This is a genomic window from Nocardia sp. CA-135953 (genome assembly GCF_050955735.1).
GTDB lineage: Bacteria > Actinomycetota > Actinomycetes > Mycobacteriales > Mycobacteriaceae > Nocardia.
Genome location: NZ_CP192082.1, coordinates 4,867,123 through 4,924,214 on the forward strand (window position 1 = coordinate 4,867,123; position 57,092 = coordinate 4,924,214).

At 65.1% G+C, this 57,092-nt stretch carries 54 protein-coding genes, 1 tRNA gene and 1 pseudogene (2 of these 56 only partly in view); 21 read left to right on the forward strand and 35 right to left on the reverse strand.

Features of this window, described 5'->3' with window-relative positions; genetic code table 11:
* From ACQPXH_RS22360 to infC, 4 genes are all read right to left on the reverse strand, one after another.
* A protein-coding gene (locus tag ACQPXH_RS22360; RefSeq protein ID WP_433598486.1) for a TrmH family RNA methyltransferase crosses the window boundary here: on the reverse strand, window positions 1–683 show its 5' portion. It extends 115 nt beyond the left edge of the window; the window shows 683 of its 798 coding nt (coding positions 1–683); its start codon is at window positions 681–683; its stop codon lies off the left edge, out of view.
* A 34-nt stretch (window positions 684–717) separates the two neighbouring features.
* A complete protein-coding gene (gene rplT, locus ACQPXH_RS22365; RefSeq protein WP_040689024.1) occupies window positions 718–1,098 on the reverse strand; it encodes a 50S ribosomal protein L20 in 381 nt (126 codons plus the stop codon).
* A gap of 104 nt (window positions 1,099–1,202) precedes the next feature.
* Window positions 1,203–1,397: a 50S ribosomal protein L35 gene (gene rpmI / locus ACQPXH_RS22370; RefSeq protein WP_040689021.1), complete on the reverse strand. Its 195-nt coding sequence runs from the start codon at window positions 1,395–1,397 to the stop codon at window positions 1,203–1,205.
* A gap of 61 nt (window positions 1,398–1,458) precedes the next feature.
* Window positions 1,459–2,145: a translation initiation factor IF-3 gene (gene infC, locus ACQPXH_RS22375; protein ID WP_433603537.1), complete on the reverse strand. Its 687-nt coding sequence runs from the start codon at window positions 2,143–2,145 to the stop codon at window positions 1,459–1,461.
* A gap of 338 nt (window positions 2,146–2,483) precedes the next feature.
* Between infC and ACQPXH_RS22380 the strand changes: the two genes are divergently transcribed.
* Genes ACQPXH_RS22380 through ACQPXH_RS22390 form a run of 3 tightly spaced genes read left to right on the forward strand, consistent with a single transcriptional unit; the run spans window position 2,484 to window position 5,105 of the window.
* Window positions 2,484–2,837, forward strand: coding sequence for a DUF1844 domain-containing protein (locus ACQPXH_RS22380; protein WP_433598487.1), 354 nt, complete (start codon window positions 2,484–2,486; stop codon window positions 2,835–2,837).
* A gap of 59 nt (window positions 2,838–2,896) precedes the next feature.
* The gene (locus ACQPXH_RS22385) at window positions 2,897–3,517 is read left to right on the forward strand and encodes a TetR/AcrR family transcriptional regulator (protein WP_433598488.1); all 621 of its coding nucleotides are present in this window, start codon (window positions 2,897–2,899) and stop codon (window positions 3,515–3,517) included.
* A 46-nt stretch (window positions 3,518–3,563) separates the two neighbouring features.
* Entirely contained in the window at window positions 3,564–5,105 is a 1,542-nt protein-coding gene (locus ACQPXH_RS22390; RefSeq protein WP_433598489.1) for an FAD-dependent monooxygenase, read from the forward strand.
* Window positions 5,106–5,324: 219 nt separating this feature from the next.
* Here ACQPXH_RS22390 and uvrA read toward each other — a convergent pair whose 3' ends face one another.
* The 3 genes from uvrA to ACQPXH_RS22405 all read right to left on the reverse strand — a co-directional run bounded on the left by uvrA (window position 5,325) and on the right by ACQPXH_RS22405 (window position 10,793).
* Window positions 5,325–8,375, reverse strand: coding sequence for an excinuclease ABC subunit UvrA (gene uvrA, locus ACQPXH_RS22395; RefSeq protein WP_433598490.1), 3,051 nt, complete (start codon window positions 8,373–8,375; stop codon window positions 5,325–5,327).
* Window positions 8,376–8,490: 115 nt separating this feature from the next.
* Window positions 8,491–10,587, reverse strand: a complete 2,097-nt coding sequence (locus tag ACQPXH_RS22400) for an amylo-alpha-1,6-glucosidase (RefSeq protein ID WP_433598491.1) — start codon at window positions 10,585–10,587, stop codon at window positions 8,491–8,493.
* Entirely contained in the window at window positions 10,584–10,793 is a 210-nt protein-coding gene (locus ACQPXH_RS22405; RefSeq protein WP_433598492.1) for a hypothetical protein, read from the reverse strand. Before ACQPXH_RS22405 ends, ACQPXH_RS22400 begins: the two co-directional genes overlap by 4 nt.
* Before the next feature lie 584 nt (window positions 10,794–11,377).
* On the opposite strand from ACQPXH_RS22405, the gene ACQPXH_RS22410 reads away from it, so the two are divergent.
* On the forward strand, window positions 11,378–12,010 hold the full coding sequence (locus ACQPXH_RS22410) for a response regulator (protein ID WP_387295502.1): 633 nt from the start codon (window positions 11,378–11,380) through the stop codon (window positions 12,008–12,010).
* Here the strand turns inward: ACQPXH_RS22410 and ACQPXH_RS22415 are convergent.
* Window positions 12,007–12,795 carry a sigma 54 modulation/S30EA ribosomal C-terminal domain-containing protein gene (locus ACQPXH_RS22415; RefSeq protein ID WP_433598493.1) on the reverse strand — a complete coding sequence of 263 codons (789 nt, stop codon included), beginning with the start codon at window positions 12,793–12,795 and terminating at the stop codon, window positions 12,007–12,009. The genes ACQPXH_RS22410 and ACQPXH_RS22415 overlap by 4 nt on opposite strands.
* Before the next feature lie 138 nt (window positions 12,796–12,933).
* Here ACQPXH_RS22415 and ACQPXH_RS22420 point away from each other — a divergent pair, with 138 nt between their 5' ends.
* From ACQPXH_RS22420 to ACQPXH_RS22435, 4 genes are all read left to right on the forward strand, one after another.
* Complete coding sequence (locus tag ACQPXH_RS22420) at window positions 12,934–14,673, forward strand: sensor histidine kinase (protein ID WP_433598494.1); 1,740 nt, start codon at window positions 12,934–12,936, stop codon at window positions 14,671–14,673.
* A 439-nt stretch (window positions 14,674–15,112) separates the two neighbouring features.
* On the forward strand, window positions 15,113–16,450 hold the full coding sequence (locus ACQPXH_RS22425) for a diguanylate cyclase domain-containing protein (protein ID WP_433598495.1): 1,338 nt from the start codon (window positions 15,113–15,115) through the stop codon (window positions 16,448–16,450).
* Between the two features lie 7 nt (window positions 16,451–16,457).
* Entirely contained in the window at window positions 16,458–16,796 is a 339-nt protein-coding gene (locus ACQPXH_RS22430) for an antibiotic biosynthesis monooxygenase family protein (protein ID WP_433598496.1), read from the forward strand.
* Window positions 16,797–16,880: 84 nt separating this feature from the next.
* The gene (locus ACQPXH_RS22435) at window positions 16,881–19,241 is read left to right on the forward strand and encodes a HelD family protein (protein WP_433598497.1); all 2,361 of its coding nucleotides are present in this window, start codon (window positions 16,881–16,883) and stop codon (window positions 19,239–19,241) included.
* A gap of 54 nt (window positions 19,242–19,295) precedes the next feature.
* On the opposite strand, the gene ACQPXH_RS22440 is transcribed toward ACQPXH_RS22435, so the two are convergent.
* The 4 genes from ACQPXH_RS22440 to ACQPXH_RS22455 all read right to left on the reverse strand — a co-directional run bounded on the left by ACQPXH_RS22440 (window position 19,296) and on the right by ACQPXH_RS22455 (window position 21,726).
* Complete coding sequence (locus ACQPXH_RS22440) at window positions 19,296–19,748, reverse strand: universal stress protein (RefSeq protein ID WP_433598498.1); 453 nt, start codon at window positions 19,746–19,748, stop codon at window positions 19,296–19,298.
* A complete protein-coding gene (locus ACQPXH_RS22445) occupies window positions 19,745–19,876 on the reverse strand; it encodes a hypothetical protein (protein ID WP_433598499.1) in 132 nt (43 codons plus the stop codon). The genes ACQPXH_RS22440 and ACQPXH_RS22445 overlap by 4 nt, the downstream gene beginning before the upstream one ends.
* 472 nt (window positions 19,877–20,348) lie before the next feature.
* Complete coding sequence (locus ACQPXH_RS22450; RefSeq protein WP_433598500.1) at window positions 20,349–20,765, reverse strand: DoxX family protein; 417 nt, start codon at window positions 20,763–20,765, stop codon at window positions 20,349–20,351.
* A gap of 79 nt (window positions 20,766–20,844) precedes the next feature.
* Window positions 20,845–21,726, reverse strand: coding sequence for an AraC family transcriptional regulator (locus ACQPXH_RS22455; RefSeq protein ID WP_433598501.1), 882 nt, complete (start codon window positions 21,724–21,726; stop codon window positions 20,845–20,847).
* 53 nt (window positions 21,727–21,779) lie between these two features.
* Between ACQPXH_RS22455 and ACQPXH_RS22460 the strand changes: the two genes are divergently transcribed.
* On the forward strand, window positions 21,780–22,259 hold the full coding sequence (locus ACQPXH_RS22460; protein ID WP_433598502.1) for a VOC family protein: 480 nt from the start codon (window positions 21,780–21,782) through the stop codon (window positions 22,257–22,259).
* Window positions 22,260–22,342: 83 nt separating this feature from the next.
* Here the strand turns inward: ACQPXH_RS22460 and uvrB are convergent, their stop codons facing one another.
* On the reverse strand, window positions 22,343–24,526 hold the full coding sequence (uvrB, locus tag ACQPXH_RS22465) for an excinuclease ABC subunit UvrB (RefSeq protein WP_433598503.1): 2,184 nt from the start codon (window positions 24,524–24,526) through the stop codon (window positions 22,343–22,345).
* 274 nt (window positions 24,527–24,800) lie between these two features.
* Between uvrB and ACQPXH_RS22470 the strand changes: the two genes are divergently transcribed.
* Complete coding sequence (locus ACQPXH_RS22470; protein ID WP_433598504.1) at window positions 24,801–25,445, forward strand: DUF402 domain-containing protein; 645 nt, start codon at window positions 24,801–24,803, stop codon at window positions 25,443–25,445.
* A 75-nt stretch (window positions 25,446–25,520) separates the two neighbouring features.
* Complete coding sequence (locus ACQPXH_RS22475; RefSeq protein WP_433598505.1) at window positions 25,521–26,045, forward strand: DUF402 domain-containing protein; 525 nt, start codon at window positions 25,521–25,523, stop codon at window positions 26,043–26,045.
* Between the two features lie 9 nt (window positions 26,046–26,054).
* On the opposite strand, the gene coaE is transcribed toward ACQPXH_RS22475, so the two are convergent.
* On the reverse strand, window positions 26,055–27,266 hold the full coding sequence (gene coaE, locus ACQPXH_RS22480; protein ID WP_433598506.1) for a dephospho-CoA kinase: 1,212 nt from the start codon (window positions 27,264–27,266) through the stop codon (window positions 26,055–26,057).
* A gap of 293 nt (window positions 27,267–27,559) precedes the next feature.
* Here coaE and ACQPXH_RS22485 point away from each other — a divergent pair, with 293 nt between their 5' ends.
* The gene (locus ACQPXH_RS22485) at window positions 27,560–27,772 is read left to right on the forward strand and encodes a hypothetical protein (protein ID WP_040688985.1); all 213 of its coding nucleotides are present in this window, start codon (window positions 27,560–27,562) and stop codon (window positions 27,770–27,772) included.
* Between the two features lie 386 nt (window positions 27,773–28,158).
* Here the strand turns inward: ACQPXH_RS22485 and ACQPXH_RS22490 are convergent, their stop codons facing one another.
* Together ACQPXH_RS22490 and rpsA are read right to left on the reverse strand one after the other, a co-directional pair.
* Window positions 28,159–29,703: a phospholipase C gene (locus ACQPXH_RS22490; protein ID WP_433598507.1), complete on the reverse strand. Its 1,545-nt coding sequence runs from the start codon at window positions 29,701–29,703 to the stop codon at window positions 28,159–28,161.
* Window positions 29,704–29,895: 192 nt separating this feature from the next.
* Window positions 29,896–31,365 carry a 30S ribosomal protein S1 gene (gene rpsA, locus ACQPXH_RS22495; RefSeq protein WP_433598508.1) on the reverse strand — a complete coding sequence of 490 codons (1,470 nt, stop codon included), beginning with the start codon at window positions 31,363–31,365 and terminating at the stop codon, window positions 29,896–29,898.
* A 291-nt stretch (window positions 31,366–31,656) separates the two neighbouring features.
* Here rpsA and ACQPXH_RS22500 point away from each other — a divergent pair, with 291 nt between their 5' ends.
* Window positions 31,657–32,511 carry a class I SAM-dependent methyltransferase gene (locus tag ACQPXH_RS22500; RefSeq protein ID WP_433598509.1) on the forward strand — a complete coding sequence of 285 codons (855 nt, stop codon included), beginning with the start codon at window positions 31,657–31,659 and terminating at the stop codon, window positions 32,509–32,511.
* 103 nt (window positions 32,512–32,614) lie between these two features.
* Here the strand turns inward: ACQPXH_RS22500 and ACQPXH_RS22505 are convergent, their stop codons facing one another.
* The 3 genes from ACQPXH_RS22505 to ACQPXH_RS22515 form a co-directional block, all read right to left on the reverse strand.
* Entirely contained in the window at window positions 32,615–32,785 is a 171-nt protein-coding gene (locus tag ACQPXH_RS22505; protein ID WP_387295551.1) for a toxin-antitoxin system HicB family antitoxin, read from the reverse strand.
* An 8-nt stretch (window positions 32,786–32,793) separates the two neighbouring features.
* Window positions 32,794–33,678 (reverse strand): SPFH domain-containing protein, encoded by an 885-nt coding sequence (locus ACQPXH_RS22510; protein ID WP_433598510.1) that lies wholly within the window; start codon window positions 33,676–33,678, stop codon window positions 32,794–32,796.
* A 75-nt stretch (window positions 33,679–33,753) separates the two neighbouring features.
* Window positions 33,754–35,118 (reverse strand): FAD-binding oxidoreductase, encoded by a 1,365-nt coding sequence (locus ACQPXH_RS22515; RefSeq protein WP_433598511.1) that lies wholly within the window; start codon window positions 35,116–35,118, stop codon window positions 33,754–33,756.
* Window positions 35,119–35,189: 71 nt separating this feature from the next.
* Here ACQPXH_RS22515 and ACQPXH_RS22520 point away from each other — a divergent pair, with 71 nt between their 5' ends.
* Complete coding sequence (locus ACQPXH_RS22520; RefSeq protein ID WP_433598512.1) at window positions 35,190–36,083, forward strand: LysR family transcriptional regulator; 894 nt, start codon at window positions 35,190–35,192, stop codon at window positions 36,081–36,083.
* A gap of 2 nt (window positions 36,084–36,085) precedes the next feature.
* On the opposite strand, the gene ACQPXH_RS22525 is transcribed toward ACQPXH_RS22520, so the two are convergent.
* From ACQPXH_RS22525 to ACQPXH_RS22540, 4 genes are all read right to left on the reverse strand, one after another.
* On the reverse strand, window positions 36,086–36,838 hold the full coding sequence (locus ACQPXH_RS22525; RefSeq protein ID WP_157124551.1) for an amino acid ABC transporter ATP-binding protein: 753 nt from the start codon (window positions 36,836–36,838) through the stop codon (window positions 36,086–36,088).
* A 112-nt stretch (window positions 36,839–36,950) separates the two neighbouring features.
* Window positions 36,951–37,913: an amino acid ABC transporter permease gene (locus ACQPXH_RS22530; protein ID WP_433598513.1), complete on the reverse strand. Its 963-nt coding sequence runs from the start codon at window positions 37,911–37,913 to the stop codon at window positions 36,951–36,953.
* 3 nt (window positions 37,914–37,916) lie between these two features.
* Window positions 37,917–38,837 carry an ABC transporter substrate-binding protein gene (locus ACQPXH_RS22535; RefSeq protein ID WP_433598514.1) on the reverse strand — a complete coding sequence of 307 codons (921 nt, stop codon included), beginning with the start codon at window positions 38,835–38,837 and terminating at the stop codon, window positions 37,917–37,919.
* A gap of 203 nt (window positions 38,838–39,040) precedes the next feature.
* Window positions 39,041–40,099, reverse strand: coding sequence for an isocitrate/isopropylmalate dehydrogenase family protein (locus tag ACQPXH_RS22540; protein WP_433603538.1), 1,059 nt, complete (start codon window positions 40,097–40,099; stop codon window positions 39,041–39,043).
* Window positions 40,100–40,215: 116 nt separating this feature from the next.
* Between ACQPXH_RS22540 and ACQPXH_RS22545 the strand changes: the two genes are divergently transcribed.
* Together ACQPXH_RS22545 and trxA are read left to right on the forward strand one after the other, a co-directional pair.
* On the forward strand, window positions 40,216–40,737 hold the full coding sequence (locus tag ACQPXH_RS22545) for a 2'-5' RNA ligase family protein (protein WP_433598515.1): 522 nt from the start codon (window positions 40,216–40,218) through the stop codon (window positions 40,735–40,737).
* 68 nt (window positions 40,738–40,805) lie between these two features.
* Window positions 40,806–41,174, forward strand: a complete 369-nt coding sequence (trxA, locus tag ACQPXH_RS22550) for a thioredoxin (protein WP_433598516.1) — start codon at window positions 40,806–40,808, stop codon at window positions 41,172–41,174.
* A 62-nt stretch (window positions 41,175–41,236) separates the two neighbouring features.
* On the opposite strand, the gene ACQPXH_RS22555 is transcribed toward trxA, so the two are convergent.
* Window positions 41,237–41,671, reverse strand: coding sequence for a 2-keto-3-deoxygluconate kinase (locus ACQPXH_RS22555; RefSeq protein ID WP_433598517.1), 435 nt, complete (start codon window positions 41,669–41,671; stop codon window positions 41,237–41,239).
* 371 nt (window positions 41,672–42,042) lie between these two features.
* Here ACQPXH_RS22555 and ACQPXH_RS22560 point away from each other — a divergent pair, with 371 nt between their 5' ends.
* Complete coding sequence (locus ACQPXH_RS22560; protein WP_433598518.1) at window positions 42,043–42,390, forward strand: DUF6191 domain-containing protein; 348 nt, start codon at window positions 42,043–42,045, stop codon at window positions 42,388–42,390.
* A 46-nt stretch (window positions 42,391–42,436) separates the two neighbouring features.
* On the opposite strand, the gene polA is transcribed toward ACQPXH_RS22560, so the two are convergent.
* The 9 genes and pseudogenes from polA to ACQPXH_RS22605 all read right to left on the reverse strand — a co-directional run bounded on the left by polA (window position 42,437) and on the right by ACQPXH_RS22605 (window position 53,317).
* Entirely contained in the window at window positions 42,437–45,181 is a 2,745-nt protein-coding gene (polA, locus tag ACQPXH_RS22565) for a DNA polymerase I (protein WP_433598519.1), read from the reverse strand.
* Between the two features lie 231 nt (window positions 45,182–45,412).
* Complete coding sequence (locus ACQPXH_RS22570; protein WP_433598520.1) at window positions 45,413–46,420, reverse strand: neutral zinc metallopeptidase; 1,008 nt, start codon at window positions 46,418–46,420, stop codon at window positions 45,413–45,415.
* Between the two features lie 83 nt (window positions 46,421–46,503).
* A complete protein-coding gene (locus ACQPXH_RS22575; protein WP_433603539.1) occupies window positions 46,504–46,905 on the reverse strand; it encodes a DUF885 family protein in 402 nt (133 codons plus the stop codon).
* Window positions 46,902–47,597, reverse strand: coding sequence for an ABC transporter ATP-binding protein (locus ACQPXH_RS22580; RefSeq protein WP_245567112.1), 696 nt, complete (start codon window positions 47,595–47,597; stop codon window positions 46,902–46,904). Before ACQPXH_RS22580 ends, ACQPXH_RS22575 begins: the two co-directional genes overlap by 4 nt.
* Before the next feature lie 147 nt (window positions 47,598–47,744).
* Window positions 47,745–48,695: pseudogene (locus ACQPXH_RS22585) on the reverse strand (ABC transporter ATP-binding protein); the annotation flags it as partial.
* Window positions 48,692–50,128, reverse strand: a complete 1,437-nt coding sequence (locus ACQPXH_RS22590; RefSeq protein WP_433598521.1) for a branched-chain amino acid ABC transporter permease — start codon at window positions 50,126–50,128, stop codon at window positions 48,692–48,694. The gene ACQPXH_RS22590 and the pseudogene ACQPXH_RS22585, both read right to left, overlap by 4 nt.
* Window positions 50,125–51,159, reverse strand: coding sequence for a branched-chain amino acid ABC transporter permease (locus ACQPXH_RS22595; RefSeq protein ID WP_433598522.1), 1,035 nt, complete (start codon window positions 51,157–51,159; stop codon window positions 50,125–50,127). The genes ACQPXH_RS22590 and ACQPXH_RS22595 overlap by 4 nt, the downstream gene beginning before the upstream one ends.
* A 96-nt stretch (window positions 51,160–51,255) precedes the next feature.
* The gene (locus ACQPXH_RS22600; RefSeq protein ID WP_433603540.1) at window positions 51,256–52,467 is read right to left on the reverse strand and encodes a branched-chain amino acid ABC transporter substrate-binding protein; all 1,212 of its coding nucleotides are present in this window, start codon (window positions 52,465–52,467) and stop codon (window positions 51,256–51,258) included.
* 232 nt (window positions 52,468–52,699) lie between these two features.
* Window positions 52,700–53,317, reverse strand: coding sequence for an ANTAR domain-containing response regulator (locus ACQPXH_RS22605; protein ID WP_040688928.1), 618 nt, complete (start codon window positions 53,315–53,317; stop codon window positions 52,700–52,702).
* Between the two features lie 222 nt (window positions 53,318–53,539).
* Between ACQPXH_RS22605 and ACQPXH_RS22610 the strand changes: the two genes are divergently transcribed.
* From ACQPXH_RS22610 to ACQPXH_RS22625, 4 genes are all read left to right on the forward strand, one after another.
* Window positions 53,540–53,626, forward strand: a tRNA-Leu gene (locus ACQPXH_RS22610).
* Between the two features lie 141 nt (window positions 53,627–53,767).
* A complete protein-coding gene (locus tag ACQPXH_RS22615; RefSeq protein ID WP_433598523.1) occupies window positions 53,768–54,280 on the forward strand; it encodes a monooxygenase family protein in 513 nt (170 codons plus the stop codon).
* Between the two features lie 244 nt (window positions 54,281–54,524).
* Window positions 54,525–55,145, forward strand: coding sequence for a low molecular weight phosphatase family protein (locus ACQPXH_RS22620; RefSeq protein ID WP_433598524.1), 621 nt, complete (start codon window positions 54,525–54,527; stop codon window positions 55,143–55,145).
* 98 nt (window positions 55,146–55,243) lie between these two features.
* Window positions 55,244–55,654, forward strand: a complete 411-nt coding sequence (locus ACQPXH_RS22625) for a hypothetical protein (protein ID WP_387295598.1) — start codon at window positions 55,244–55,246, stop codon at window positions 55,652–55,654.
* Window positions 55,655–55,675: 21 nt separating this feature from the next.
* On the opposite strand, the gene ACQPXH_RS22630 is transcribed toward ACQPXH_RS22625, so the two are convergent.
* On the reverse strand, window positions 55,676–56,584 hold the full coding sequence (locus ACQPXH_RS22630; RefSeq protein WP_433598525.1) for an acyl-CoA thioesterase: 909 nt from the start codon (window positions 56,582–56,584) through the stop codon (window positions 55,676–55,678).
* A gap of 82 nt (window positions 56,585–56,666) precedes the next feature.
* A protein-coding gene (gene pyk / locus ACQPXH_RS22635; RefSeq protein ID WP_433598526.1) for a pyruvate kinase crosses the window boundary here: on the reverse strand, window positions 56,667–57,092 show its end. The gene runs 993 nt beyond the window's last position; the window shows 426 of its 1,419 coding nt (coding positions 994–1,419); its start codon lies beyond the right edge, outside the window — the gene reads right to left on this strand; it ends in the stop codon at window positions 56,667–56,669.

The following is a 57,092-nucleotide window of genomic DNA, read 5'->3' on the forward strand; positions in this document are numbered from 1 at the left end:
GCGGCGACTGCGGGGTCCAGACCATGCGCCTCATTACCGAACAGCCAAGCCACCGGACCGGCCAGCAGTTCGTCGGCGTCGTCCAGGTCGACCTCGCCCTTGGCGGCGGTTGCCAGCACCGTAATGCCCGCTGCCGCAACGGCATCGAGCACCTCGCCGATATCGCGATGGCGCGCGATCGGCACATGGAACAAACTGCCCGCACTCGCACGGACGCATTTGCCATTGTGCGGATCGACCGCATCCCCCGCCAGCACAACACCATTCGCGCCCACCGCATCGGCGACTCGAATGAGAGTGCCCGCATTGCCGGGCTCGGCGATCTCGACTGGGACGGCGAGTAGCTTCGGCCGCTCGGCCAGCACGTCCGCCAGCGGCACGTCGATGTGGTCACACACCGCGACAAGCCCCGGCGCGGTGACGGTTTCGCCGAGATGTTCGGCGGCGCGCTCACTCACCAACGTGGTGCGCACGCCCGCGGCGACGGCACCGGCGATCAGCTGATTCTCCCGAACCGCGGCGTGCATCGAGTAGAACAGCTCGCGCGCCCGACCGGCTTCCAGCGCCGCCGCAACGGAATTCGCGCCCTCGGCCAGGAACTGCCCGGTCTTGCGACGCTGCGCGGCGCGCTGCAGCTTGACAGCGGAAACGACCCGCGGATTGTGCTCGGAGAGCGCATCCACGGGTCGTTCCGAATGTGTCGTCACGCAGGCCGGATCAGGCTGCGGGGGCGTTGACGTCCTGCGGGAGGGCGGCCTTGGCGACGGCGACCAGACCGGCGAACGCCTCGGCGTCGGAGACGGCGAGCTCGGCGAGGATCTTGCGGTCCACCTCGACACCGGCGGCCTTGAGGCCCTGGATGAAGCGGTTGTAGGTGATGTCGTTCAGGCGCGCCGCGGCGTTGATACGGGCGATCCAGAGCTTGCGGAAGTCACCCTTGCGCGCCCGGCGGTCCCGGTAGGCGTAGGTGAGCGAGTGCAGCTGCTGTTCCTTGGCCTTGCGGTACAGCCGCGAGCGCTGGCCGCGGTAGCCCTTGGATGCCTCGAGAACGGAACGGCGCTTCTTCTGCGCGTTGACGGCCCTTTTGACGCGTGCCATGGGTCAGTCCTTTGTCGATCTAGGGGGCGCTGTGCGTGACGCCCTGGAATTGGTCGGTGGTCGGCGTCCGGAATCCCGGTCGCGCGGGTGCTGGCCTAGGTGTCTCAGAGACCCAGGAGGCGCTTGACGCGAGGGACGTCAACGGACGCGACGGCTTCCGTGCCGTCCAGACGACGAGTCCGGCGAGTGGACTTGTGCTCGAGCAGGTGGCGACGGTTCGCCTGCTGACGCAGCAGCTTGCCACGGCCCGAAACCTTGAATCGCTTCGAGGCGCCGCTGTGGCTCTTCATCTTCGGCATGGATTCCTCTATCTGTCTCGTACCGGTGGTCCTCGTCGGACCACCGGTTTTCTGATCGGTATTACTGCGGGTCGGCCGGCGCGACCTGTTCGGCGACCGGTGCGCCCGCGGCAGGTGCGGGAGCGGCAGGCGCTTCGGTGGCGGCGGGACGCGGTGCCCGCGAATCCTCCTGCGCCTTCACCCGCGTCTTCGCACCCTTGTGCGGTGCGAGGACCATGGTCATATTGCGACCGTCCTGCTTGGCGGAGGTCTCGACGAAACCCAATTCGGCGACGTCGGAGGCCAGACGCTGCAGCAGCCGGAAGCCCAATTCGGGACGCGACTGCTCACGACCGCGGAACATGATCGTGACCTTGACCTTCGAGCCGGCCTCGAGGAAGCGAACAACGTTGCGCTTCTTGGTCTCATAGTCGTGGTCGTCGATCTTGGGACGGAGCTTCTGCTCCTTGATCACGGTCTGCACCTGGTTCTTGCGAGACTCGCGCGCCTTCTGCGCCGTCTCGTACTTGAACTTGCCGTAGTCCATGATCTTGCAGACCGGTGGACGGGCATCCGGCGCGACCTCGACCAAGTCGAGATCCGCCTCGAGGGCGACGCGTAGTGCATCTTCAACACGCACGATCCCAACCTGTTCACCACCCGGTCCGATAAGCCGGACCTCGGGAACGCGGATGCGATCGTTGATGCGGGTCTCAGTGCTGATGGGGCCTCCTAGGTCAAGCGGTGTCGTCAGACGACCGCACGCAATAACGGCAACCCCTTTTCAACACAAAGGCCCCGTTGCGGTATTCCGCCACGGGGCCCGAGTCGACCGGCCTTCGAACACGAGCATGCACGTGTTCGACCTTGTCCGTGATCGTCCTCGCCGAGGACCCTCCGCACAAGAAACCCGCCCAGGCAGGGCGGGGGACCGGACCGTTCGACCGTACGATCGCTCGTCGGCAACGGTGGGAGTCGGGCTCCACTTATCAGCCCCGGGCAAGCCGGGGCGGTCGTCAGCGAAAAGTCTAACATTCCCACTCGCTATCGCCGAATCGCCCCGCCCCGGCGACCGCGCCCGACCACCACGATGCCATCCTCGTGCTCATGAGTGACGAGGCAGTATCCGATGCGACCGACGTCCGCGAGTTGGCCGAAATCCCCGCGGTCGAGATCATCAGCCGCGCCGCGATGATGCTGATGAGCGCGGCAGCGGAAAAGCTCGGACTCGCCGACGAGGACCCGGACAACAGTCCGCGCCGCGATCTGGACGAGGCGCGCCGCCTGATCACCGCGCTCGCCGGGCTGGTCACCTCGTCTATCGAATACTTCGGTCCGCATGCCGGTCCGTATCGCGACGGCCTGAAGTCGTTGCAGCTCGCCTTCCGCGAGTCATCGGCGCATCCGGACGAGCCGGGCAAGGGTCCGGGCGAGAAGTACACCGGCCCGGTCTACGCCTAGCTAAATTTGCCCACCGGGAAACATTGCCCGCCGGGCAAGTTTCGTCGTACTCTGGTGTCATGCCAGATGAGCAAGTCCTCGGCCTTCGCGAGCGCAAGAAACTCGACACCCGCAAGGCACTCAGCGACGCGACGCTCGACCTGGCGTTCGAACACGGACTGGCCAATATCACCAGAGAGGACATAGCCGACCGCGCGGGCGTGTCGGTCCGCACCTTCAACAACTACTTCACCGGTAAGCACGAGGCGCTGGCCTACCGGCAGACCGAGCGGATCCAGCGCAGTCTGATCGCACTGCGGAACCGGCCCGTGGACGAGCCGCTCTGGGCCGCGATCACCGCGGCAGTCCTCGAACCACTCGAGGCCGACGGCGCCGGAGACCACCTGCCGACCGCGCGGCAACTGGCGGTCGTTCGCGAATTGCTCGAGGCACCCGAGACCCGAACCGCGGTGTCCAAGGCGGTATCCGACGACTGGATCGAGGCGATCGCGGCACGCACCGGAACCGACGCGGCCCGCGATCTGTATCCCCGCCTCGTCGTCGGCGCGATCGGCGCGATCTACCAGGCCGCTACCGCGACCTATGTGTACGCGGAGCCGCCGGTATTGCTCACCACACTGCTACGACAAGCCATCGACGAGGTAGCCGCGGGACTTCCCGCGCCTTCCGTCAACGGCTGACTCACCGCACACTCACTTTTCAACGGCAACAAGAGGTGTATTTGTCATGCCCGAAAACTCTTTCGACGTAGTCATTTCCGGTGCCGGACCGAACGGGTTGATGCTCGCCTGCGAACTCGCACTGGCCGGCGTGCGTCCCATCGTGCTGGAGAAACTGAGCGAGCCAAGCACCGAGCCGAAAGCGAACGGCCTTGTCGGCCAGGTGATTCGGCTGCTGGATATGCGCGGCCTGTACCACGAATTCGGCGGCGCGCCGGGCGCTCCGCAGCCGGTGCCCGGCTATCTGTTCAGTGGGATGCCGGTGTCATTCGCCGAAGTCGCGAACAATCCGATGTACGCGCTGCCCATCCCCCAGCCGAAACTGGTTCGCCTGTTGGAGAAGAGGGCACGCGAACACGGTATCGAAATCCGTTGGGGCCATGAGCTGACCGATCTGGTCCAGCGGGACGGGAGCGTGACCGTCACAGTGACGGGTCCCGACCGCGCGTACGACCTGACCACCACGTACTTGGTCGCGGCTGACGGCGGCAAGAGCTTCGTCCGCAAACACACCGGAATCGAATTCCCCGGCAGCACAAACGCATCGAAGTTGGTCCGGATGGCACATGTGAGCGTGCCGGAGGAACTGCGAACTGGAGACGGCGGCATCCTGATTCCCGGCCTCGGGCGACTCCCCTTCGGACATAACCGACTCGAACGTGGCATGTTCATCTTCGCGGAGCTCGAAAGCGGCCGCCCATTGGTAGGGACCATGGAGTTCGACGGCGATCCGGTACCGGAGGACACGCCGATGACGCTCGACGAACTACGCGTAAGTCTGCGGCGGGTGCTCGGTGTCGACCTGCCGATCGCACCACCGCCCGGACCCGGCCCGCACGCCTTGCGCCGTACCGAAGGCCAGAACACTCGACTGGCCGAACGCTATCGCAACGGAAATGTGTTCCTGCTCGGCGATTCCGCCCACGTGCATTCGGCGATGGGTGGCCCGGGCCTCAACCTCGGTTTGCAGGACGCGGCCAATCTCGGTTGGAAGCTCGCCGCACAGGTGAACGGTTGGGCACCGGTGGGACTACTGGACACCTATCACTCCGAGCGATACCCGGTCGGCGAGCGCGTAATGATGCACTCACTGTCCCAGCTCGCACTGATGGCGCCCGGTCCGGAGGTCACCGCGCTGCGCGAGTTCATGGGCGAACTTCTCAAAGCACCGGAAAGCGCTGGACATATCGCACATCTGCTGGCCGGATCCGATATCCGCTACGACATCGGCGATCCGCACCCACTGTCCGGACGCATGGTCCCGGACCTCATCCTCGAAACCTCGGAAGGCCGAACGCGTATCGCCGATCTACTCCACTCGGCACAAGCTGTACTGGTCCAATTGACCGAGAACAGCGGGTTCGCCGATATCGCGGGCGACTGGAACGACTGCGTCGACACCGTCATCGCGACCTGTCCGGACGCGCCCGCTGACGCGCTACTCGTCCGACCGGACGGATATGTGGCATGGGCGGGCGAAGTCGGTGCCGAAGATGACCGACTCCGGAACGCATTGACGCGGTGGTTCGGTCCAGCTCGGAGCTCGTAGGCACGCCGATGCGGCCCGCCCGGAACCGCGGAGATGCCGCCCGGGTGGGCCGCGAGCAGCGCGGGGCGATCCGTGCCGCCGCTGCGCGTGCGCGCGGCCATCTCGGTGACCCAGACCCAGCGTTTGCGTCGAACGTAGTCGAATGGTGGTCGCCCACAGCGAATTCGACCGCCATATCACTACGCTCGGCGAGCCGCCGTTCACCGGTTGTCCAACATATCAGCGCAGCGCGGCGGCCTTTCGCGATGCGCGCTTCGCCGCGGCGGCATTCGGTGCCGGAATCTTGGCAGCCGTCGCCTTGGTAGCCGTCGCATTGGTAGCCGCGGAATTGTTCGTCGCCTTCGTGGCGGCCTTCTTGGCCGGGGCCTTCTTCGCCGCTGCCTTCTTGGCCGGAGCCTTGGGCTGGGTCGCGGCGGACCCTGCCAGGACCTCCTTCAGGAACTGGCCCGTGTAGCTGTCGCCAACTGCCGCAACATCTTCCGGGGCGCCTTCGGCGACGACCGTACCGCCGCCGGAGCCGCCCTCGGGACCCATATCCACCACCCAATCGGAGGTCTTGATGACGTCCAGATTGTGTTCGATGACGATGACCGTATTGCCCTTGTCCACCAGGCCGTTGATGACGAGCAGCAGCTTGCGAATGTCCTCGAAGTGCAGGCCGGTGGTCGGCTCGTCGAGGATGTAGACGGTGCGTCCGGTGGAGCGCTTCTGCAGTTCGGCCGCCAGTTTGACGCGCTGTGCCTCACCACCGGAGAGAGTCGGCGCGCTCTGGCCGAGTCGCACATAGCCCAGGCCGACGTCGACCAGGGTCTTGAGGTAGCGGTGGATCGAGGTGACCGGCTCGAAGAAACCGGCGGCCTCCTCGATCGACATATCGAGCACCTCGGCAATGGTCTTGCCCTTGTAGTGCACCTCGAGCGTCTCCCGGTTGTACCGGGCACCGTGGCAGACCTCGCACGGAACATACACATCCGGCAGGAAGTTCATCTCGATCTTCAAAGTGCCGTCACCCGAACATGCTTCGCAGCGGCCGCCCTTGACATTGAACGAGAACCGGCCGGGCTGATAGCCGCGGACCTTCGCCTCGGTGGTTGCCGCGAACAGGGTCCGGATCTTGTCGAATACGCCGGTATAGGTGGCCGGATTCGAGCGTGGCGTCCGGCCGATCGGCGACTGGTCCACCTGCACGAGCTTGTCCAGATGATCGAGGCCGTTGATTCGGGTGTGCCGGCCCGGCACCTGCCGCGCACCGTTCAGCTTATTCGCGAGCACGGTCGCGAGAATGTCGTTGACCAGCGTGGACTTACCGGAACCGGAAACACCGGTGACCGCGGTGAGCACGCCGAGCGGGAAGCTGACATCGATATCGCGCAGGTTGTGCTCGTTCGCGCCGACCACGGTGAGCTGGCGCTTCTTGCTCACCGGCCGCCGCACCATCGGCACCTCGATGCGTTCGCGGCCCGAAAGGTATGCGCCGGTCAGCGATTTCGGGTCGGTGAGCAGTTCCTGATACGGACCGCTGTGCACGACTTCACCACCGTGCTCACCGGCCAGCGGACCGATATCGACCACCCAGTCCGAGGCCCGAATGGTGTCCTCGTCGTGTTCGACCACGATCAGCGTATTGCCGAGATTCCGCAGCCGCGTGAGCGTTTCGATGAGCCGCCGGTTGTCGCGCTGGTGCAGACCGATCGACGGTTCGTCGAGCACATACAGCACACCGACCAGCCCGGATCCGATCTGGGTCGCCAACCGGATGCGCTGCGCCTCACCGCCGGACAGCGTCGCCGCGGCCCGCGACAGGCTCAGATACTCCAATCCGACATCGAGCAGGAAGCCCAGGCGCGCCTGCACTTCCTTGAGCACCTGCCCGGCAATGGCGGTCTCCCGCTCCCCCAGCGTCAAGGCATTCAGGAATGCCGAGCAATCACCGATCGACAATTCGCTCACATCGGCGATGGACTTCTTCGCACCGCCCGAGGCGATGGTGACGGCCAGAATTTCCGGACGTAGCCGAGCACCGTTGCACACCGGGCACGGCACATCGCGCATATACCCGTCGTAATGCTCCTTCATCTGCTCGGATTCGGTGCTCTCCATACGCCGCTGCAGAAACGGCATCACGCCCTCGAAATCGGCGTAATACGAACGCTTTCGGCCGTACCGGTTGGTGTAGGAGACGTGCACCTGATCCGAACTGCCCTCCAGCACCGCCTTGCGTGCCTTCGGCGGCAGGTCCTGCCACGGCGTATCCATGGAGAATCCGATGGATTCGGCCAGACCCGACAGCAGCCGGGTGAAGTATTCGGCGGTCTGTCCGCGCGACCACGGTGCGATCGCGCCCTCGGCCAGGCTCAATTCGGGATCGGGCACCACCAGTTCCGGATCGACCTCCTTGCGGATGCCGAGTCCGGTGCAGTCCGGGCATGCGCCGTAGGGCGAGTTGAACGAGAACGAGCGCGGTTCGAGATCCTCGATATCCAGGGGGTGACCATTGGGGCAGGCCAGGCGTTCGGAGAACCGGCGCTCGCGATCGTGGGCGTGCTCGTCGCGGTCGACGAAGTCCAGTACCACGATGCCGTCGGCCAACCGCAGCGCGGTCTCGATCGAATCGGTAAGGCGCTGTTTGGAACTCGACTTCACCTGGAGCCGGTCCACCACGACCTCGACGTCGTGCTTCTCCTGCTTCTTCAGCTTCGGCGGATCAGCGAGCGGATACACCACGCCATCGACCCGGACGCGCGAATAGCCCTGGCTGTTCAACTGGTCGAACAGATCGACGAATTCGCCCTTGCGGGTGCGCACCACCGGCGCGAGCACCTGGAATTTGATGCCCTCCTCCATGGCGAGCACCTGATCCACGATCTGCTGCGGACTCTGCTTGGCGATCAGCTCACCGCAGACCGGGCAGTGCGGAGTACCGGCGCGCGCGTACAGCAGACGCAGGTAGTCGTAGACCTCGGTGATGGTGCCGACCGTCGATCGGGGGTTGCGGTTGGTCGACTTCTGATCGATCGAAACGGCAGGCGAAAGGCCCTCGATGAAGTCGACGTCGGGCTTGTCCATCTGCCCGAGGAATTGGCGCGCGTAGGCCGACAGCGATTCGACATAGCGGCGCTGCCCCTCGGCGAAGATCGTGTCGAAGGCGAGGCTGGATTTGCCCGAACCGGATAGACCAGTGAACACGATGAGACTGTCGCGGGGCAGATCGAGGTCGATGCTCTTGAGATTGTGCTCCCGAGCTCCGCGCACAGTGAGGCGTTCCGCCACCAGGTGTCCCTTCTCGATCGTGTCGGTCCAACAGACGTGATACCCCCAGCGCCATGCTAGGCCGACCCACCGACAAGTTTCGTCGCACGCCGGGTTCCCCGGTCATCGGTCCAGGTCAGGAGTCGGATCGACGCAGCTTTCCAGCCAATCCGCTGAGCTGCCAGCCCCCATTGTCCACGGTGACGGTGAGCACATCGGACCCCACCCGGACCCCGCTCACCCGTAACGGCAGATACCGGTCCGGCACGGCGGGCGCGACCGACGCCGAGCCGGTGCCCGGCTCCAACCGCAACATGCTCCGCATGAAAAGCAGCGGCGCCGCCGACGCCCACGCCTGCGGCGAGCAGGAGGTCGGATACGGCACCGGCGCGTCGAACTCCGCGCGGTCGAAACCGCTGAAGAGCTCGGGCAGTCGATAGCCGAAGCGGGTCGACGCGTCGAGAACCCCGTCGATCACACGGTTGGCATGTTCGGTGAAGCCGTAGCGCATCAGTCCGGCGGCGCAGATCGCGTTGTCGTGCGGCCAGACCGAACCGTTGTGATAGCTCACTGGGTTGTAGGCCCCCATATCGGTCGCCAAGGTGCGGATACCCCACCCACTGAACATCTCCGGCGACAGCAGGTGATCCGCGACCGGCCGCGCCTTGTCCTCGTCGATGATCCCGGTCCACAGGCAGTGCCCGATATTCGAGGTCAGCGCGTCGATCGGTCGCTTGTCCCCGTCCAGACCGATGGCGAACCAACCGTGCTCGGGCAACCAGAACGTCTTGTTGAACGCTTCCTTCAATGCCGCCGCCTTGGCACGGAACCGATCCGCGGTCGGGTGATCGCCGACATCGGCCGCGAGCGCCGCCCGGGCCACATACGCGGCGTACACATATCCCTGCACCTCGGCGAGCGCGATCGGCGCCTCGGGCAGCCTGCCGTCGGCGAAGTTCACCCCGTCCCAGGAGTCCTTCCACCCCTGATTCGCCAAACCGTGCTCGGCCGCGCGCTGATACTCGACGAATCCGTCGCCGTCCGCGTCACCGAAGTTTTCGATCCACTCCAGCGCCCGATCCGCGTGCGGAAGCAGCTCGTTCCTGGTCTCGGCGTCCAGTCCCCACCGATGCAACTCACCGAGCAACATCACGAAAAGCGGTGTGGCATCGGCGGTTCCGTAGTACACGGTGTCACCGCCGAGCAGCGACGTCGCCGCCCGCCCGAACCGCACCTCGTGCGGTATCTTTCCCGGCTCCTCCTCGGTCGTGGCGCGCACCTCGCCGCCCTGCAGACCCGCCAGACTCTGCAGCGTGCCGACGGCGAGCCGCCGGTCCAGCGGCAACACCATCCATGAGGTGAGCAGCGAGTCCCGCCCGAACAGCGCCATGAACCACGGCGCGCCCGCGGCGACCACCGCCCGTTCCGGATGACCTGGATCGAAGATGCGCAGTGCGCCGAGATCGACGACAGCGCGGCGCAGTACCTCAGCGAGTGTCTGATCGTCGGTCTGCACCGACGGCGAATTCTCGTACCATTCGCGCATCCGCAGTGCGGGCGCGCTGTGCGAGATCGGATTCCCACACTGATGCCGCGGCGTCACCACCGAACCGAGCGTCGGCTGGTACTGGATGCACACCGACCACTCCCCCCGCCCTGGCAGCTCGACCTGCCAGCGCAATTCGCGATCGACCGCGGTCGCCCCCGCGGCGGTCACCGTCACCGCCAGCGGCAGATCGGTCCGGCTGATCTCGACCGTGCCCGCCGTCGCCTTGCTCTTGGTGACCACCACGCTGTCGCCGATCCGCCCTTCCTTCACCTCGAACAGATCGGCGAAATCGGCATCGAGTTCCAGCACCACCACACAGCTGATCGCCGCCCCGGAGAGATTGCGGACGGTCACGTCATCGCGCATACCGTCGCCGACATACCGCGCGACGGTCACCAGTGCCGTGCTGTCGGCGCGTCCGGGCCGCGGCGGCGTCCTGGCCAGCAGCGTCGCGCTGTAGGGCTCGGTGTGCTGGACAGTGAGCGGTTGCGGCGCCAACCCGTCGACGGTCAGCCGCCACCGCGACAGCACCCTGGTATCGCGCACGAACAATCCCTCGGCACGATTCGGGCTGATGACACCGCCGTCCTCGCTGATGCAGAAGGTCGAGCCCTCGACCAGGGTGACCCCGGCGACCGCCCGGGGTGCCCCGGGATCGCCGCCGTCACCCCATGGGCTCGTCAAGCGACCGGCGTGGGCAGCACGGCCCGGCTCGTCGCTACCCGAGGCGCCGGTGGCACCTCACGCGGTTCGGGGTCGTCGGCTCCCATCAGTGGACGCACCCGCCCAGTGTAGTAGCGCCACTGCTCCGGTTCGCGGATCTTGGTGATCATCACCAGTTTTCGGCGCGCCAGCCGATCCAGACCGCCGGATGCGCCCGTTTTCCGCATTCATCCGGCCGACGAAGGCGATGTAGCCACCAGCGCGGGCACGCACGGCGGCACGAACAGTCCGATCTTCATGGACACGTCCACGCGTCTTCGGGTCCCCGCTGGGAATCGATAGCTGGGGAATCGATAGCTGGGAACTCTCGAATGGCGCGGCCATGTGCGAACCGCCATTGCACGCCGCATTCTCCGCATCGGAACAGGGCGTCCCGGTGGTCGACGAAGGTGCCTATAGCATGCGAACCACAATCGGGACAGCTCCGCGGCGGACCGAAAACATTGCCGAAATCGAGCGTCGCTGAATATGTCATTGTTCGACATAACTATGCATGGGCCCTCCAAGGCCGCGCTACCAAAGACCGCTATGAATGACTCCGGCCTCAGCATACCCGGAACCCCGATGCGCACAATGCCATTCAAGCGGTCGGTTTCTTTCGGTGTTTCGATAGCGCTCGTCGGTAAATTCAAGTCGCCATTACTCGAAATTGTCGTTCCCGACATACCGGTGCGGCCCGCCGAGGGATACCTTGTCGGGTAGGACCAAACGCCGGGGCGCACGAGATCCCCTGCACCACACAGGAGGTCGCGTGATCACAGTGTTCCTCGTCGACGACCACGAGATCGTTCGGCGCGGCCTCGTCGACCTGCTGGAGAGCGATCCGGAACTCACCGTGATCGGCCAGGCCGGCGATGTCGCCGACGCCATGGCGGGCATTCACGCTCTGCGACCCGATGTGGCTGTACTGGACGTCCGACTTCCCGACGGCAACGGCATCGAACTGTGCCGCGACCTGCTCGCCGAAATCGACGATTTGCATTGCCTCATCCTGACGTCCTACACCGATGAACATGCCATGTTGGACGCGATATTGGCAGGCGCGAGCGGCTATGTCGTCAAGAACATCAAGGGCATGGAATTGGCCGCGGCGATCAAACAGGTCGGCGCCGGGCGTTCGCTATTGGATAACCGCGCGGCGGCCGCACTCAAGGCCCGGCTACGTTCCAGCACCGAAAAAGACGGGCCGCTGGCCGGTCTCACCGAGCAGGAACGCCGACTGCTCGCACTACTGGGCGAGGGATTGACCAATCGACAAATCGCGGCGCGAATGTTCCTGGCGGAGAAGACCGTCAAGAATTACGTCTCCCGGCTTTTGGCCAAACTCGGCATGGAACGGCGCACCCAAGCCGCGGTGCTGGCCTCCAAATTGCGCGAGAGCTAGCGAATTTCGACCGGAACGACGACGGTGAGATCCCCGTCGTAGCGGCGGTACAGCAGGCGGCCGCGGCCGCTGTCGGCATCGGTGAAGAACAGGAACGGCAATCCCTTGCGGCACAGCCGGGTCACCGCCGCCTCCTCGATCAGGACCGGCGCCGGATCCGAATCCATGATCAGGGGTAGGGAATTCACCGTGAGCGGCCGCGGCGCCGGAGCCTGCGGCGGCTGTGTGGTGCGCTGCCTGGTCAGCCGGATGCCGACCGGATCGGCCCAGCTCACCAGGGCGTCCTCACCGGTTTCGGCATCGATGAACAGGTACGAGTCATAATCCATCGCATCCATCACCGCCGACGCCTCGGCGGGCGTACCGGTCAGCAACGCGCAGTGCTTCCTCCGCACGATCGGGCGCGGCTCGGTGACCCTGGCCAGGGGCGGACGCGCCGGATCGGGCCACTCGCGTGACTGTTTGGTCGCCAGCCGGGCGATCTGACGGTCCAGCCGTTCCACCGCGAAGGTCACCGCGAAGCCGCGCGGACCGGTGACCTGCACGCGGGTCGGGGTGTCGTGTATGCGAATGTTGGCCTGTACCAACGTGGGTTCTTCCGAATCCACCGGCGCGGTCACCCGCACCCGCGCCGCTGCGTCGAGATGGTGCCGGCGCAGTACCCGGCCGATGCCCCGCACCGCCCTGGTCACATCCGCGGGCGGCACCGCCCCCCGGGTGGTCACGGCGAGTTCGGGGTCGGCGGCAGTGGCCCACAGCTCAGACGAACGCAACGGCGAATTCATAGGACAACCCTACTTTCTATTCCCGGTGTGCGACCATGCCATCACCGCTACGCCATCGCGAACAGGGCCGAAAGTCCTCGATCGACCAACTAGACTGGCGTAGGCGCTATTACGCGCCTGCTAGAACAGGATGCCGTTATGACCGAAGAGCTGGGCAGCGGCCTCTATTCGGTACGCGACACGCTGTCGCAACTTCGGCTGCGGGAGCTGCTGTCGGAGGTCAAGGAACGCGTCGAGCTGATCATCGATTCCCGCGACCGGATGGACGGCTTGGTCGAGGCGATGCTGACCGTCACCTCCGGCCTCGATCTCGATGAAACGCTGCGCGCCATCGTGCACACCGCCACCAGCCTGGTCGACGCCCGCTACGGCGCGCTCGCCGTACGCGGACACGAGCAGCAGGTCACCCAGTTCCTCGACGAAGGCATGGACGACACCATCCGAGAGCGCATCGGCCGGCTTCCCGCCGGACACGGCGTACTCGGCGAGGTGTTCACCCAACCCAAACCGCTTCGCCTCGACGAACTCTCGAAACACCCCGCGTCCGTGGGGTTTCCAGAACACCACCCGCCGATGCACACCTTCCTCGGCGTCCCGGTGCGCATTCGTGACGAGGTCTTCGGCAGTCTCTACCTCACCGAGAAAGCCAATGGTCAGCCGTTCACCGAGGACGACGATGTACTCGTGCAGGCGCTGGCGGCCGCGGCCGGCATCGCCGTCGACAACGCCAGGCTCTACGAATCGGCGCGCACCAGACAGGCCTGGATCGAGGCCACCCGCGATATCGCCACCGAATTCCTCGCGGGCACCGAACCCGATCTGGTGCTCGCCCACGTCGTCGACCATGCGCGCACCCTGACCGGCTCACATCAATCGTTCCTGGCCAGCACCGCGGTACCGCAACGCCAACTCGCCGCGGTCTCCGAACTCGTCATTACCCAATGGTCCGGTCCGGGTAGCGGATTCGACGGACTGATCGTGGACGCCGACGGCACCGCACTCGGCGAGGCCTTCACCCGCCGCACACCGCTGCGCTTCGACGATGCCGCCCTGATCGACCTCGGCGTCCCACTGCACGATGTCGGGCCCGCGCTGATCCTGCCGCTGTGCACACCCGACGCCACCCTCGGCGCGCTGGTCACCGTGCGTCCCATCGGCTCACCGCCCTACCCCGACGAACTCGTCGAGCTGACCAACGCGTTCACCGACCAGGCCGCGCTGGCGATGCAACTGGCCGAAACCCAGCGCAGAATGCGCGAACTCGATATCCTCGCCGACCGCGACCGCATCGCCCGCGACCTGCACGACCATGTGATCCAGCGGCTGTTCGCCATCGGGCTCACTCTGCAGAGCGCGGTACCGCGCGCCGACGTACCCGAAGTGCGCCAACATCTTTCGACGGTCATCAATGATCTGCAGGAGGTGGTCCAGGAGATCCGCACCTCCATCTTCGATCTGCACGGCGGCAATGGCGGCAGTATCGAATTGCAGCAGCGGATCGAGGATGCGGTGCGTCAGCAGACCACCGATTCGCCGCTGCGGGCCACCGTGCAGGTGACCGGACCGCTGTCGGTGCTGGAGGCCGAATTGGCCGATCACGCGGAGGCGGTGGTGCGTGAGGCGGTGAGCAATGCGGTGCGGCATTCCGGCGCGGCGACCGTCTCGGTGGAGATCAGCGTGGCCGATGATCTGACCATCGTGGTCACCGATGACGGCTGGGGCATCCCGAATCACGTGATCCGCAGCGGATTGCGGAATCTGGAGCAGCGGGCCGATAAGTCGGACGGGCAGTTCACCATCGGCCCCGCGGTGGCGGGTATGCACGAAACAGAGGGCATGCCGGGAACGAAATTGTCCTGGTCGGTGCCGCTTCCGTAAACGGCCGCAGTCGACGGGACCGAGCACGACCATCGAATTGTTGCCGCCCATGCCGAGCGAAGCCGAAGCCGTAGCCTGGTTGTAGCGAGGCCGCGGATTTCCCGCTCAGCAGTCCCTGCCAGAGCGTCTCCCGACCCCAGCCGTACCCGCTGACCGCCCCGATCCCGGCGATCGTCATATGATCTTGATGGTGCTTTTCACTGTTCGGGTTGGTACCCGGCATGGCATCGCTCGTTCACCGGCTCCCGGGGCCGAAGCGACATTCGGCTCGAGAAATGTTCACAAATCCGGGTTCTGTAGTGATCACCAGATAGCGGCGGATGAAGTGGCCGGACTGTGAGCGAAGCAATAGCGTCGACGATGTGATCTTGTACACGTCGAGACCAGAATAATCCCATGTTCCAATGGCCATGATCGGGTCGATGATCGGGGGTTCGGAGTGGATCAGGACAACGACGTCGGGGTCGACGCCGAGCAGCTGGCTCAGCGCTACCGGTCCCTGGTCGAACACACCCCGGACGGGATCGTCGTGCACGAGCGCGGCACCGTCGTCTACGCCAATCAGGCCACCGCGCGCATGCTGGCCGCCGACAGCGCCGACGAGGTGATCGGCCAACCGCTGACCAAGTTCGTCCATCCCGATTCGGTATCCGGCATGGTGGACCGCATCAGCCAGCTGACCACCGCGGGCGCCGCCTCCGATCCCACCGAGATGGAGCTGATCCGGGTCGACGGGGAGATCGTCCCGGTCGAGACGGTTTCGGTGCTCACCGCATGGCACGACCACCTCGCCTATCAGGTGGTCATCCACGATCTCACCGCCCAGCGCGCCGCCGAGGCCGCTCAGCGCCGCGCCGAACAGCACTTCACCACGGTGGTCTCGCAGTTGGAGGAGGGCGTGGTGGTGATCGACCGGAACGGCCGCATCGAATCGGCCAATCCCGCGGCCGTGCGGATCTTCGGCACCGACGAACGCACCGGTGAACTCATCGGAGCGACCATCGATGAACTGCCGCTGATCCTGCTCGACGCGAATGCCCAGCCGCTGCCGCCGAGCCGACATCCGCTCGCACGCACCTTGGCGACCGGCGAAACGATCACCGGATACATCTTCGGCGTCGACCGGCACGACGGTCAGCGTCGCTGGCTCTCCGGCAGCTCGCGGCTGCTCAATCCGGGCGATCCGGAATCATCCGCAGTGTCCTCCTTCGCCGACATCACCGAATTCCGGGCCAGTCGAAGGCAATTGGAGTTCCAGGCCACACACGACTCACTGACCGGTCTGGCCAACCGCTCACTGATCCTGTCCCAACTCGCCAATGCGCTGGCCGCCAGCGAGGATCTGCCGGTCTCGACGGTGCTGTTCATCGACCTGGACGGCTTCAAGGTGATCAACGACACCCTCGGCCACGCGATCGGCGATACCGTGCTGCAGATCGTGGCCCAGCGGTTGCAGCGCGCACTGCGCGGCACCGATCTGGTCGGCCGGCTCGGCGGCGACGAATTCCTGGTACTGCTGTCCGGCCGGACCCGACGCGTCGATCTCGACTCGCTGGTCGAGCGGCTGCGCTCGACCATGTCCGAGCCGATCATCGCGCGCGGGCACCGGATCGAGGTGAACGCCTCGATCGGCGTGACCGAACTCGCGGAGGGCGACAACCGCACGCCCGAGGCGGTGCTGCACGACGCCGATCTGGCAATGTACCGCGCCAAGCCGACCGGCCATCGGGAAGGCACCAGCCTGGGCCGCAGACCGAATAATACGCACGCTTCCTGAGGGTTCCATGATCATCGAACACGCGCTGTTGCCCGTCCGCCCCGCCGAGTCGGCGGCCTTCGAGGCAGCGTTCGCCGAGGCCAGGCCGATCATCGAGAGTATGCAGGGCTTCCGGTCGCTATCGCTGTCCCGGTGCGTCGAGGCGCCCGACACATATTTGCTGTTGGTGGGATGGGAACAGTTGAGCGACCATGTTGATGGCTTCCGCGGGTCCGCCGGATATCAGCGCTGGAAGCAACTGCTGCATCACTTCTACGAACCGTTCCCCGTCGTCCAACATTTCACGCCGGTCCTGGCCACGGACCCGCTACCTGCGGTTACAGCGAGCCCGCCGAACCAGCAGTAGACTCGATAACTCTGTTTTCAATGGCGTTCGCGTGCACCGTGACCTGCGTGTGCACCGGCTCATCGCGGTGACAAGGAGTTCAGTTTGCCCGACCGCCTCACTCAGGATCGTGCCGCGCACGACGGCACACCCGAGCGGAACCGCGAGATCGACCTGGAGCAGGCCTACCTGTCCGTGCTCTACGAACGACTCGACGATATGCGCGAATACGCCACGAAACGGCTGCGCACCGTGCTGCTGGAAACCGGCGGAACCCCGCAGGCCCGGACCGAACGCGAATCCTTCAGCCAGCTCTATTCCGAGGATCTGGCCAAATACGACGCCGCCGAACACGGCCTGTGTTTCGGCCGTATCGACCTCGACGGTGAGGTAGAAGGCGAATACCGCTACATCGGCAGGCTCGGCATCCTCGACGAGAAGGACGATTACGAGACGCTGCTGCTGGATTGGCGCGCGCCCCTGGCCCGTCCGTTCTATCTGGCGACGACCGCCGCCCCGGACGGGGTGGTCCGGCGACGACATATCCGGTCCCGCAATCGTCGGGTCACGGCCATCAATGACGAGTACTTGGACCTCGACGCCGCTCGGACCGCGGGTGTGACCGATGGTGAGGGCGGGGTCGGCAGCGAGAGCGCATTGCTCTCGGCGCTCAATGCCGCGCGCACCGGCCATATGAACGACATCGTCGAGACCATCCAGAGCGAGCAGGACGCGATCATTCGCTCCGAGCACAAGAGCGTGCTGGTGGTCCAAGGCGGTCCGGGCACCGGTAAGACCGCCGTCGCACTGCATCGCGCGGCGTATCTGCTCTACACCTACCGTCAGCAATTGGCCAAGAGCGGAGTGCTGATCATCGGTCCTAACGCCACCTTCCTCGACTACATCGGTCAGGTGCTGCCATCGCTCGGTGAGACCGGCGTGCTGCTGTCCACCATCGGCGATCTGTATCCGGGAGTGAAGGCCACCCGCGAGGATTCGCTGCGCGCCGGAGAGGTCAAGGGCTCGCTGGCCATGCTGGAGGTGCTCAAGCAGGCGGTGCGGGACCGTCAAGAGGTGCCCGCCGAACCGGTCCGCCTCACCTTCGACGGCTATCCGGTCACATTCGATCGCAAGATCGCCACCAAGGCGCGTGGTCGCGCCCGCTCCTCGCGGCGTCCGCACAATCTGGCCCGGCCGATCTTCGCCTCCTCGGTCATCGACGCGCTCACCGAACAACTGGCCCAGACCATGGGCGCGGATCTGTCCGGCGGCGACCGGGGGATGGCAGGAGGCGCAGCCGACGGGGCGGGTAAGGAAAGTCTGCTCAGCCGAACCGATCTCGCCGAGATCCGGGACGAAATGCGCGCCGATCCGGAGATCCAGGCGGCCATCGGCAAGCTCTGGCCGATCCTGTCGCCGCAGGAGGTGCTCGCGGATCTGCTGGCCGATCCGAAGCGACTCGACCGGGCCGCGAGCAGTCTGGATCCGGCCGACCGAGCCGAACTCGCGCGTTCGGACAACGGCGAATTCAGCGCGCCGGACGCACCACTGCTCGACGAACTGGCCGAACTACTCGGCATCGACGACACCGAGGAACGCGAACGCGCCCGCCGTCGCTGGCGGGCCCAATTGGCCGAGGCGCAGGACGCGCTCGACATCCTGACCGGTTCCGCGCCACAGGATCTCGAGGACGACCTCGATCCGGAGATCCTGATGGCCTACGACCTGATCGACGCCGGCCAGCTGGCCGAACGTCAGGATGTGCGCAATCGACAGACCACCGCGGAACGCGCGGCGGGTGACCGCAATTGGACCTACGGCCATGTGATCGTCGATGAGGCGCAGGAACTTTCGGAGATGGCCTGGCGGATGGTGATGCGCCGCATACCTAATCGCTGGGTCACTGTGGTCGGCGATGTGGCGCAGACCGGCGATCCGGCGGGCGCCTCGTCCTGGCAGCGGATGCTGGAACCCTATGTGGCACAACGATGGAAGCTCACCGAGCTGACCGTGAACTACCGGACCCCGGCGGAGATCATGGCGGTCGCGGCGGATGTGCTCGCCGAGATCGATCCGGCGACGTCGGTGCCGCGGTCAGTTCGGGAGACGGATGTCCGGCCCCGCGCCCATGCCGTCGATGCGAGCGAATTGCGCAGTGCGGTAGCGCAATTGGTAGCAGCGGAGACCGGCCCCGGTACCACGGCCGTCATCACACCGCACGAGATTGTCGCGGACTTCGCCGAGTTGGCGGGCGAATCCGTCCGTGTGCTCACGGTGCACGAGGTCAAGGGCCTGGAATTCGACGCGGTCTATCTGGTGGAACCCCAGGGGATTATCGACGAATCGCCGCGTGGGATGAACGACCTGTACGTGGCACTGACCCGGGCGACCCAGCGACTCGGCGTGGTGCACACCGGCGACCTGCCACCGGTGCTCAGCGCACTCGATCGACGCGCACTGGACTGACGACGACAGCCGCACGCTCCAGGGAATGTGCGGCTGTCGCTTCGGCTCTACTGCTTACCTGACGGTGTGCACGATCAGCACATCGGAGCGGGACTTGCGCGCCACATCCGAGGGCACCGAACCCAACAACCGGCCGGCCAGTGTGTTCAGGCCGCGGTTACCGACGACCAGCAGATCGCCCTCGACCTCCTTGATGAGCGCGAGCAGGGATTCGACGGGCTCACCAACGATCGCACGCTCGACGATCTGCTCGGCGCCCGCAGCGGTCGCGCGGTCGCGGGCGGTTCGCAGGATCTCACTGGTGGGCGCGGAGCCGCGCACCTGGTAGGCCTCGTCCTTGAGCACATCGGCGGCGGCGGCCACATCGCGATCGTCGGTCGGGTAATACGCGCAGGCCACGACCAGGGTGGCACCCGCGGCGGCGGCCAGCGAAGCGGCCTTGTCGACGGCGACGTACGACGAGTCCGAGCCATCGGTACCGACGACAATGGTCCGGTAGGCGGTCATGCCTCCACCTCGCCAGCGCTCGGCTCCGGCATGACCGCCTGTGGCGCTGCGCCCATGACCGCCTCCGGCGCTGCGCCCATGACCGCCTCCGGCGCTGCGCCCATGGTTCGCTCGCTTCGCTCCCTCACGGCTTTCTCCTCCAACTATGTGGTGTCGGGTGCCTGCGCCGGTGCCACGTGGAGTCGTGGCACCAGCGCGGCGACTGGGGTCGACCATAGCGGCAAATCGACCGGAAATAGCAGAAATCGCAACACGTCACACTTCGGGAGTTCTGGGTTTACCGACACAGGTTCACCCGGCGAATGCCGCAGGACCTTTGCGACCTGGGCGGATCTAATTTCGGGGGTCCGCGACTTGTGATCCATCACAACCGGCGCGAACGCCCTTGCCTCCCTGGGATATCCATCACATATACCCGACCGTGACCGCTATACGGCGGCAATGTCGGCCCGACCGGGACGGGTAAGAACGTACCCGGCCGGACGGACGCCATCTACCCGGTGCCGCAGTAACCGCGATGGAACTCTGTCGACCCGAAAATGCCGTAGGCGTCTTTACGGCTCACAATATCGGGCGCGATCAGCGCAAATCCGGTCGTATCTACAGACCGGTGAAAAGCGGTCCGGTGATGGTCAATCCGAGTTCGTCGACATGCGCGAAGAAGGCGAACAACATCAGCGAAGCGCCAGCGAGCGCGAGATCCTTGTTGAAATGGATCATCTCGCCCTGCTGGGCCTGCGGATCGGTCTCCTTCCAGAACTGGTGCATCAGGAATGCCGTCGGCACCAGCATGATCACCAGCAACAGTGCCCCGAGGTCGGCCCATACGCCGAGCAGCACGCTGAGGCCGCCCACCGCGAGAACGACCCCGCCCGCTCGCACCGCGACCCGCGGCTGCGGCAGCCCGCGACTCCGCGCATAATCGGTCATCGCATCGGTCTGCGTGAAATGCCCGAACGCGGAACTGAAGAACAACACCACGAAAAGTATTCGCCCTATCAACACCAAGACATCCATCACGAACTCCTCATTCGCCGATGTGGCGGGCCGATTCCGATTCGTGCTCGAATGGGTCGAACGCGAGCGGTCCTGCAAACTACATTCTGGTGGGGACGACCTTCGAAGTCACCTCGTTACGGGAGCGTAGCGAATTCTTGGCATATTCCAGTGGAGCCATTCCGACTTCCGCGGTGAACTCACGCGAGAAATGCGCTTGATCGAAATAACCCAGCTCGGTTGCCAGCGCGGCGAGATCTTCGATGCGTCCGCGCGCGAGTAGATCGGCGCCGTCCTGGAGCCGGTATCGGCGCAGCACCCATTTCGGTCCGGCGCCGACATAGCGCCGGAACATCCGCTGTAATGTGCGGATCGGGATATCGAACCGATCGGTGACCTGATCGACCCTGGTCAGTTCTCGGTCCTGTTCCATGGCGTCGACGATGCGCAGCACCAGTCGGTAGTTGGGATCCGTCGCGGCCTTCCGACCGATGAGGAAATCCTCGATTATGCTGCGGCGCTTGATATCCGAGGATTCGGCTGATACACGCTCGGCCAGCCCGGCGGCCTCGGGCAGCACGTCCGTGAGCGGCACGGCGGTGTCCCGGAACGCACCGACATCCAATCCGGTGAACGCACCGAATCCACCGGCGCGAAAACGTGCGCCGAAAGTCTCCCCCGCGCCGCTGAGTTCCCGGACGAACTTTGTGGTGCAGACGCCGTTGACGAATCCGCCGGTGCGGGTTTCGGTGCGTTCGAAGGTGACGTTCACGCACGGGAACGGCAGCACCTCGGCATAGTACGGCGGCCGACCGGTCAGATCCCAGCGCACCGACCAATACCACTCGACGAACCGCCCGACCGCGGGCCCGGCCGACAACCGCGCCAGCGAGCGATGTCTGGCCTGCTCATCGGGATGCAGAATGCCCTTCACATTGTCGAGCGCGGGCACCGGAACCGGCCCGTCGGCTGCGCCGGTCACGGCTGTCGCTTTCTTACAAGACCACTTCGCCGCGCTCGACGAAGCTTATCGGCATGAGCGAAACAGGCAACACCGTGAACCCCATCGCCGACGGCTACCACTCCATCACCTGCTTCCTGGCCGTCCCGGACGGCAATAAGGCAATCGAGTTCTACACCAACGTCTTCGAGGCCGAGGTGATCAGCCGCAACGATCTCCCCGACGGCCAGCCCGCACACGCCGAACTGAAGATCGGCGACTCGACTCTGCAACTGGGCATGCCCATTCCGGACAACAATGTGCTGGCTCCCAACGGCGAATGGGTGCACACCTCGATCGTGCACTACTGCCCCGATGTCGACGCGGTGATCAAGCGGGCCATCGAGAACGGCGCCCGCAGTGCGGAGGAGCCGCAGACCTTCGTCACCGGCGACCGCTTCGGCGTCGTCCTCGACCCTTTCGGCCACCGTTGGGCGGTGCTGACCAAGGTAGAGAATGTCTCGCGCGAAGAAGCCGAGCGCCGCGTCAACGAATGGATGGCCACCCAGAGCTGAACCACCCAGAGCTGAACCACCCAGAACTGAACCACCCAGAGCTGAACCACGCCGAGCCCGACGGCGTCGAAAGACGCCGCCGCTCAACTCAACCCCGCGGCATCCATCCCGCGCAGTTCCTTCTTCAGATCCGCGATTTCGTCCCGCAACCGACCGGCCAATTCGAATTGCAGCTCGCGGGCCGCATTCATCATCTGCGCGGTGAGTTCCTTGACCAGATCGGCCAATTCGGCCCGTGGCATCGACTTGACGTCGCGGCCCTCGTACACCCCCGCGCTGACCGCCCGCCCCGGCTCGCCCTGGGCGCGACGGCCGCGGCTGACATTGCGGCCGGAGCCACCGACGGCCACCTCGCTATCGTCGGCCTCCTGGTACACCTGATCCAGGATGTCGGCGATCTTCTTGCGCAGCGGCTGCGGGTCGAGGCCCATCGATTCGTTGTAGGCGACCTGCTTGGCCCGGCGGCGTTCGGTCTCCTCGATCGCGTGCTGCATCGAGTCGGTGATCTTGTCCGCGTACATGTGCACTTCACCGGAGACATTGCGCGCCGCGCGTCCGATGGTCTGGATGAGGCTGGTGCTGCTGCGCAGGAAGCCCTCCTTATCCGCGTCCAGGATCGCGACCAACGACACCTCGGGCAGGTCGAGGCCTTCGCGGAGCAGGTTGATGCCGACCAGCACGTCGTACTCGCCCAGTCGCAGCTGTCGCAGGAGCTCGACCCGACGCAACGTATCGATCTCCGAATGTAGATACCGCACCCGAACACCGAGCCCGAGCAGATAGTCGGTGAGGTCTTCGGCCATCTTCTTGGTCAGCGTGGTGACGAGCACCCGTTCGTCACGCTCGGTCCGCAGCCGGATCTCGTGCACCAGATCATCGATCTGGCCCTTGGTCGGCTTGACGACGACCTGCGGATCGACCAGACCCGTCGGCCGGATCACCTGCTCGACCACCTCACCGCCCGCCTGACCGAGTTCGTACGGCCCCGGCGTTGCCGACAGATAAACCGCCTGCCCGATCCGCTCGGCGAACTCCTCCCAGGTGAGCGGTCGGTTGTCGATCGCCGACGGCAACCGGAACCCGTACTCGACGAGATTGCGCTTGCGCGACATATCGCCCTCGTACATGCCACCGATCTGCGGAACGGTGACATGCGACTCGTCGATGACGAGCAGGAAATCCTCCGGGAAGTAGTCCAGCAACGTGGCAGGTGCGGACCCCGCCGGGCGTCCGTCGATATGGCGCGAGTAGTTCTCGATGCCCGAACAGAATCCGACCTGCCGGATCATCTCCAGGTCGTACTGGGTGCGCATCCGCAACCGCTGCGCCTCCAGCAGTTTGCCCTGGCGGTCGAGCTCGGCCAGCCGCTGTTCGAGTTCGGCTTCGATATCGCGAACCGCACGCTCCATCCGATCCGGACCCGCGACGTAGTGTGTGGCCGGGAAGATCCGGACGGTATCGACCTGGCGCACCACATCGCCGGTGAGCGGATGCAGGTAGTAGAGCGCCTCGATCTCGTCGCCGAAGAATTCGATGCGGACCGCGAGTTCCTCGTAGGACGGGATGATCTCGACGGTGTCACCGCGCACCCGGAACGAACCGCGGGTGAAGGACATGTCGTTGCGGGTGTATTGCACGTCGACCAGCAGCCGCAGGAATGCGTCGCGATCGATTTCGGTGCCGACATCCAGCTGCACCGACCGATCCAGATACGACTGCGGTGTACCGAGGCCGTAGATGCACGACACCGACGCGACCACCACGACATCGCGACGCGAGAGCAGACTCGAGGTGGCCGAATGCCGCAGCCGCTCGACATCGTCGTTGATCGAGCTGTCCTTTTCGATATAGGTATCGGTCTGCGCGATGTAGGCCTCGGGCTGGTAGTAGTCGTAGTACGAGACGAAGTACTCGACGGCGTTGTTGGGCAACATCTCTCGCAGCTCATTGGCCAGCTGCGCGGCGAGGGTTTTGTTCGGCGCCATCACCAGCGTCGGCCGCTGCAGCCGCTCGATCAGCCAGGCGGTGGTGGCCGATTTACCGGTGCCGGTCGCGCCGAGCAACACCACGTCACGCTCGCCCGCATTGATGCGACGCTCGAGTTCGGCGATGGCCGCGGGCTGATCACCGGCCGGCCGGTGTTCACTGACGACCTGGAACTGCCCGTCGGCCCGCTCGATCTCCCCGACCGGCCGGAACTCCGAATGCGCCAGCGGGGTGCCCCGGTCCTCGTAGCCTTCCGCCGGGATTTCGGTTGCGAATGCCATGGTCACCAGCCTAGGCGCAGGCACCGACAGATTCTGCGGCCCGGCGGATCCGCCGGCGCCGGACTCGTCACCGGATCACGATCGGCGTATTCTTTCGCGATCTGAAGCATCAGCGCGCCCCAGGGCCGATGCGCAATCTGTTACCTGTCCTATAGGACAGGTAAACAGACACTAATGTCCGTTGCCGCAACGAGATTCGGCATTTTGTCGGCATCGGCGAACCGGCCGCAGCAGGTGTAGCCTGATTTGGTTGTCGGACATGAGGATGAGGCCAATGAGCGCTCTGATTCCATTGCTTGCCGCCGCGCCCGCTGTGACCGGTATCGCCGGTTACGTTGCGCGTGACTTTCGGGGGCTCGCGCCCCTGATCCAGCCAACCACCACCGCCGTCGCACCGGGATCGCCGATGACTACCACCCAGCTAAGACCGAAGATCGAACATTTCAATATCGCCGAGCTGACCATGACCGACCCCAAGGGTTTCGTGCGCCCGATCGACCGCGTGCACGTCGAGCCGTGGGGCCTTTATGTGGCACGCACTGTCGGCGGTCCACGGATCCAATATATGGAGACCTGGCTGCTGCCCGAACTCTGGTTGCGCGTGACGATCGTGCACTACCAGCCCGGACATCACCGCGACCTGGACTATTGCCTGCATATCGGCGAGTACACCCGGATCGAGCCCAAGCGCTGGAAGTCGATGGACCAGTACCTCGAGATCGCGGTGCGTCACTCCCGTGCGGCCGAATTGCGCGGAGTGGACGATCTGCTGGCCGCCCATTCGGCCGGTCTGATCGACACGACGCATGCGCATCACGCGCTGGACCGGGCGACCAGGGCGATGGAGGGCCTGGCCGCGCACGGACACGAGGTCGAGCGCTGGCTTGCCACCAAAGAGATCACACTGACCTGGATGTAGCCGATCCGCCTGATGATCTGCCCAACCGCTGCCGTACCACTCGACGGCGCGGCAGCGGCGGTAGATTCTATTTGCATGACACAGGCACCATCAGTGGACGTGCACAGGCCCAAGGTCGAGTACTTCAATCTCGCGGACCTGACCAACACGGACCCGAAGGGCTTCGTCCGGCCGGTCGAGCGCTATTGGACCGAGCCGTGGGGCCTGTACATGGCGCGCACCTCGGATCATCCCCAGTTCCACTACATCGAATCGTGGCTGCTGCCCGGGCCTTCCATTCGGGTGACGATCTTCCACTATCACCCCGCGCATCAGCGCGATCAGGACTACTACCTCGACCTCGGCCAATTCGCCCAGGTCGGTCCGAAGAAGTGGAAGTCGGTGGACCACTACCTCGATATCGTGGTGCGCTCGGGACGCGAGCTCGAGCTGCTCGACGTGGACGAGTTACTCGCCGCGCACACCGCGGGATTCATCACCCTCCGCGAAGCCCAGGCCGCCATCGAACACGCGTCCATCGCGATCGATGGCATCGCCGCCAACGGCTACTCGCTCGACCGCTGGCTCGCCACCCTGGACATCACCCTGACCTGGCTGTAGTACCGCCGCTCAGCGTTCGACGCTGTCGCGCCAGGCCACGGCCCGCGGGTAGGCGGCATCGAGCCATGGTTCCTGCACATCCAGATACGCCAGTGTCGCCGCCTCGCCGGTCAGCCCGGCCGCCTTGTCCGCACCCTCGCGCTTGACCTCCAAGTACTCCTCGCGCACCGCCGCATCGGCGATCAGCCAGTCCCGGAACAGCAGCGCGAACTCCTGGCCCGGCGAGCCGGCCACCCGGATATGTACATTCGCCAACCGCCCCGGATCGGCACCCTGGTGAAAACGCTTGGCCCACAATGCGGTATCGCTGCCCGTGGGATCCGCCGTGGTCGGCTTCGGGTTGTCGCGGGTGACATCGGGTCGAACCGGAAAACCGGCCGCCCCCAACGCGTCTCGCAGCCCATCGGCGGCTGCCAGATCCGCGACGGTGATCTGCACATCGATCACATCCTCGGCGGGCAATCCCGGCACCGCGGTCGAGCCGATGTGGTCGATTCGCGATGCCGCCGGACCACACGCCACCCACAGCCGGGCGATGAGCCGCTGCGCCTGCGCCGCCCACTCCGGATTCGCGGGCACGACGCGCAACTCCTTGCGCCGCGCCGGTGTCGCGGTGCGCAGGTTCTCCTCGAACGGCACCAACCGTTGCGTCCACAATTGCCGGACCACCGGATCGATGGCCCCCGGTTCACCGCTATTGTCCAACAGCACATCCGCGACGGCGTGGCGTTGTTCATCGGTGGCCTGCGCCGAAATACGCGCCCGCGCATCCGTTTCGGAAACGTCACGGAATTCCACCAATCGCCGTATCCGAGTTTCCGCGGGCACGTCGACGATCAATACGAGATTCATCAGCGGTGCGAGACCGTTTTCCACCAGAAGTGGAATATCTTGAACGAGAATCGCATCCGACGGCGCAGCGGATATCAATTCCGTGGTTCGTTTACCGACCAATGGATGGACAATGGAATTCAACGTCGCGCGAGCGTCGTCGTTTCCGAATGCCTTGGCCGCCAGCGCCGGCCGGTCCAGGCTACCGTCGGCGGCGAGGATGTCGGGGCCGAACGCCGCCGCCAACGCCGTGAGGCCCTCGGTACCCGGCTCGACGACCTCCCTGGCGATCACATCGGAATCGATGATCACCGCGCCGAGCTCGGCGAGAATCCGCGCCACCGTCGACTTGCCCGCTCCCATGCCTCCGGTGAGGCCGATCCGCAACATTCGACCAGTCTCGCATCCGCGATGTCGCGCCGAACCAACCCCCTGCGCACATTCCACCCAATGGGCCGGAATACCCACTCGCGCCGCACATTCCACCGTCTGAAACACCATTTGCCCGATCCGTGACTAGGCCGAGACCATCTCGCAACATTTCCGGCCGATTCCCGCCCCCGGACCACAACTTTCCGACACGCCGAGGCAATTACTCGTGCAAAATACTGTGCCGAACACTTTCGTTCGACTAATCTTCGCCGTGGCGATCCAGGCCAGCACCGGCAAGCAAAGGAACATCATTGGGCACCAAAATCAACCAGGCGGGTCGCCACCGCTTGGGTAAGGCGGGGGGCATGCACTGCATCAAGCACCCTGCCGTCGCGGCCGCGCTCGCCGAGCACCGCCGCTCATGGTTCACCGCTCTGATCAGCCCCGCCCGGCACAGCTTCGCGGCCATGCGAAAACGCTCCGCTGCCGCGACCGCGTACTGGGCGCCTGCGACCGCCAGCTGATTTCAGCCGCCTATCCGGCCATGAACTTCCGGTGACCCAGCCCCATCGGGGGGTTGGGTCACTTCGTGCTGCCATCAGCACTCGGCGCAGCACACCCTCGACACACCGGAGTTCCGCACAGTGATCGATCGGGCGCTGGACACCACCCGTGGTGCCGCTGGTGTGGCAGGTGCGATCGGCACGTTGGAAAGCAATGCCCGCGGCCCAGACGACACACCGCCTTCAGTACTGTCGGCGGCGATGGCGAAACACCGGAGCCTTCGATTCGCTGATGTTCTCAGGGCCGCGCGACCCATCCCCACACACCGAGGGCGGCGCCGATCCCGATCGTCAGGTCGTCGGCCTAGCGGCCGATCCGTGCGGCGAACAGCAAGAATACTCGCGACCTAGCCCCGCACGATGCCACTCGGACGGCGTCGCGACCCGGGCTGCTGGGTCGGCATCTGGTTGGGCGGCACCGGATACGGAACACCCTTGGTCGCGGTGCCCAGTGCGATATTCGGGCCGCACTGGGCGATCGCGGCATCCGTCTTCGGCTTCGGATCACTCAGCACCGGCTTCGCCGCATCCGGGCTCGAGCCGAAATCGAAGGCCGAGGTCATATCGCCGGTGACACTGCGCCGCCACCGCGTCAGGTTCGGCACCTCGACGCCGAAGCGGGTTTCCAGCAGCCGCAGTTGGGACGTGTGATCGAAGGTCTCCGAGGCGACCAGCCCGCCGCGGCTATACGGCGAAAGCACCAGGCCGGGAACGCGATACCCCAAACCGATCGGACCCGCGACACCGTTGGATGCCTTCACCCGATCCAGCGGCACGGTGACGAATTCGCCTGCCGTGCCCGCCGGCGCGGTCGGCGGGGTGACGTGGTCGAAGAAGCCGCCGTTCTCGTCGTAGCTGATGATCAGCGCGGTCTTCTCCCACACCTTCGGATTGGAGGTGAGGATATCGAGCAATTGCACGATGCCGTATGCGCCGAACGCCGCGGGCAACGCGGGATGTTCGCAGTTGATCAACGACGGAATCACCCAGGAGACAGCGGGCAGCGTGTCGTTGGCGACATCGGCCTGAAAGTCGTTGGGATACACCGGCGCAAGACCGCGCCGAGCCAATTCGGAATTCGGATCCGAGGATTGGGTGAAACAGCCGAGCATGCCGTCCAGAATTACCGAGGACAGTGGGCCTACATCGCGATTGTTGTAGACCTTCCAGCTGACGCCCGCCTCGGAGAGGTTCTCCGGGAAGGTCCGCCAACTGTAGACGTGCTGCGGAATCAGCGTGGGGGTCTCCAACAGCGGCCCACCGGCCACGCCATCCGGGTCGATGGTCGCGCTGATCCAGTACAGCCGGTTCGGGTCCGTCGGGCCCAGGACCGAGCAGTGGTAGTTGTCGCAGATGGTGAACGCGTCCGCGAGTTCGTGGTGGATCGGAATGTCTTCACGCAGGTAGTAGCCCATGGCCGCAGGTGCGTTGGCCGGACCGACGCTGGCAATGGACATCGGCATCCACTGATCGTTGGCGCCGCTGTTCCAGGCCCGGTGCATACCGGCCCAGCCGTGGTCCGGATCGTTGATGCATTCACCGTCGAGGGTCGCGCCGCGGGTGGTATCGAGGCGGAACGGATTCACGAAGCCGTCCGGGGTCGGACCGACACCGGGCGTCCATCCGTACTGCTGCCACGCCTTTGAGGCCTCGCCGAAGCCGCGCACACCGGACATGGTGCCGAAATAGTGGTCGAAGGAACGGTTTTCCTGCATGAGCAGCACGAAATGCTCGATATCACCGAGACCACCGGTGCCGGCCGGATCGGCGGCATAGGCGCGTTCGATGATCGGGTCGGCCCAGGACGCCAATGCGCCCACCGCTCCCGCCGCGGCGGCCTTCGCCAGGAACCGCCTACGGTTGAGACCGCTGAACGGACTCGCTGCGCACATGCGTGGTGTTCCTTCTCATCCGGACTGACTGGTCGGGGTTGATCTTGCCAGCGGGCTGCCGACTCGCCCGCACCTATCGCAGAGTCGGGCACACATTCCGGATTGCTCCCCATGTCCGGGCACACTACCGCTTACCGCAACACAAAGGCCCCGGTCCGATCGGACCGGGGCCTTTGGCTACTGCTCTACGAATCAGGCGTTGCCGGAGAGCTTCTCACGCAGGGCCGCGAGCTGGGCGTCGCTGGCGAGCGAACCGCCGGCGGGTTCGGCCTGGCCGGAGGACGCCTGCGAACCACTCTCGGAGGAGTAGTTGCCCGCCGCGCCGCCGCCGTTCGCGGCCTCGGCCGCGGCGTCGGCCGCCATCTTCTCCATCTGCGCGGTGTGCATCTTGTGGCGACGCTCCGCCTCGGCGTAGCGGCCTTCCCACTCTTCGCGCTGCTTGTCGAAGCCCTCGAGCCACTCGTTGGTGTCGGGGTCGAAGCCCTCGGGGAAGATGTAGTTGCCCTGGTCGTCGTAGCTGTCGGCCATGCCGTACTTCGACGGGTCGAACTCGGCGTGGTAGTCCTCGTTCGCCTGCTTCAGCGACAGCGAGATCCGGCGACGCTCCAGGTCGATGTCGATGACCTTGACCATCGCGTCGTCGCCGACCGCGACAACCTGGTCCGGGACCTCCACGTGGCGCTCGGCCAGCTCGGAGATGTGCACCAGGCCCTCGATGCCCTCTTCGACGCGCACGAACGCACCGAACGGAACCAGCTTGGTGACCTTGCCCGGCACGATCTGGCCGATCGCGTGGGTGCGGGCGAACTGACGCCACGGGTCTTCCTGGGTCGCCTTGAGCGACAGCGAAACCCGCTCGCGGTCCAGGTCGACGTCGAGAACCTCGACAGTGACCTCGTTGCCGACCTCGACAACCTCGGACGGGTGGTCGATGTGCTTCCAGGACAACTCGGAGACGTGCACCAGACCGTCGACACCACCGAGATCGACGAACGCGCCGAAGTTGACGATCGAGGAGACCACACCCTTGCGGACCTGGCCCTTCTGCAGCTGGTGCAGGAACTCGCTGCGGACCTCGGACTGGGTCTGCTCGAGCCAGGCGCGGCGGGACAGGACCACATTGTTGCGGTTCTTGTCCAGCTCGATGATCTTGGCCTCGATCTCCTTGCCGACGTACGGCTGGAGGTCGCGGACCCGGCGCATCTCGACCAGGGAGGCCGGGAGGAAGCCGCGCAGGCCGATGTCCAGGATCAGACCGCCCTTGACGACCTCGATGACGGTGCCCTTGACGGCCTCGTCCTTCTCCTTGAGCTCCTCGATGGTGCCCCACGCCCGCTCGTACTGCGCCCGCTTCTTCGACAGGATCAGGCGGCCTTCTTTGTCCTCCTTGGTGAGAACAAGAGCCTCGACCTCATCGCCCACGGAAACGACCTCGTTGGGGTCGACATCGTGCTTGATGGAGAGTTCGCGAGAGGGGATGACGCCTTCGGTCTTGTAACCGATGTCGAGCAGGACCTCGTCGCGATCGACCTTGACGATGGTTCCTTCAACGATGTCGCCGTCGTTGAAGTACTTGATCGTGGCGTCGATGGCGGCGAGGAAGTCCTCGGCGGAGCCGATGTCGTTGACGGCTACCTGCGGCGAGGTGACAGTGGTGGGCATGTGTCGGTTTGCTCCGGACGGATTGTGGTCGGTTGCGGACATTGGAACTTTCGGTACGCTGCGATCTCACCGCGATGACGCGACGTGACGGACATATTGAACGTACCGCACGCAAACGCTTGTGAAACTCAGCACGGGTGTTGGCGTTACTTCTGTACAGTTGCCCCCGCAGATTGTTACTGCAATGACACCGGTACGGGCAGTACCCAAGACACTCGCGCGTTCAGCGTACGCGACCTTGGTCCGGCCGGGCAAACCGGTCCCGACGCCACGCCGGGATAGTCTGACGGCGTGTCGGAAGATCGCCATGCGCAGGCAAACGCACTGCTAGGGACCACCGCGACCGCGCGGACCAGAATCGGTTCGGCCGCCAGCCAGCAGGCCAGTCGGCGCTGGTGGGACGCCGATGCCGACCAGTATCACGAAACCCACGCCGATTTTCTCGGCGTCGACTCCCCCGAGGGCGAATTCATCTGGTGCCCGGAGGGCTTGCACGAGGGCGATATGCATTTCCTCGGCGAGGTCGCCGGCAAGCGGATCCTGGAGATCGGATGCGGATCGGCACCGTGTTCGCGCTGGCTGGCCGGGCAGGGTGCCCAGCCGGTCGGGCTCGACCTGTCCATGGGGATGCTCACGCGCGGACTCGCCGCGATGGCGCGCGGCGGACCGCGGGTGCCATTGGTGCAGGCGGGGGCCGAGGCATTGCCGTTCGCCGATGAATCCTTCGATCTGGCGTGTTCGTCCTTCGGCGCGATCCCGTTCGTCGCGGACTCCGAACTGGTGATGCGCGAGGTTGCGCGGGTGTTGCGGCCGGGCGGTCGCTGGGTGTTCTCGGTGAACCATCCGATGCGCTGGATATTTCCGGACGACCCAGGACCCGCCGGTCTGACGGCCTCGATCCCCTATTTCGACCGCACGCCCTATGTAGAGGTCGACAGTGAGGGCGTGCCGACCTACGTCGAACACCACCGAACCATCGGGGATCGGGTGCGCGAGATCGTCGCCGCCGGGCTGGTGCTCGATGACATCGTCGAACCGGACTGGCCGGAATGGCTCGAGCGCGAGTGGGGACAGTGGAGTCCGCTGCGGGGTGAGTTGTTCCCCGGCACCGCCATCTTCGTCACCCACAAACCGGCCGACGCCTGATTTCTCAGAACGCAGGCAGAGCCGCTGACAATCGTCGGACCGAATACCGACGATGCCGAATACCCATGGGCATTCGGCATCGTTGCGGCAGAGCTTGTTCCGGCTACTCCTCGGCCGGTTTCGCCTTCGGGCTTCGGCCCGCCTGTTTCAACGCGAGGCGCAGTGCGTACTCGATCTGGGCATTGATACTGCGCAGATCGTCGGCGGCCCATTGGGCAATGGCCTCGTGTATCGCCGGGTCCAGTCGAAGCAGGATCTTCTTGCGCTCGGCCATGAGGCGACTCAGGAGTAGAGCGAGCCGGTATTGACGACGGGTTGGGTGGCGCGGTCACCGCAGAGCACGACCAGCAGGTTCGAGACCATCGAGGCCTTGCGTTCCTCGTCGAGTTCGACGACGCCCTGTTCGGCGAGCCGGTCCAGCGCGAGGCCGACCATACCCACCGCACCCTCGACGATGCGGGTGCGCGCGGCGACCACCTGGGCCGCCTGCTGCCGAACGAGCATGGCCTGGGCGATCTCCGGCGCGTAGGCGAGGTGAGTGATCCTGGCCTCGATGACCTCGATGCCCGCCAGATCGGTGCGGTCGCGCAATTCGATGGTCAATTCCTCGGCCACCTCGGCACCGTCGCGCAGGCTGGTGGCGTTCTGGTCGTGCGCGTCGTAGGGGTGGGTCGTGGCCAGATGCCGCACCGCTGCCTCGGACTGGGTCTCCACGTACTCCTCGTAGTCGTCGACCGAGAAGGCGGCCTTGAAGCTGTCGACCACCCGGTAGACCACGACGGCGGCAATCTCCACCGGATTGCCGTCGGCATCGTTGACCTTGAGCTTCTGGGTCTCGAAGTTACGCACCTTCAGCGAGATGCCGCGCCGGTCGGTGAGCGGCACCACCGAGTAGAAGCCGGGTTCACTCAGCGAGCCGATGTAGCGGCCGAAGAACTGAACGACCTTGGCCTCGTTGGGATTCACCACTGTGAGCCCGGTGGCCAGCAGTAGGAGCACGACCACGACCACGGTCGCGATGATCGCGCCGACGAGGGCGAGCACATTGTCGTTGTGCGCGGCCACCGCGTATCCGGCAATCGCGCCGCCACCGATCAGGAGCGTGAGGACAAACCACGACACCAGCACGAGAAAGCCGTTGACGTGGAACGCCGACCGAAGCTTCATGACATCCTCCGAGTATCAAAGTGATATCACGAAGATAGCATCAGACCGCCCCTCGCGATAGGGCGGTCGCGGCGATCAGTTCGCAGGTGTGATGTTGCGGTTGAAGCGGAACATGTTGCGGGAGTCGTACTTCGCCTTCAGTCCGGCCAGCCGCGCGTAGGTGTCCGGCGCGTAGCCACCTCGGGTCTGCGTCTCGTCGGCAGCGGCACCCGCACCGTAGAGGAAGTTCAGGCTGTGGCCGACGGTCCACGGCGCGAGTGCCGCGCGGACCAACGCATGGTCCTCGGGCGCGGCATCACCCGCATCCGGCGCGGGCATGGTGATGACGCGAACGATGTACTCGGCATGCCGGTTGTCCACGGCAATCCCCGCAGGACCACGCCTGCCCAGCGCACCGCCGAGGTGCCGGATATCCACCACCGCCTGAATCGTCGATTCGGGTCCGGTGGCGGTGAGCAAGGCCGACAACGTTTCTCCGGTGAGCTCACCGAGCAGGGCGTTGGTGGCGGCATAGGCATGCGGGTGGTCGGGATCACTGTGGATGGTGTGCGATTCGGTGTACGGCATAGGCCGCAGATCGTCCTTCAGACGATCCCCGACCGCGCGCAACGGCGCGACCAGCAGCTCGCCGTCCGCTGCGGATCCGTTGTAGGCGATCCGTATCGACGCGACATAGCGCCCACGCAGCGGTTCCGGAATCTGCGGAATGGGCGGGAGGGTCATGACGGTCACCGTCGAGGTCACCTCGTCGGGCAGCGTCGCGGTCCAGTCCTTCCAGGTTGCCATGGCCTGCTCGACCAGTGGGGTATCGAAGACCAACTGACCGCCGTAGACGGTGGCGACCGGCACGAGTTCCAGTTCCAGCGCTGTCACCACGCCGAAGTTGCCACCGCTGCCGAGCACCGCGCCGAAGAGTTCGTCGCCGGGGGTCAACGTGCGGACTCGACCGTCGGCCGTCACGAGCTCGATGACGCGCACATGTTCGGCGGCGTAACCGAATTGCCTTGCCAGCAGGCCCAATCCACCGCCGAGGCTGTACCCGACGACCCCGACCGACGGCGAGGACCCGTTCAACGGCGCCAACGCGTACGGTGCGGCGGCCTCGACCAGCGCGCCCGCCCGCACGCCGGCGCCGACACGGGCGGTGCGCGCCTGCGGGTCGAGCCGGATATCGATCATCCGGCGGGTGCTGATCAGCACGCCGCCGTCGGCCGCGACCGAGAGGCCGTGCCCGGTGGCCTGCACCGCGACCGGAAGTCCGTGGCGCGCGGCGTATTCGACCGCACCGCGCACATCCTCGGCGTGCACCGCACCGACGACCAGTGCGGGGCGGTGATGGTAAGCGGCCTGGAAGCCGGCGATCTCGTCGTCATATCCGGCGTCGCCGGGGCGGAAGACCGGGCCGGTGAAGGTATTGACGATCTCTGCGGTGTTTCCCATGCCATAGACGATGCCGCGCGCCGATCCAGAAGTACAACAGATAGTTCTTCTTGTAACTATAATCAACAGTTATGGAACTGCGCCAACTTCGCTACTTCGTGACCGTGGTCGAGGAGGCCAACTTCACCCGCGCCGCCGCCCGATTGCACCTGGCCCAACCCGGACTCAGCGCCCAGATCCGCCAGCTCGAACACGAACTGGGACAGCAACTTCTGGATCGCGGCGGCCGCTCGGTGACCTTGACCGAGGTGGGCGCGGCGGTGCTGCCGCATGCCAGGGCGGCACTGGCGGCGACCGAGCGGATTACCGCGACAGTTGACGAATTCACCGGACTGTTGCGCGGACAAGTCCGCCTCGGCTGCATCTCCGGCGCGGGCGATGAGGAATTCGATATTGCCTCGGTGCTCGCGGATTTTCACGACGACCACCCGCAGGTCGGCATCAGCCTGACCGAGGACACCTCCGAACGGATGCTCGCGGCGGTGCGCAGCGGTGAGCTGGACATCGCCCTGGTCGGATTGGCCGGTGCGGACATCTATGCCGATATCGGCATAGATGTTGTGCTCGATACGCCGGTGGTAGCGGCGGTCGCGCTGAGCGGTAAGAAGCGTGCATCGATCACGCTCGACCAGTTGCGTGAGCACCCGCTGATCTGTCTACCGCGCGGCACCGGCATCCGGGGTGTCTTCGACCGCGCCTGTGCCGCAGCGGGATTCGAGCCCGATATCGCCTTCGAGGCCACCGCTCCCCCGCTGTTGCTGCGGCTCGCCGCCCGCGGCCTCGGCGTCGCTGTGGTGCCCGCGCTGACCGCCGAGGAGGCCACGGCATTCGGCGTGCGGGTGCTGCCGATCACCGAACCGGAGTTGCGCGGACGACTCGCGCTGGCGTGGCGGCGCGATCGCCCGGGCAGCCCGGCCGCGAAAGTCCTACTCGGACAACTCCGTATCGGCTTGGGCGGCCACTGAATTCAGAGCAACCGCGACAGGAACGCCTTGGTGCGTTCATGTTTCGGGTCGGCGAGCACCTCCCGCGGATTACCCGCCTCCACAACCACGCCGCCGTCCATGAACACCAGTTGGTCGGCAACCTCGCGGGCGAAACCCATTTCGTGGGTCACGACCACCATCGTCATACCGTCGGCGGCGAGTTCGCGCATGACCCCGAGCACCTCGCCGACCAATTCCGGATCCAGCGCCGAGGTGGGCTCGTCGAAGAGCATCAGCTTGGGATCCATCGCCAGCGCACGGGCGATCGCGACACGCTGCTGCTGGCCGCCGGAGAGCTGGGCCGGATAGGCATTCGCCTTGTCCCCCATGCCGACTCGGTCCAGCAACTCGAGCGCACGAGCCGTCGCGTCCGCCTTGCGGATGCCCTTCACCTGGATGGGCGCCTCGACAATGTTCTCCAGCGCCGTCCGATGCGGGAACAGGTTGAAATGTTGGAACACCATGCCGATATCGCGACGCTGCTTGGCCGCATCGCGCGGGTGCAATTCGTAGAGTTTGCCGCCCTTTTCCCGATAGCCGATGAGATCGCCGTCGACATAGAGCCGACCCGCATTCACCTGCTCGAGGTGGTTGATACAGCGCAGGAAGGTCGACTTACCCGAACCCGAGGGCCCGATCAGACAGAGCACATCGCCACGCCCGACCTCGAGCGAAATGCCCTTGAGCACCTGCAGCGCACCGAAGTTCTTGCACACCCGATCCGCACGGATCATCAGCTGTACATCGGCCGGCTCTACCTTGTCTGTCGTCGGGCTCATGCCCGCGCCTCGCTGACGCTCGGCTCCAGCATGACCGCGAAGGCGGCTGTGTCCATTGTTCGCTCGCTCATTTCGCCTTCACAATCGTCTGAGCGTCGGCCAGTTCCTGCAGCTGTTTGGCGGTCAGCTGCCGCGAGGCGCCCCGTGAGTAGTAACGCTCCAGGTAGAACTGCCCGATCATCAGCACGCTGGTGACCGCGAGATACCAAGTGGCGGTGACCAATAGCAATGGAATCGGCTGGAAGTTCACGCCGTAGATATCACGGGCCCGCCCGTAGAGGTCGGTGCTCAATGGGATCGCGGTGACCAGCGCGGTGGTCTTGAGCATCCCGATCAGCTCATTGCCGGTCGGTGGGATGATCACCCGCATGGCCTGGGGCAGCACGGTCCTGCGCATAGTCTGCGACCACGACATGCCGAGCGCCGTCGAGGCCTCACGCTGCCCCTCGCCGACGGAATTGATTCCGGCACGGACGATTTCGGCCATATACGCGGCCTCGTTCAGCGCGAGGCCGATCACCGCGAAGGCGAACGCGGCCTGCAGTCCCTGCACGTCGATCCGCACGAACTCGGGCCCGAACGGCACACCGAACTGGATCGACTTGTACAGCGACGGGAACAGCCCCCAGAAGACCAACTGCACGAAAACCGGTGTGCCACGGAAGATCCAGAGATATACCCACGCCACCGCGCGCAACACCGGATTCGGCGACAGACGCATCACCGCGAGCAACGCGCCGAGCACGATGGCGATCGCCATCGCGAGCACGGTCAGCTCGAGGGTGACCACCGCACCGGAGGCGATCCGGCTGTCGAACAAATACTTTCGATAGGTGCCCCATCCGTACGCGGGATTGGTGGCCGCGCCGTAGATGAACAACCCGACCAGGGCGAGGATGATCGCCGCGGCGATCATGCGACCCGGCCTACGTAATGGCACGGCCTTGATCGGCTCCGGTTCTGCCGCGTCGATCGGCCCGCCGGGCCCGGTGTTGTCGCCGGGCGCCGACGTGGTTTCGGATGACGACATCGATCAGCCCGCGGCGCCGTTGATGACCGACTTGGTGATCGCGCCTTCCTGTACACCCCAGTTCTTGGTGATCTCGAGGTACTTACCGTCGTCGATCAGGTGCTGGACGGCGGCCTGCAGCGCCTTGCCGAGCGCCGACCCCTTGGGGATGGCCCAACCGTAGGGTGCGGAATCGAAGACCTTGCCCGCCGCCTCCATCTTGCCGTCGCTCTTCTTGATCGCGTACGCGGTCACCGGCGAATCCGCCGACATCGCGTCGACCTGGCCGAGCACCAGCGCGTTGGTCGCCGCGCTCTGCTCATCGAACGGCTTCTTATCGATCGCAGGCTTGCCCTCCGCCTCGCACTTCTTGCTGCGCGCCGGAATCTCGTCGGTGTCCTGAACCGTGGTGGCCTGCACCGCGACCCGCTTACCGCAGGCATTGTCCGGGTCGATCGGCTTACCGGTCTGCTGCGCCCACTGGCTGCCCGCATTGAAGTAGGTGGTGAAGTCGACGCTCTGTTCACGTTCCTTCGAGTCGGTGATGGAGGACATACCGACGTCGTAGGTGCCCGCCTGGATCGCGGGAATGATCTTCTCGAAGGAGGACTCGAGGTATTCGGCCTTCAGGCCGAGGGTTGCCGCGACCGCGTCCATCAGGTCGACATCGAAGCCGACGATCTTGCCGCTCGGATCCTTGTACTCGTTGGGCTGATACGGAATATTGACTCCGACCACGAGCTTGCCCGACTGCTTGATCTTGTCCGGGAGCAGCGCGGCGGCGGTGTCGAGTTTGTCGATACCCTGTACCTTCGCCACTGCGGGTGAGTTGTCTTCGGAGTTACTACAGCCCGTCAACACCAGTGCACCACCGGCTAGTACGCACATCGCTTGCAGGGCGCGCCTGCCAAGAACCGATCGAACAGACACAGCAGCCCTCCACATTTCGGATTCGAGAAACCCGGGTGTCACCACCCGTTTGGCAATCTAAGCGATCGTGGCGTTTCGTGCTGGACAGTAACGGAAGATTATCCGTTGTGTGCGGAACACTCCCGGCACAGCAAACACTCAGGTACCCGGCGCTGGACCCTACCGGACGGTCCGGGTGTTCGAGCGAGTCGGGTTCCCGGTCACCCCGCCGGGCCGGGTCAGCGCCGGTGCACCCTGGCGCAGACCTGCTCGGTGAATTCGCTGGTCGAGGCGAGACCGCCCAGGTCGGCGGTGGCAATGCCCCCGGCGAATACGGCCGCGACGGCGCGTTCGATGCGTTCACCAGCGCTCGACAGCGCGCGGTTGTTGTCGCGAATTCCCAGCCAGTGCAGCAACATTGCCGCCGAGAGTTGGAGCGCCGCCGGGTTTGCGCGGTTGTGTCCGGCCAGTGTCGGCGCGGCGCCGTGCACCGCCTGCGCCATCGCCTTGGTTGCCGAGCAGTTGAGCGACGCGGCGATGCCGAGCGAGCCGCTCAGCTCACCCGCGAGATCGGAAAGGATGTCGCCGAAGAGGTTCTCGGTCACCACCACGTCGTAGTCGCGGGCGGCGCGGACCAGATGGGCGGCGACCGCGTCGACGTGTTCGTCATCGACCTCGACGCCCGGATACGCGCGGGCGACGTCATAGCAGACGTCGCGGAACAGGCCCATGGTCATGGGCAGCACATTGGCCTTGTGCACGATGGTGACCCGCTTGCGTCGCGCGGCCGCGAGCCGGAAGGCCTCGTGCGCGATCCGCTCGCAGGCCGACCGGGTGATCAGGCCGACCGCCATCGCCACGTCGGGGGTGGGCCGGAATTCGCCCGATCCGGCGAACATATTGCGGTCGGCGTAGAAACCCTCGCTGTTCTCCCGGACGATCACCAGGTCGATATCGGCAGCGCTCGCCTTGATTCCGGCGAAGGCACGGGCGGGGCGGATATTCGCATAGAGGCCGAAGCGTTTGCGGATGGCGCCACTCGGTGCGATTCGATGTTCGGGCGGGTAGGCGGCATTGTCGTGCGGGCCGAGGATCCAAGCGTCGAGTTCATCGAGGGCCGCGAGGGTCTGCTCCGGCAGCGGATTGCCGAATTCCGCTATGGCGGTCCGGCCCATCGGTAACCGAACCCAGTCGACCGAGTCCGCGCCGGCCGCAGCGAGTGCTTCGTCGACCACGGCGCGGGTGGCGCGGACCACCTCGGGGCCGATGCCGTCACCTTCGATGAGGCCGAGTCGCATGGGCGACGTATCACGGTTCACCTGGCCATTCTCCCGCTACGCAAGTTGTTCGCCGACAACCGGGCCGCGTGTTCGCCGCCCATCGAGCCGCGCGGGCGGCTAACCTCAGGTGAACTATGGTGCAGTCGGTCGAATTGTTATTGGACGATGTGGCCGATGCGGAGATCCGGCGGCAGTGGCAGTTGCTCGTCGATGCGGGCATTCCGAGTTTGGCCGGAAAGCAGGCCGAAACCAACCGGCCGCATATCACCGTCGCGGTGGCCAGGCAGATCTGGCCGCGCATCGATCACGCGCTGGACCAGCTCACTTTCCGGCCGATTCCGATACGACTAGGCGGCGTGCTGGTCTTCGGTGCGCGCAACCCGATCCTGGTTCGGTCGGTGGTGCCGTCGGAACACCTGCTCGCACTGCAACGTCGTATTCTCGCAGTCGTTTCGCCGTGTCCCGGCATACCGTCGAATGTGCAACCCGACGAGTGGACGCCGCATATCACCCTGGCCAGACGGGTACCGACGCAGCATTTGGGCGAGGCGATCCACGCCGTCGCCAGGGATCGTGATTTTCCCGCGACCGTCGTGGGTATCCGGCGTTGGGATGGCGATCAACGGCGCGAGTGGCCGGTCGCCCGAGGAAGATAGCGGCACCGCCGGAAGATATATACCGCGCCGGACGTTATAGCTGGCGACAATCGACACGAGAGGACGTCATGGCCACCCAGACCCTGAACCAACAGAATTTCGATGAGATCGTCACCGGGAACGACGTGGTACTCGTCGATTTCTGGGCCGAGTGGTGCGGTCCGTGCAAGAGCTTCGCACCCACCTTCGAGGCCTCCTCGGACAAGCATCCCGATGTCGTGCACGGCAAGGTCGACACCGAGTCCGAACAGGGCCTGGCCGCCGCCGCCAACATCCGCTCGATTCCGACCATCATGGCGTTCCGCGAGGGCGTGCTGGTCTTCGCGCAGCCGGGCGCCCTGCCGCCGGCCGCGCTGGAGGATCTCGTCACCCAGGTGAAGGCGCTGGATATGGACGAGGTGCGCAAGCAACTCGCCGAGCAGCAGACCGGTCGGTAAACCGCACCAACGGGCCGTTCATATTCCGCGGAATGTGAACGGCCCGTTGCGTTTTCGTACGCTCAGGCGCCCAGCTTGTTGACGCCCGCGATCATGGCGCGGACCGTCGATTCGGCACCGTCGTCGGCCAGGGCCGCACCCCAGCCGCGCCTGCCGTTGCATTCGCACTGCACGAACGTCGCGGTGCCCACAGCGGTGCGGCGCTGGTGGAATTGCAGGATTTCGACCGGATAGCCCTCGTCGTAGAGCGCCGAAGTCATCGCGGCGACCGGACTGCCTGCGGCGATCACCGTGCGCAGGTGGTCGGCGAATTCCAGGGTGGCCGTGAACTCCGCGCTCCGATTGCCCGCGGGCGACCAGTCGCCGACCCGAATCGGGCCGGAGTGCTCGCAATAGCGGTGGTGGAATTGCGCGGGTGTCAGATCGGCGCATTCGGCGCGCAACGCCTTGGGGGCTGCGGCGATGAACATGTTGGGGTCAAGAGTCAGGATGGTCATTGTGCGGAGGTCTTCCCGAGGATTGTCTTCTCAATTGACAGAGGGGACCAGCAGTAAGTAGTCAGTAGCCCGCAGCGAGGGGGCCGGTCCGAATCAGACCCCGCTACGGCGGGTTACTACGAGAAGCCGCCGAGTTGCCACCATCGCGGTAAGCGGAATTAGCACTGCGCTGTCGCGGTCTGCGACGTGAAGCGTGGCGCTGTGGCGGTCGGCGGGATTCGGCACGCCGACCAGAATAGGTCGATCTCGACGCAATAGCAACCACATTCCTCGCCCCGGTCGCGCCTACTCGCCAGTACCATTTGCGCAGCTCAGGGGCATAGCGCCGAGGACGGATGGCAAACCGTCGTCGAGGCGGTACTTTCGATCACATGGGTGCCCTTGTCGCCATGACCATTCCCGGATTGGCCATCCTGCTGATCGGACTCGCATTCGTCGAGGTGCTGTGGAATCGGCTCACCGGCAGTCGGATACTGCCGTGGTTCAAGCACCGCAAGCACACGCCGGTCGCCGCGACCGGATTCGAACAGGTTGCCGCGACCTTTCAAGGTTCGAAGCATTACGAGTTCGAGCAGCGACAGACGGCACTGATGCATAAAGAAGATAAGTCCGATGGAGCGCCGCCGCGCGATGAGATCGATCTGCGAACGGGATCGGCGAGACTGGTGCGGCGCGAGCGGGCCTCCGCGCAGTACAGTTTACTGGCGGCTGAGCACTGAATGCGGTGCGGCACACCGGATTTCCGGGGCATGCCGCACCCAACGCTCAGTGCGCGGCGGAGTCCCAGCTGCGGCCGGTGCCGACGGAGACATCCAACGGCACCGATAGCGTGATCGCCGAGGACATCTGTTCGCGGGTGAGTGCGTCGAGGGCGTCGCTCTCCCCCTCGGCGACCTCGAAGACCAGTTCGTCGTGGATCTGCAGCAGCATGCGCGATCGCAGGCCGGCATCCTTGATCGCCTTGTGCACGTTGATCATCGCGACCTTGATGATGTCGGCGGCGGTGCCCTGGATGGGCGCGTTGAGGGCCATACGTTCGGCGGCCTCGCGGCGCTGGCGGTTGCTGGAATCCAGATCGGGCAGGTAGCGGCGGCGACCGAAGAGGGTTTCGGTGTAGCCGACCTTGCGTGCCTGTTCGACCACCTCGTAGAGATAGTCGCGAATGCCGCCGAAGCGGTCGAAGTAGACCTCCATCTGCTCCTTGGCCTCCTGCGTGCTGATCTTCAGCTGCGTCGAAAGACCATAGGAGCTCAGACCGTACGCGAGACCGTAGGACATCGCCTTGATCCGGCGGCGCATCTCGGGCGTCACCTCCGACAGCGGGATATCGAAGGCTTTGGAAGCGACGAAGGTGTGCAGATCCTCGCCGGAGTTGAAGGCCTCGATCAGGCCCTCGTCACCGGAGAGGTGGGCCATGATACGCATTTCGATCTGGCTGTAATCCGCGGTCATCAGCGTCTCGAAGCCCGGGCCAACCACGAAGGTGTCGCGGATCTGGCGGCCGGTGTCGGTGCGGATCGGGATGTTCTGCAGATTCGGCTCGGTCGAGGACAGTCGGCCGGTGGCGGCGATGGTCTGGTTGAAGGTGGTGTGGATGCGGCCGTCATCGGCGACGGATTTGAGCAAACCGTCCACGGTGACCTTGAGCCGGGTGGCGTCGCGGTGCTCGAGCAGATGCCGCAGGAACGGATGCTCGGTCTTCTCGAACAGCGATTCCAGCGCGTCGGCGTCGGTGGTGTAGCCGGTCTTGGTGCGCTTGGTCTTCGGCATATCGAGTTCGTCGAAGAGCACCACCTGCAGCTGCTTGGGTGAGCCGAGGTTGATCTGCTTGCCGATCACGCCATAGGCGGCGTTGGCCGCATCGGTGACCTTATCGGCGAATTGGCGCTGCAAGTTCTCGAGCTGCTCGATATCGACCGCGATGCCGGCGTTCTCCAGTTCGGCGAGCACGCTGAGCAGCGGCAGTTCCATATCGTCGAGCAGTGCACTGGATTCGATCTGGCGCAGTTCGCCGTCGAGTGCCTCGGCCAGGTCGAGAACCGCCCGCGCGCGCAGCATTTCGGTCTGCGCCAGCTCGGCGTTCACGGTGTCGGTATCGTCGAGCAGGGAAAGCTGCGGGGTTTCGTCGGTTTCGGCGCGCAGTTCGCGATGCAGGTAGCGCAGTGAAAGATCGTCGAGGTTGAAGCTGCGCTGGCCGGGGCGGACCAGGTAGGCGGCCAGGGCGGTGTCGCTGGTGAGACCGGCCAGGGTCCAGCCGCGACCACGCAGCGCGTGCACGGCGGCCTTGGCCTCGTGCAGCGCCTTCGACACGGCCGGATCAGCGAGCCAAGCGCCGAGTGCGGCTTCGTCTTCCGGGGTCAGCACGGCGACATCGATGTAGCCGCTCTCGCCGTCTGCGGCGGCGATGGCGAGCGCGCGCGCGTCACCATTACCTGGGGTATTGGTGCCGACCACCGAAATACCGTGTCGGACACCGACTTTCGCATGTTCAGCAAGCCACCCGGTGACCGCGCCCACCGCCAGCGCGCCGCCGCTGATCTCGAAGCCGGATTCGGCCTCGGGCTCCGGCGGGGCGAGGGTTTCGAAGAGCCGGTCGCGCAACACCCGGAACTCCAGGTCGTCGAAGAGCTGGTGGATCTTGTTGCGATCCCACGGCTGCTGGGCCAGCTGATCGGGGGTGTAGGGCAGCGGAACGTCGCGGACCATCTCGGTGAGCTGGCGGTTGAGCACGACACTGCTGAGGTTGGCGCGCAGTGCGTCGCCGACCTTGCCCTTCACCTCGTCCACCTTGTCGACGAGGGTGGTCAGATCGCCGTATTCGCGAATCCACTTGGCGGCGGTCTTCTCGCCGACACCAGGAATGCCGGGCAGGTTGTCGCTCGGGTCGCCGCGCAGGGCCGCGTAATCCGGGTACTGGGCCGGGGTGAGCTGATATTTGGCCATTACCTCATCCGGGGTGAACCGGGTGAGATCGGAGACGCCCTTGCGCGGGTAGAGCAGCGTGACCTCATCGCTGACCAGCTGGATGGCATCACGGTCACCGGAGACGATCAGAACGCGGAAACCCTCGCCCACGGCCTGGGTCGCGATGGTGGCGATCAGGTCGTCGGCCTCGAAACCGTCGATCGCCATCACCGGGATTCCCATGGCGCCGAGCACATCCTTGGTGAGTTCGACCTGGCCGCGGAACTCATCGGGCGTGGCATTGCGGCCCGCCTTGTACTCCGGATACGCCTCGGTACGGAAAGTCTTGCGGCTGACGTCGAAAGCGGCCGCGATATGCGTCGGCTTCTCGTCCCGCAACAGATTGATCAGCATCGCGGTGAATCCGTACACCGCATTCGTGGTCTGCCCGGTGACCGTCTTGAAATTCTCCGCGGGCAGTGCGAAGAACGCGCGATAGGCGATCGAATGCCCGTCCAACAGCAACAACGTCGGCCGCGCACCACCCGCATCACTGGCTGCCGCAGGCACGACGCTGGAACGCTGATCAGTAGTCGCTGGGGTCACGCCTGAGAGTCTATTGACGCCCACCGACAAAGACACTGCGGGGCACGGGGTACTCAATGGCTCATGGCAGAAGCTCGAAGGCATCGATGTGACAAGGCCGAACGATGGAAAAACGGCGCCGATCCAGGGTCGCCGCCTTGGCAACGCCGAGCCGTTCAGCCGTGGCGACGACCGACGCATCGGCCGTACCGAGCGGCCCAGCATACCCAGTCTCGTAGGTGAATGTGCGGATCACTCCACGTGGGCCGGGGAGCTGTACCAGGTGTTGCACTCCCAGGTGTCGCCCTTGTCGGAACCCCATTTCCACCAGCCCCACACGTTTTCCTCGGTGCCCTGCATGCGGGGATCGCGGGTGCCGTGGCCGCCCTGGACGGTGTGGGAGGCTTCGGTCCAGGTTTGTTCATCGATATCGGCGCGGCCGAAGTTGGTGCCGAGGAACATGCCGGAGAAGCAGCGGGCCTGCAGTTCCATACGGCGGCTCTGTTCGCGACCGGCGGTGGTTTCCTTGCCGACGGTCGCACGTTTCTCGTTGTAAGCCTGCATGACGCCGATCAGGTTCTGCACGTGGTGGCCGTATTCGGTACTGAGCACGGCCAATTGGGCGCCGCGGCGCGAGCCGCTGGACAGCGGCCGCATGGCGTCGTACGGCAGGACCACGGTTTCGTCGAGCGCGCAGTAGAAGGTTGTCGGGCCGTTGCGCAGTCGCTGCACGCATTGGCTTGCCACCTCACGGGATTCGGTGGGGGCCAATAGCCGCGGCGGATGGAACGGCAGTCCGGCGCCGCGCAGTGTCGGTTCCCATGACGCGTCCAGACAGGCGATCGCGGACCGGTAGAAGGCCCGCGCGGTCTCCGGATCGTCGTGCCAGGCGGGCAGTTTGCAATCGACCCTGCCGAGTCCGACGTGCTGAGCGAAGAGCGGATGATCGGCCAGCGCCTGCACCGCGCGGCTCGACGCGACCGGCATCCCGGCCGGCGATAACCCGGCCAACGGCGCGAAGGCGACCGGGGGCGCGGCATCGCCGATTGGATTCGCCGAGTCGGGCAGGGCACCCGCGAATCCCGGTGTCGTCGAATCGGAAATCGCACGCGCGGTACGCATTTCACCCGCGTCGGCGGAGCGTCCGGTCACGAGCAGACCCGCCGCGGTGAGCGCACCGACCACACCGAACACCACCCAGACAAGGACGATGCGATTGCCGCGCAACAGACCGAGCCGAGAGCCGAACGTGCTGTTCATGACCTACCTAGAGAGCTCGATCACCGCACATTCATTGGAACTCCGCCCACATCGGCCCGCAACTCGAGGAGCTGCTCAGCGGGTCACAGTGTGGCTACAAGTTCGCGCAGCACCGGCAGGCTGACCGAGCCGGAGCCGAGCACCACATCGTGGAACACTTTGATGTCGAAAGCGGCACCGAGCCGCTCGGCGGCCTGCCGACGTATCTCGAGCTGACCGACCTTATAGGCCGCGGCCTGACCGGGGATCGCGATATCGCGGTCGATCTCGACCTCGATCTCGGTCAGCCCGACCGGTGCGTTGGCCACCATGAAGTCGATGGCCTGCGGACGACTCCAGCCCTTGGCGTGGATTCCGGTATCGACGACGAGTCGGCACGACCGCCACAAATCTGCGGCAACCATGCCGACGCGCGCCAAATCGTCGTCGTACAAACCCATTTCGTCGGCAAGACGTTCGGTGTAGAGCGCCCAGCCCTCTTTCAGCCCACGCCCAAGTAAGCCGACTTCACGGCCGGATCGGTGAGCAGATCCCCACCGATACCGCTCTTGGTGACCTCACCGGTCTCCAGGATGTAGGCGCGATCGCTGCGGGTCAGCGCCTGCTGGGCATTCTGCTCGACCAACAGCACCGTGGTGCCCTGCTGGTTGATCTCGCTGATGATCCGGAAGATCTGCTGAATCACCATGGGCGCCAAGCCCATCGACGGTTCGTCGAGCAGCAGCAGGCGCGGGCGGGCCATGAGCGAGCGGCCGATGGCCAGCATCTGCTGCTCACCGCCGGAGAGCGTGCCGCCGACCTGCTTGCGCCGCTCGGACAGCCGCGGGAACAGCTCGAAGACCCACTCCAACGTCTGGCCGTACTCCGCCTTCTGCTTGAAAGCCCTTCCGTAGCAACCCATATCGAGATTTTCCTGGACCGTCATACCGGGGAAGACACCCCGGCCCTCCGGCGCCTGGATCAACCCGTGTGTCACCCGCTCGTGCGCCTTCATCTGGGTGATGTCACGACCCTCGAACCTGATCTTGCCGCGGGTCAGCGGCAGCAGGCCGGACAGGGCACGCATGGTGGTGGTCTTCCCCGCGCCGTTGGCGCCGAGCAGGGTCACCAGCTCACCCTCGGCGACACGGAGCGAAACCCCGTGCAGCGCTTGGATTCTGCCGTAGTTGACAACCATACCGTCGACCTCGAGCAGCGGCGCCGCCGTGCTGAAGTCGCGCGGCTCCGCTTTGCGATGCTCGCCGCCGGCCGGAGTCGATTCGTCGACGAACTGTTCCGGTTCGACCACTTCGGTTACGGCAGTTGCCTTTTCGGCCGCCGCGGCCTCGGCATCCGGCACACCCAGATACGCCGCGATCACATCCGGGTTGTCGCGGATCTCCGCGGGCAGCCCATCGGCGATCTTGCGACCGAACTCCAGCACCACGATCCGGTCCGTGACACCCATGACCAGGCGCATATCGTGCTCGATCAGCAGCACGGTGAACCCGTCGTCGCGGATCTTGCGGATCAGATCCATCAGCGCCGATTTCTCGCTCGGATTGAACCCGGCGGCGGGTTCGTCCAGGCAGAGCAGTTTCGGCTCGGTGGCCAGCGCGCGGGCGATCTCCAATCGGCGCTGATCGCCGTAGGAGAGATTGCGCGCCTTCTCCACCGCACGCGGTGCGATTCCGACGAATTCGAGCAGGGCCATGCCGCGCTCGATCGCGTCCCTCTCCTCGCTGCGGTGCCGCGGGGTGCGCAAGATCGCACCGGGCACCGAGGTCTTATGCCTGGCGTCGGTGCCGACAACCACATTCTCCAGCGCGGTCATCTCGCCGAAGAGCCGCACATTCTGGAAGGTGCGGGCGATACCGAGCCGGGTGATCTCGTTGCGCTTGGTCTTCGTCAGCGGTTTGCCGTCGAAATACACCAGACCCGAGGCCGGTTTGTAGACACCGGTGATGGCGTTGAAGCAGGTGGTCTTGCCCGCGCCATTGGGTCCGATCAGTCCGAGGATTTCACCGCGGCGAATCTCGAAGCTGACCTTGTCCAATGCGGTCAGACCGCCGAACTGCACTGTGAGTTCATCGGTGCGCAGCAGCGGCGCACCCACCGCGGTCTCGATATCACGGTGCGGCGCAACCACATCCGCGACCACCTCGGCATCGGCGAGCACCGGGATCACGGCGGTGACATCGACCTCGCCCGCGCTCTCGACCTCGGGCGGGGCCGCATAACCGGCGGCCATATCCTCATTGTCGAACAGGGCGTCACCCGCGCCTGGCCCGGTCATCGTCGCGCTCCGATCAATTCACGCTCACCCGGTTTACGCACGGCCTGATACACCTGCCTACCGAAGGTCAGCAGCTTCTGCCGCACCGGGAACAGCCCCTGTGGCCGCAGAATCATCATGACCACCAAGGTAATTCCGAAGTACATGTACTTGAGGTCACCGAGGGACTGCGCACCGCCGACCCGGAACAGCAACACGCTGCCCAGCAACAGTGCACCCAAGACGCCGGTGACCACCATGCCGGTAATGCAACCGCGCCGCGGCCACGCACTCAGACTGTCGCCCTTGTACTTCCACAAGAGGATCAACCCGACGAAGACCAGCACATCGATAGCCAAAAGGATGTACCCGGTGGACTCGTTGCTCACCAATTTCACCGACTGCAGCCGGGCGGGCAGATAGGCAATGATGAACGCGCCGAAGATGACTCCGAGCTTATTGCCCTGGCCGCCGATGACGACCGCGCACAGGAACAGCATCGAGTTGATGATGTTGAACCCGGTCGGATTGATGAACTGCACCTGACCGGCGTAGATCGCACCGGACATGCCGCCGACAGCAGCGCCGATCAGGAAGGCCCACAGCTTGAATTTGAAGGTCGGCACGCCCATGATCTCGGCGGCGTCCTCGTCTTCGCGAATGGCCACCCAGGCGCGGCCGACCCGACTGCGTTCCAGATTGCCGACGATCAGCAGCACGATGATCACGAGCACCATCGCGAACCAGTACCACCAGGTGCCGTAACTGGCTCGGTCGAGCAGATTCGCGCTGTCGGCATTGCCGCTGTTGCCGCCAGAGAACACACCCTCCGGCTTGCTGGCGGATTCGCCGACATGCGGGAAGGCGACACCGGACAAACCCAGGCTGCCATTGGTGATATCGGACAGATTATCGGCGAGCAACCGCACGATCTCACCGAAGCCGAGGGTGACGATCGCCAGATAGTCACCGCGCAGTCGCAGCGTCGGAGTGCCGAGGATGATGCCGGAGATAGCCGTCACCGCGACCGCGATCGGCAGACAGGCCATCCAGGCCCAGGTCGGATTCAACCATCCGCCGTCGGTCTGATTCCACGGACTGTTCGGACTGGTGAGCAGGCCGACCGTATACGCGCCGATGGCGTAGAAGCCGACGTAGCCGAGGTCGAGCAGACCCGCCTGACCGACAACGACATTCAGGCCGATGGCGATCAGCGCGTACATCGCGACCTGCGCCATGATCAGACCGAAGTTGTAGCCGGGGGTATCCAGCAGCGGCGGCGGGAACAGCGGAAGCAGTGCGAGCAGAATGAGGATCGGCACGCCGACACCCCATTGCGCGGGGCGGCTCAGGCCGTCCCACCAGGTCCGAATCGCGTCTCCCACACCGTGTTTGGGCGGGGCCGCATTGGCAGTCTCGGGTACCGAGTCCGGGATTTTGGTCGAGTCGGTCATGCGCGGGCCCTCCCGAGACTCTCACCGAGAATGCCGGTCGGGCGCACCATCAGCACCAGCACCAGCACCACGAACGCGACGACATCGCGCCACTCCGAACCGAGCAGCGACTGGCCGTACTGTTCCACCACGCCGAGCAGGATGCCGCCGAGCAGTGCGCCGCGCAGATTGCCGATGCCGCCGAGCACCGCGGCGCTGAATGCCTTGATGCCCAGGATGAATCCGCCGGAGTAGATGATGCCCTGCGGGATCTTGATCGCGTACAGCAGCGCGGCCGCACCGGCGAGGACACCGCCGATGAAGAAGGTCAACATGATGACCCGCTCCCGCGAAACGCCCATCAGCGTCGCGGTATCGGGATCCTGGGCGACCGCGCGGATGCCGCGCCCGAATTTGGTCCGGTTGATCAGCACCTCGGTCACGATCGCGAGCGCGATCGCCGCGAGCACGATCAGAAGTTTGATGTTGTCGACCTCGGCGCCGAAGAAACTGAACTGCACGCTCGGCTCGACCAGTTTGATCGGCTGCTGCGCATTGGTGCCGCCGAGTTTGGGATTGATCTTCGGCAGGATGAAGTGCACGAATTCCTGGATCACGAACGACATACCGATCGCCGTGATGAGGAAGCTGAGCGGTTTGGCGCCGCGTTTGCGCAATGGCCGATAGGCCACGCGCTCCAATCCGACTGCGGCGCCACCGGATACCAGCATGCCGATGATCATCGCCAACGCGAGATAGGTGACCGTCAGGATGATGCCCTGGGTGTACACATCGGGATTCGCCACGAATCCGAACAGCATGAGCCCGACCAATTGGCCGAACATGCCGAGCATGAATATTTCCGAATGGGCGAAATTGATCAGCCGCAATACGCCGTAGACCAGGGTATAGCCCACGGCGACCAAGGCATAGATTGAGCCGTAGGTCACCCCGTCGACGGTCAGTCGCCAGAAGTTATCGATCACTCCGTGGTAGTTGAAGTCGATCGAGCCGGCGAGTTGTGCTGCACCAGCCAATGCCGTTGATGTCATTCGTCGTTTGCCCTCATTCATTCGCCCACCCGACACGGCGGCACGTACGGGGATTCCACGAACCCCTGTACGTGCCGCCGTGCGGATTGTCTAGGGCTACTTGACCTCGTAGATCCAGATCAGTGCGTTGGACAGTTCACCGGTCGCGTTCCACCTGTACTGACGGGCAAGGCCGGGACCGTCGTAGGACCGCACGTACTCCAGCAGGTCGGGACGGGTCAGCTTGCCGCCATCGATGCCCTTGGCCAAGATCGTGGTCAGATCGTAGCCCTCGACCGAGTACACACCGGGCTCTGCGCCGTTGAGGGCCTGGTAATCCGCCGTGAATTTATCCGGCGCCGGGCCACACGGGCAGGACAGCACCGCACCCTTCGCCGAGCTGCCGGCCTGGGCGACGAACTGCGGATCGTTGGTGCCGTCGGCGGAGACGAAGACCGCCTTCACGCCACCGGACTTCAGCTGCTGGGCCAGCGGGGCGCCCTCGGAGTAGTAGCCCGAGTAGAAGACGGCGTCCGGCGCGGCGCTCGCGATCTTGGTGACCGTGGCGGAGAAGTCCTTGTCGCCCTTCTTGATGCTGGCGTTGCAGGACGCATCGTTGGCCGAGCCGAGGCCCTCGATGATCGTCTTGGCCAGACCGGTGCCGTAATCGGTGTTGTCCTGGATGACGCAGACCTTCTTGTAGCCCGCGGTGTTGACCAGGTACTTGCCGACCGACGGGCCCTGCACGCCGTCATTGGCAAGGCCACGGAAGAAGCTGGTCCAACCGTTCTGGGTCAGCGTCTCATTGGTGGCGGAGGCCGTCGTCGAAACCAGGCCGGCGTCGCTGAGGATCTTGCCGGTCGCCTTGGTCTCACCGGAGAACGCCGGACCGACCAGGCCGATGACCGACTTGTCGTTGACGATCTGCGGGATGACCTGGGTGGCCTTCTGCGGGTCGCCCTCGGTGTCGAACTGCTTGAGCTCGATCTTGCAGCCCGGGTTGGCCTTGTTGTGCTTGTCCAGCGCGAGCTTGACACCGTCGACGATATTGATGCCGAGGGCCGCGTCCGGACCGGTAAGCGCGCCCGCCATGGCGATCGCGGTGCCCGCGGGGCAGGTGGCCTTGCCGTCGCCCGCCGGGTCGGCGGCCGAGGCGCTGTCCGACTTCGGCACCTGCTTGCCGTTGGCGTCGATCTGCATGACCGGCTGGATCTTCAGACCACCCGCGCCACTGGTGCCGGAGGTGCCCGAACCACCGTCGGTCGATTTATCGCTACACCCCGTCAGCACGAGCGCGGCGGCGGCACCGATGGCCAATGCACCCCGCATCGAACGACTGCGCCATGTCGAACTAAGCACGTTTCACCTCTACGTCCTGTGTTCCCCCGGGCTCTCCTCCGAGGAGGCCGACCACGTCAGCCCGGTCAGAACATAGCGTTGGTACGTTAGCTGCGCATCACATTCGGATCATCCGATCGACTTCGTTTCGAATTTTTCATCGCGATCGGGTTTCCGGGAAGTAAAATTTCCGGCCTTGAACCGCCGAGACGCAAGGACGGGCCTACTTCGGGGCGAGATTTTCCAGCACGACCTCGGCTACCGCCTTCATGGTAGTGCGGCGGTCCATCGCCGTACGCTGAATCCACTTGAATGCCTGCGGCTCCGACAATCCCTGGGTCTGCATGAGCACGCCCTTGGCCCGCTCGACCAGCTTGCGCGTCTCGAGGCGGTCGGCCAGATTGGCGACCTCGCTCTCCAGCGCGGTGATTTCGTGGAAGCGGCTGGCCGCCAACTCGATGGCGGGCACCAGATCCGACTTCGTGAACGGCTTGACCAGATACGCCATCGCACCGGCGTCGCGGGCCCGCTCGACCAGATCGCGCTGACTGAATGCGGTCAAAATCACAACCGGTGCAACGCGTTTCGACGCGATCTCGGCCGCGGCATCGATACCGTCGCGGCGCGGCATCTTCACATCCATGATGACCAGATCCGGCCGATGTTCCACCGCCAGATCCACCGCCTGCTGGCCGTCGCCCGCCTCACCGACAACCTGATAGCCCTCTTCGGTCAGCATCTCCACCAGATCCATGCGGATCAGCGCTTCGTCTTCCGCGACGACGACCCGCTTCGCCCCGGCGTCCCGCTTCGTGCCGGCGCCCCCTGCTGTGTTGCTCATAGGTAGACCCCTCTGGTTCCGATGCCGTGTCCCCGACATGCGAATGAGTGGCCGCGGTCCGGGCACCGGTCCAACGCCCCACTATCGCCGTCGAGTGATGTAAAGAGTACCTTTCAGTTCCGCATACAACCCATATACCCTGCGCAAACCGGGCGTCGGTCACTTCTGACCCAGCCCATTCGTGATTTTCGACAGTGACCCGCTATGCTTTCCCACCGGTGCGCCGATTTGGCGGAACTGGCAGACGCGACGGTCTCAAAAACCGTTGTCCGAAAGGACGTGTGGGTTCGAGTCCCACAATCGGCACCAACTGGTAGGCGGCCCATGCTCTTGGAGAGCATGGGCCGTTCGCACAGAGGTCCGCCCGGGTGGCGATCGAACTAGGGCGCGGGCTGTCTCGTTTTTCCGGCGTAGGGTTTGCAGTGGGCGGCCCGATGCGGAGGTGCCTCGATGCGGGTGAACAGGACCACTGTCGATCTGTCCGGGTATCCGGATCTGGTCGTCATCTATCTCGGGATGCGCGTACGCAAGCCGCGCGGTGTCCTGCGATTGCTCGGTCTTGGCCCGAAACTGTATCGGTCGCACAAGGATCGGCCGGACGGGCTGCTGCTGCACGAGGACGTGATCTGGTCGCTGTTTCCGCCGCATTGGGGGGCGCGGCAGTATTGGCGGGATCTGGATTCGCTGGAACAGTGGACACGCTCTGCGCCGCATCGGGATTGGTGGCAGACGTTCCTGCGCGACTCCGGCGGGACCGGGTTCTGGCACGAGGCCTACTTCATGCGCGGCGGTATCGACGCGATGTACGACGATATGGAAGGCGCCTCCGGCCTGCCGCGGTTCGCACCCGTGGTGGCCTCGCGCGGCCGGAAGTTCACGACACGGGGGCGGGTGCACGGCGAAGCGGACAAGACAGCGCCGGTCGTCACCGAATCCGCTTACTACCGTGGGGAGTCCGAGTAATTCCGATCCCCAACCGTGGCAATACTGTGATGGTTGAAATTACGCGCGCCGGGTACCTTCAGCAGGACGCCCAGACCTCGATTACCGATCGGCTGCATTGCGGCAACGCGGATCGAGCGTCTATCCGAATACCGGGGCGTACTTCGTGTACGGCACTTGACCAGCAGATGAATACATTTTCCGTGGGCTGTGATTCGATCTCGACAGCCTTCTGGTCGGCCCATGCGCGGCCTACCGTATCCGCATGCACGTCCTGTTCGTCTGCAACGGCAATGTCTGCCGTTCGGTAATCGCCGAGCGGCTCACCCGCGCCGTAGCGGTCGAATACAACCTGCCCGGGCTCACCGCAGAGAGTGCGGGAACCCGTGCGCTGGTTGGCTTTCCGATCGAACCGCTCGCCGCGCGGACGATCGAGGGGCTCGGCGCGGGCGCCGACCATTTCCGGGCACGCAAACTCGAGCCGGAGCTGATCGACCGCGCGGATCTGGTCCTCGCCATGACCGAGCAGATCCGGGATCAGGCGGCGCAGATGGCGTTCGGTGCCGGATCGCGCACCTTCACCCTCTTGGAGGCGCATCGCATAGCCAAGGTCACCGGCGCCGAGACGATCGCCGATCTGCACCGCGCCCGCCACGATCTGGCACTCGTCGGCCGGGAGAACATCGCCGACCCGGTCGGACTGTCGGAGGCCGCGTTCTGCGAGGTGGGCGACCGCATCGCCGAGGCATTGGTGCCGCTCCTGCTGGCGTTGGCGCCGCACGCGCAGCACCGGCCGGACGAGGACGAGCGCCCCGGCCTCGTGATGGCCCCAGGAGCGCGTCCCGCGCCGCTGGCCGCCTTCCTTGCCGCCCAGCGAATCCGGTGACACGCAGGGCCCGGTATCCGATCAGCGGGTAAAGGGATTACACTCGCGCGCGGAATAACTTCCGCCGTTGATGGTTCGACACACGACAGGAATCAGACATGCCGAAACGAATTTCGGATGTTTCGCTCCATGTTTATGTGACACCGGAAACCCTCGATCGCGTCGTCGATTCGGTGCGGGAGGTGGTGGACGACCACCTCCAGGACCGCGATGTCTTCGCTTGGCGCTTCACCCTGCCCGTCGAGCCCGATGCACCGGAACACCTACTACTCGAAACCCAGTGGCGGGTAGAGCATCCCGGCCAGGAGCAGGGCGCCAGACGCACCTATGAGATCGCACTCAGCCTGGTCGGCGCGCCGCGCGATCTGACCGCACCCAGCCTGAGCGCCCTGGAGAAGCGCCTGATGTTGGAAACTGCAAGCTGCCCAATGGATCCGGAGATCCCGCGGACCATCCGAGTGCAGCGCCGCGACAGCTTCGACTTCGAAACCGAGCGTGAATCCCTATGATTTGCGCTCGGTTTCGCGGTATCAGCGCCGCGCCGGGAAGTGGCGGATAATGCCTTCCTGGACCGTGGTGGCGAGCAATTCGCCACTGCGGGAGAAGAATCGGCCCGTGGCAAGGCCACGCGAACCAGCGGCCACCGGGGATTCGGTGGCGTAGAGCGCCCAATCGTCGAAGCGGAACGGGCGGTGGAACCAGATCGAATGGTTGATCGTCGCGGCCACGATGCGGTCCAGACCCCAGGACAGACCGTGCGTGGTGATGATCGAATCGAGCACCGTGGTGTCGGACGAATAGCCAAGCGTCGCAACGTGAATCAGCGGATCGTCGGGCAGCCTGCCATCGGCCCGCATCCACACGCGGTTGTGATTGAGCCGCTCCCCGGTGCCCTTCAGGATCCAGGCCGGGTCATTGGTGTAGCGCATATCGATCGGATGCGGCGCCTTGACGAACATCTCCAGCTTGTCTTCCAAGCCTGCGAAGCTCTCCTCGACCCGCGGCAGCGTCTCCGGATCCGGCACCTCCGGCTGGGCGTGCGCGTGCTCGAGCCCCTTGCCCCAATCCTGGAACGCGGCGAGCATGACGAACAGCTCCTGACCCTCCTGGGTCGCGGTGACCGTGCGGTTGGCCAGCGAGCGTCCGTCGCGGTGGCGGTCGACCTGATATTCGATCGGCTTCTTCACATCGCCACCACGCACGAAATGCGCGTTGACGGCGTGCAACGGACGGTCGCCGTCGACCGTCCGTCCCGCCGCCATGATCGCCTGCGAAACCAGCTGACCGCCGAACGTACGGCTCCAGACCTTCTCCGGATGCTGGCCGACGAAGACATCCTCGTCGACCTGTTCCAGATCGAGCAGTCCGAGCAGCACATCGAGGTCGGTACCCTCCGCTGCGGCCCTGAGGCCGACAGCGCCACCTGGCGAAGCGCTCACTACTGCGCCTCGCTGACGCTCGGCTCCGTTGCGACCGCTGGCGCTGCTGTGTTCTCGGTTCGTTCGCTGCGCTCACTCACGACTAATGGTCCTCCTCACCGATACGGTGCACGTGGATCAGATTGGTGGAGCCGACAGTACCGGGCGGGGAGCCTGCCACGATTACCACCAGATCACCTTTTTGGTATCGCTCCATGGACAGAAGTGCTACATCCACCTGGTGGATCATCGCATCGGTGCTGTCCACTGTCGGGACGATGAAGGTTTCGGTGCCCCAGGTGAGCGACAGCTGGCTGCGCACTTCGGGAAGGGGGGTGAACGCCAGCAACGGCAGCGGGGTGTGCAGACGCGCCAGCCGACGAACCGTATCGCCGGACTGGGTGAAGGCGACCAGCGCCTTCGCATTGAGCCGCTCGCCGATATCGCGGGCGGCGTAGGAGATGACACCGCGCTTGGTGCGCGGCACGTGGGTCAGCGGTGGCACCCGGGTGGATTCGGTCTCCACCGC

Coding starts and splice junctions, on each gene's coding strand:
- ACQPXH_RS22470 (WP_433598504.1), top strand. CDS start 24,801: ATGAGCGCTCTGATTCCATTGCTTGCCGCCGCGCCCGCTGTGACCGGT.
- ACQPXH_RS22615 (WP_433598523.1), top strand. CDS start 53,768: ATGCGGGTGAACAGGACCACTGTCGATCTGTCCGGGTATCCGGATCTG.
- ACQPXH_RS22580 (WP_245567112.1), bottom strand. CDS start 47,597: ATGGTTGTCAACTACGGCAGAATCCAAGCGCTGCACGGGGTTTCGCTC.
- ACQPXH_RS22520 (WP_433598512.1), top strand. CDS start 35,190: ATGGAACTGCGCCAACTTCGCTACTTCGTGACCGTGGTCGAGGAGGCC.
- ACQPXH_RS22450 (WP_433598500.1), bottom strand. CDS start 20,765: ATGGATGTCTTGGTGTTGATAGGGCGAATACTTTTCGTGGTGTTGTTC.
- ACQPXH_RS22505 (WP_387295551.1), bottom strand. CDS start 32,785: ATGGCCGAGCGCAAGAAGATCCTGCTTCGACTGGACCCGGCGATACAC.
- ACQPXH_RS22380 (WP_433598487.1), top strand. CDS start 2,484: ATGAGTGACGAGGCAGTATCCGATGCGACCGACGTCCGCGAGTTGGCC.
- ACQPXH_RS22570 (WP_433598520.1), bottom strand. CDS start 46,420: ATGAACAGCACGTTCGGCTCTCGGCTCGGTCTGTTGCGCGGCAATCGC.
- uvrB (WP_433598503.1), bottom strand. CDS start 24,526: ATGGCATTCGCAACCGAAATCCCGGCGGAAGGCTACGAGGACCGGGGC.
- ACQPXH_RS22590 (WP_433598521.1), bottom strand. CDS start 50,128: ATGACCGACTCGACCAAAATCCCGGACTCGGTACCCGAGACTGCCAAT.
- ACQPXH_RS22625 (WP_387295598.1), top strand. CDS start 55,244: ATGCCGAAACGAATTTCGGATGTTTCGCTCCATGTTTATGTGACACCG.
- ACQPXH_RS22605 (WP_040688928.1), bottom strand. CDS start 53,317: ATGAGCAACACAGCAGGGGGCGCCGGCACGAAGCGGGACGCCGGGGCG.
- ACQPXH_RS22440 (WP_433598498.1), bottom strand. CDS start 19,748: ATGACCGCCTACCGGACCATTGTCGTCGGTACCGATGGCTCGGACTCG.
- ACQPXH_RS22595 (WP_433598522.1), bottom strand. CDS start 51,159: ATGACATCAACGGCATTGGCTGGTGCAGCACAACTCGCCGGCTCGATC.
- ACQPXH_RS22490 (WP_433598507.1), bottom strand. CDS start 29,703: ATGTGCGCAGCGAGTCCGTTCAGCGGTCTCAACCGTAGGCGGTTCCTG.
- ACQPXH_RS22555 (WP_433598517.1), bottom strand. CDS start 41,671: ATGACCATCCTGACTCTTGACCCCAACATGTTCATCGCCGCAGCCCCC.
- ACQPXH_RS22560 (WP_433598518.1), top strand. CDS start 42,043: ATGGGTGCCCTTGTCGCCATGACCATTCCCGGATTGGCCATCCTGCTG.
- ACQPXH_RS22415 (WP_433598493.1), bottom strand. CDS start 12,795: ATGAATTCGCCGTTGCGTTCGTCTGAGCTGTGGGCCACTGCCGCCGAC.
- ACQPXH_RS22525 (WP_157124551.1), bottom strand. CDS start 36,838: ATGATCCGTGCGGATCGGGTGTGCAAGAACTTCGGTGCGCTGCAGGTG.
- ACQPXH_RS22460 (WP_433598502.1), top strand. CDS start 21,780: ATGAGCGAAACAGGCAACACCGTGAACCCCATCGCCGACGGCTACCAC.
- ACQPXH_RS22545 (WP_433598515.1), top strand. CDS start 40,216: ATGGTGCAGTCGGTCGAATTGTTATTGGACGATGTGGCCGATGCGGAG.
- ACQPXH_RS22385 (WP_433598488.1), top strand. CDS start 2,897: ATGCCAGATGAGCAAGTCCTCGGCCTTCGCGAGCGCAAGAAACTCGAC.
- coaE (WP_433598506.1), bottom strand. CDS start 27,266: ATGTTGCGGATCGGCCTCACCGGAGGCATGGGAGCGGGCAAGTCGACG.
- rpsA (WP_433598508.1), bottom strand. CDS start 31,365: ATGCCCACCACTGTCACCTCGCCGCAGGTAGCCGTCAACGACATCGGC.
- ACQPXH_RS22515 (WP_433598511.1), bottom strand. CDS start 35,118: ATGGGAAACACCGCAGAGATCGTCAATACCTTCACCGGCCCGGTCTTC.
- ACQPXH_RS22540 (WP_433603538.1), bottom strand. CDS start 40,099: ATGCGACTCGGCCTCATCGAAGGTGACGGCATCGGCCCCGAGGTGGTC.
- ACQPXH_RS22600 (WP_433603540.1), bottom strand. CDS start 52,467: ATGCGGGGTGCATTGGCCATCGGTGCCGCCGCCGCGCTCGTGCTGACG.
- ACQPXH_RS22420 (WP_433598494.1), top strand. CDS start 12,934: ATGACCGAAGAGCTGGGCAGCGGCCTCTATTCGGTACGCGACACGCTG.
- ACQPXH_RS22620 (WP_433598524.1), top strand. CDS start 54,525: ATGCACGTCCTGTTCGTCTGCAACGGCAATGTCTGCCGTTCGGTAATC.
- ACQPXH_RS22405 (WP_433598492.1), bottom strand. CDS start 10,793: ATGCGGAAAACGGGCGCATCCGGCGGTCTGGATCGGCTGGCGCGCCGA.
- trxA (WP_433598516.1), top strand. CDS start 40,806: ATGGCCACCCAGACCCTGAACCAACAGAATTTCGATGAGATCGTCACC.
- rpmI (WP_040689021.1), bottom strand. CDS start 1,397: ATGCCGAAGATGAAGAGCCACAGCGGCGCCTCGAAGCGATTCAAGGTT.
- ACQPXH_RS22530 (WP_433598513.1), bottom strand. CDS start 37,913: ATGTCGTCATCCGAAACCACGTCGGCGCCCGGCGACAACACCGGGCCC.
- ACQPXH_RS22510 (WP_433598510.1), bottom strand. CDS start 33,678: ATGAAGCTTCGGTCGGCGTTCCACGTCAACGGCTTTCTCGTGCTGGTG.
- rplT (WP_040689024.1), bottom strand. CDS start 1,098: ATGGCACGCGTCAAAAGGGCCGTCAACGCGCAGAAGAAGCGCCGTTCC.
- ACQPXH_RS22430 (WP_433598496.1), top strand. CDS start 16,458: ATGATCATCGAACACGCGCTGTTGCCCGTCCGCCCCGCCGAGTCGGCG.
- ACQPXH_RS22390 (WP_433598489.1), top strand. CDS start 3,564: ATGCCCGAAAACTCTTTCGACGTAGTCATTTCCGGTGCCGGACCGAAC.
- ACQPXH_RS22475 (WP_433598505.1), top strand. CDS start 25,521: ATGACACAGGCACCATCAGTGGACGTGCACAGGCCCAAGGTCGAGTAC.
- ACQPXH_RS22535 (WP_433598514.1), bottom strand. CDS start 38,837: ATGTGGAGGGCTGCTGTGTCTGTTCGATCGGTTCTTGGCAGGCGCGCC.